The 57,671-nt window shown below is 37.7% G+C and carries 50 protein-coding genes, 1 tRNA gene, 1 pseudogene and 1 riboswitch (1 of these 53 cut by a window edge); of the genes and pseudogenes, 19 read left to right on the top strand and 33 right to left on the bottom strand.

Annotated features, from left to right (window positions below; translation table 11 throughout):
• Positions 1-114: 114 nt before the first annotated feature.
• A complete protein-coding gene (locus BN6559_RS12175; protein ID WP_110954968.1) occupies positions 115-828 on the bottom strand; it encodes a L,D-transpeptidase family protein in 714 nt (237 codons plus the stop codon).
• A 139-nt stretch (positions 829-967) separates the two neighbouring features.
• Entirely contained in the window at positions 968-1,438 is a 471-nt protein-coding gene (locus BN6559_RS12170) for a hypothetical protein (RefSeq protein WP_110954967.1), read from the bottom strand.
• Between the two features lie 186 nt (positions 1,439-1,624).
• On the opposite strand from BN6559_RS12170, the gene BN6559_RS19300 reads away from it, so the two are divergent.
• The gene (locus BN6559_RS19300; RefSeq protein WP_199883966.1) at positions 1,625-1,792 is read left to right on the top strand and encodes a hypothetical protein; all 168 of its coding nucleotides are present in this window, start codon (positions 1,625-1,627) and stop codon (positions 1,790-1,792) included.
• A 36-nt stretch (positions 1,793-1,828) separates the two neighbouring features.
• Here the strand turns inward: BN6559_RS19300 and BN6559_RS12165 are convergent, their stop codons facing one another.
• The gene (locus BN6559_RS12165) at positions 1,829-3,067 is read right to left on the bottom strand and encodes an IS256 family transposase (RefSeq protein WP_110954966.1); all 1,239 of its coding nucleotides are present in this window, start codon (positions 3,065-3,067) and stop codon (positions 1,829-1,831) included.
• Positions 3,068-3,449: 382 nt separating this feature from the next.
• Here BN6559_RS12165 and BN6559_RS12160 point away from each other — a divergent pair, with 382 nt between their 5' ends.
• A complete protein-coding gene (locus tag BN6559_RS12160; RefSeq protein ID WP_110954965.1) occupies positions 3,450-3,674 on the top strand; it encodes a hypothetical protein in 225 nt (74 codons plus the stop codon).
• Positions 3,675-3,712: 38 nt separating this feature from the next.
• Here the strand turns inward: BN6559_RS12160 and BN6559_RS12155 are convergent, their stop codons facing one another.
• Positions 3,713-3,874, bottom strand: coding sequence for an aspartyl-phosphate phosphatase Spo0E family protein (locus tag BN6559_RS12155; protein WP_199883965.1), 162 nt, complete (start codon positions 3,872-3,874; stop codon positions 3,713-3,715).
• 452 nt (positions 3,875-4,326) lie between these two features.
• On the opposite strand from BN6559_RS12155, the gene BN6559_RS12150 reads away from it, so the two are divergent.
• Positions 4,327-4,554, top strand: coding sequence for a hypothetical protein (locus BN6559_RS12150; RefSeq protein WP_110954964.1), 228 nt, complete (start codon positions 4,327-4,329; stop codon positions 4,552-4,554).
• 138 nt (positions 4,555-4,692) lie between these two features.
• On the opposite strand, the gene BN6559_RS12145 is transcribed toward BN6559_RS12150, so the two are convergent.
• Positions 4,693-5,130 carry an N-acetyltransferase gene (locus BN6559_RS12145; RefSeq protein ID WP_110954963.1) on the bottom strand — a complete coding sequence of 146 codons (438 nt, stop codon included), beginning with the start codon at positions 5,128-5,130 and terminating at the stop codon, positions 4,693-4,695.
• Between the two features lie 166 nt (positions 5,131-5,296).
• On the opposite strand from BN6559_RS12145, the gene BN6559_RS12140 reads away from it, so the two are divergent.
• From BN6559_RS12140 to BN6559_RS12130, 3 genes are all read left to right on the top strand, one after another.
• Positions 5,297-6,253, top strand: coding sequence for a helix-turn-helix domain-containing protein (locus BN6559_RS12140; protein ID WP_110954962.1), 957 nt, complete (start codon positions 5,297-5,299; stop codon positions 6,251-6,253).
• Positions 6,254-6,396: 143 nt separating this feature from the next.
• Complete coding sequence (locus BN6559_RS12135) at positions 6,397-8,187, top strand: ABC transporter ATP-binding protein (RefSeq protein WP_110954961.1); 1,791 nt, start codon at positions 6,397-6,399, stop codon at positions 8,185-8,187.
• The gene (locus BN6559_RS12130; protein WP_110954960.1) at positions 8,180-9,922 is read left to right on the top strand and encodes an ABC transporter ATP-binding protein; all 1,743 of its coding nucleotides are present in this window, start codon (positions 8,180-8,182) and stop codon (positions 9,920-9,922) included. The genes BN6559_RS12135 and BN6559_RS12130 overlap by 8 nt, the downstream gene beginning before the upstream one ends.
• A 134-nt stretch (positions 9,923-10,056) precedes the next feature.
• Here the strand turns inward: BN6559_RS12130 and BN6559_RS12125 are convergent, their stop codons facing one another.
• From BN6559_RS12125 to BN6559_RS12110, 4 genes are all read right to left on the bottom strand, one after another.
• A complete protein-coding gene (locus BN6559_RS12125) occupies positions 10,057-10,557 on the bottom strand; it encodes a hypothetical protein (protein WP_110954959.1) in 501 nt (166 codons plus the stop codon).
• Between the two features lie 64 nt (positions 10,558-10,621).
• Complete coding sequence (locus tag BN6559_RS12120; protein ID WP_110954958.1) at positions 10,622-11,164, bottom strand: amidase domain-containing protein; 543 nt, start codon at positions 11,162-11,164, stop codon at positions 10,622-10,624.
• 39 nt (positions 11,165-11,203) lie between these two features.
• Positions 11,204-11,620 (bottom strand): membrane-associated protease 1, encoded by a 417-nt coding sequence (locus BN6559_RS12115; protein ID WP_110954957.1) that lies wholly within the window; start codon positions 11,618-11,620, stop codon positions 11,204-11,206.
• Positions 11,621-12,128: 508 nt separating this feature from the next.
• Positions 12,129-12,455, bottom strand: coding sequence for a hypothetical protein (locus tag BN6559_RS12110; protein WP_110954956.1), 327 nt, complete (start codon positions 12,453-12,455; stop codon positions 12,129-12,131).
• A gap of 364 nt (positions 12,456-12,819) precedes the next feature.
• Between BN6559_RS12110 and BN6559_RS12105 the strand changes: the two genes are divergently transcribed.
• The 4 genes from BN6559_RS12105 (at position 12,820) to BN6559_RS12090 (ending at position 15,773) form a co-directional block, all read left to right on the top strand.
• Complete coding sequence (locus BN6559_RS12105) at positions 12,820-13,269, top strand: YaiI/YqxD family protein (RefSeq protein ID WP_110954955.1); 450 nt, start codon at positions 12,820-12,822, stop codon at positions 13,267-13,269.
• A 19-nt stretch (positions 13,270-13,288) separates the two neighbouring features.
• A complete protein-coding gene (locus BN6559_RS12100; RefSeq protein ID WP_110954954.1) occupies positions 13,289-14,626 on the top strand; it encodes a D-serine ammonia-lyase in 1,338 nt (445 codons plus the stop codon).
• A 208-nt stretch (positions 14,627-14,834) separates the two neighbouring features.
• Complete coding sequence (locus tag BN6559_RS12095; RefSeq protein WP_110954953.1) at positions 14,835-15,431, top strand: peptidoglycan recognition protein family protein; 597 nt, start codon at positions 14,835-14,837, stop codon at positions 15,429-15,431.
• Positions 15,432-15,554: 123 nt separating this feature from the next.
• On the top strand, positions 15,555-15,773 hold the full coding sequence (locus BN6559_RS12090; protein ID WP_110954952.1) for a hypothetical protein: 219 nt from the start codon (positions 15,555-15,557) through the stop codon (positions 15,771-15,773).
• 66 nt (positions 15,774-15,839) lie between these two features.
• Here BN6559_RS12090 and BN6559_RS12085 read toward each other — a convergent pair whose 3' ends face one another.
• Complete coding sequence (locus tag BN6559_RS12085; protein WP_110954951.1) at positions 15,840-16,661, bottom strand: hypothetical protein; 822 nt, start codon at positions 16,659-16,661, stop codon at positions 15,840-15,842.
• 121 nt (positions 16,662-16,782) lie between these two features.
• The gene (locus BN6559_RS12080) at positions 16,783-17,388 is read right to left on the bottom strand and encodes a DedA family protein (RefSeq protein ID WP_456060700.1); all 606 of its coding nucleotides are present in this window, start codon (positions 17,386-17,388) and stop codon (positions 16,783-16,785) included.
• A gap of 175 nt (positions 17,389-17,563) precedes the next feature.
• On the opposite strand from BN6559_RS12080, the gene BN6559_RS12075 reads away from it, so the two are divergent.
• From BN6559_RS12075 to BN6559_RS12065, 3 genes are all read left to right on the top strand, one after another.
• Positions 17,564-19,039, top strand: a complete 1,476-nt coding sequence (locus tag BN6559_RS12075) for a protein adenylyltransferase SelO (RefSeq protein ID WP_110954949.1) — start codon at positions 17,564-17,566, stop codon at positions 19,037-19,039.
• Positions 19,040-19,296: 257 nt separating this feature from the next.
• Entirely contained in the window at positions 19,297-20,976 is a 1,680-nt protein-coding gene (locus BN6559_RS12070) for a PAS domain-containing sensor histidine kinase (RefSeq protein WP_110954948.1), read from the top strand.
• A gap of 189 nt (positions 20,977-21,165) precedes the next feature.
• Positions 21,166-22,311, top strand: a complete 1,146-nt coding sequence (locus BN6559_RS12065; protein WP_110954947.1) for a GNAT family N-acyltransferase — start codon at positions 21,166-21,168, stop codon at positions 22,309-22,311.
• A gap of 117 nt (positions 22,312-22,428) precedes the next feature.
• Here BN6559_RS12065 and BN6559_RS12060 read toward each other — a convergent pair whose 3' ends face one another.
• The gene (locus tag BN6559_RS12060; protein WP_110954946.1) at positions 22,429-22,776 is read right to left on the bottom strand and encodes a CGGC domain-containing protein; all 348 of its coding nucleotides are present in this window, start codon (positions 22,774-22,776) and stop codon (positions 22,429-22,431) included.
• Between the two features lie 452 nt (positions 22,777-23,228).
• On the opposite strand from BN6559_RS12060, the gene BN6559_RS12055 reads away from it, so the two are divergent.
• Together BN6559_RS12055 and BN6559_RS12050 are read left to right on the top strand one after the other, a co-directional pair.
• Positions 23,229-24,614: a PhoH family protein gene (locus BN6559_RS12055; RefSeq protein ID WP_110954945.1), complete on the top strand. Its 1,386-nt coding sequence runs from the start codon at positions 23,229-23,231 to the stop codon at positions 24,612-24,614.
• A gap of 289 nt (positions 24,615-24,903) precedes the next feature.
• A riboswitch (cyclic di-AMP (ydaO/yuaA leader) is annotated at positions 24,904-25,041 on the top strand.
• A gap of 209 nt (positions 25,042-25,250) precedes the next feature.
• Complete coding sequence (locus tag BN6559_RS12050) at positions 25,251-27,095, top strand: APC family permease (protein WP_110954944.1); 1,845 nt, start codon at positions 25,251-25,253, stop codon at positions 27,093-27,095.
• A 97-nt stretch (positions 27,096-27,192) separates the two neighbouring features.
• Here BN6559_RS12050 and BN6559_RS12045 read toward each other — a convergent pair whose 3' ends face one another.
• From BN6559_RS12045 to BN6559_RS19750, 4 genes are all read right to left on the bottom strand, one after another.
• Positions 27,193-28,365 carry a cyclic nucleotide-binding domain-containing protein gene (locus tag BN6559_RS12045; RefSeq protein ID WP_110954943.1) on the bottom strand — a complete coding sequence of 391 codons (1,173 nt, stop codon included), beginning with the start codon at positions 28,363-28,365 and terminating at the stop codon, positions 27,193-27,195.
• A 236-nt stretch (positions 28,366-28,601) separates the two neighbouring features.
• Positions 28,602-30,272: a PAS domain-containing sensor histidine kinase gene (locus tag BN6559_RS12040; protein ID WP_110954942.1), complete on the bottom strand. Its 1,671-nt coding sequence runs from the start codon at positions 30,270-30,272 to the stop codon at positions 28,602-28,604.
• A gap of 281 nt (positions 30,273-30,553) precedes the next feature.
• A complete protein-coding gene (locus tag BN6559_RS12035) occupies positions 30,554-31,633 on the bottom strand; it encodes a GGDEF domain-containing protein (RefSeq protein WP_199883964.1) in 1,080 nt (359 codons plus the stop codon).
• 295 nt (positions 31,634-31,928) lie between these two features.
• Positions 31,929-32,765, bottom strand: coding sequence for a methyl-accepting chemotaxis protein (locus BN6559_RS19750; protein ID WP_110954940.1), 837 nt, complete (start codon positions 32,763-32,765; stop codon positions 31,929-31,931).
• A 171-nt stretch (positions 32,766-32,936) separates the two neighbouring features.
• Between BN6559_RS19750 and BN6559_RS12025 the strand changes: the two genes are divergently transcribed.
• The gene (locus BN6559_RS12025; RefSeq protein WP_110954939.1) at positions 32,937-33,500 is read left to right on the top strand and encodes a hypothetical protein; all 564 of its coding nucleotides are present in this window, start codon (positions 32,937-32,939) and stop codon (positions 33,498-33,500) included.
• Positions 33,501-33,606: 106 nt separating this feature from the next.
• On the opposite strand, the gene BN6559_RS12020 is transcribed toward BN6559_RS12025, so the two are convergent.
• The 9 genes from BN6559_RS12020 to BN6559_RS11980 all read right to left on the bottom strand — a co-directional run bounded on the left by BN6559_RS12020 (position 33,607) and on the right by BN6559_RS11980 (position 43,719).
• Positions 33,607-35,385, bottom strand: coding sequence for a carbon starvation CstA family protein (locus BN6559_RS12020; RefSeq protein WP_110956391.1), 1,779 nt, complete (start codon positions 35,383-35,385; stop codon positions 33,607-33,609).
• A gap of 151 nt (positions 35,386-35,536) precedes the next feature.
• On the bottom strand, positions 35,537-36,301 hold the full coding sequence (locus BN6559_RS12015; RefSeq protein WP_456060695.1) for a LytR/AlgR family response regulator transcription factor: 765 nt from the start codon (positions 36,299-36,301) through the stop codon (positions 35,537-35,539).
• Positions 36,273-37,991, bottom strand: coding sequence for a sensor histidine kinase (locus BN6559_RS12010; RefSeq protein WP_110954937.1), 1,719 nt, complete (start codon positions 37,989-37,991; stop codon positions 36,273-36,275). The genes BN6559_RS12015 and BN6559_RS12010 overlap by 29 nt, the downstream gene beginning before the upstream one ends.
• Before the next feature lie 85 nt (positions 37,992-38,076).
• Complete coding sequence (locus BN6559_RS12005; RefSeq protein ID WP_110954936.1) at positions 38,077-38,931, bottom strand: histidinol-phosphatase; 855 nt, start codon at positions 38,929-38,931, stop codon at positions 38,077-38,079.
• 25 nt (positions 38,932-38,956) lie between these two features.
• Positions 38,957-39,742, bottom strand: coding sequence for an HAD family hydrolase (locus BN6559_RS12000; RefSeq protein ID WP_110954935.1), 786 nt, complete (start codon positions 39,740-39,742; stop codon positions 38,957-38,959).
• A gap of 142 nt (positions 39,743-39,884) precedes the next feature.
• Entirely contained in the window at positions 39,885-40,877 is a 993-nt protein-coding gene (gene nirJ2, locus BN6559_RS11995) for a putative heme d1 biosynthesis radical SAM protein NirJ2 (RefSeq protein WP_110954934.1), read from the bottom strand.
• A gap of 107 nt (positions 40,878-40,984) precedes the next feature.
• The gene (gene nirJ1, locus BN6559_RS11990; protein ID WP_110954933.1) at positions 40,985-42,163 is read right to left on the bottom strand and encodes a putative heme d1 biosynthesis radical SAM protein NirJ1; all 1,179 of its coding nucleotides are present in this window, start codon (positions 42,161-42,163) and stop codon (positions 40,985-40,987) included.
• 231 nt (positions 42,164-42,394) lie between these two features.
• Positions 42,395-42,994, bottom strand: coding sequence for a TetR/AcrR family transcriptional regulator (locus BN6559_RS11985; RefSeq protein WP_110954932.1), 600 nt, complete (start codon positions 42,992-42,994; stop codon positions 42,395-42,397).
• A gap of 347 nt (positions 42,995-43,341) precedes the next feature.
• Positions 43,342-43,719 (bottom strand): hypothetical protein, encoded by a 378-nt coding sequence (locus tag BN6559_RS11980; RefSeq protein ID WP_110954931.1) that lies wholly within the window; start codon positions 43,717-43,719, stop codon positions 43,342-43,344.
• Between the two features lie 204 nt (positions 43,720-43,923).
• Between BN6559_RS11980 and BN6559_RS11975 the strand changes: the two genes are divergently transcribed.
• Entirely contained in the window at positions 43,924-45,771 is a 1,848-nt protein-coding gene (locus BN6559_RS11975) for a BclA C-terminal domain-containing protein (RefSeq protein WP_110954930.1), read from the top strand.
• A 104-nt stretch (positions 45,772-45,875) separates the two neighbouring features.
• Here BN6559_RS11975 and BN6559_RS19825 read toward each other — a convergent pair.
• Positions 45,876-46,031 (bottom strand): annotated as a pseudogene (locus BN6559_RS19825) (hypothetical protein); the annotation flags it as partial.
• A 348-nt stretch (positions 46,032-46,379) separates the two neighbouring features.
• Here BN6559_RS19825 and BN6559_RS19745 point away from each other — a divergent pair.
• Positions 46,380-48,551 (top strand): collagen-like protein, encoded by a 2,172-nt coding sequence (locus tag BN6559_RS19745; RefSeq protein ID WP_110954929.1) that lies wholly within the window; start codon positions 46,380-46,382, stop codon positions 48,549-48,551.
• Positions 48,552-49,194: 643 nt separating this feature from the next.
• Here BN6559_RS19745 and BN6559_RS11960 read toward each other — a convergent pair.
• The 7 genes from BN6559_RS11960 to nikA (BN6559_RS11930) form a co-directional block, all read right to left on the bottom strand.
• A tRNA-Arg gene (locus BN6559_RS11960) sits at positions 49,195-49,271 on the bottom strand.
• A 501-nt stretch (positions 49,272-49,772) separates the two neighbouring features.
• Positions 49,773-50,537: an ABC transporter ATP-binding protein gene (locus tag BN6559_RS11955; protein ID WP_110954928.1), complete on the bottom strand. Its 765-nt coding sequence runs from the start codon at positions 50,535-50,537 to the stop codon at positions 49,773-49,775.
• A gap of 8 nt (positions 50,538-50,545) precedes the next feature.
• Positions 50,546-51,352 carry an ABC transporter ATP-binding protein gene (locus BN6559_RS11950; RefSeq protein ID WP_110954927.1) on the bottom strand — a complete coding sequence of 269 codons (807 nt, stop codon included), beginning with the start codon at positions 51,350-51,352 and terminating at the stop codon, positions 50,546-50,548.
• Entirely contained in the window at positions 51,333-52,196 is an 864-nt protein-coding gene (gene opp1C, locus BN6559_RS11945) for a nickel/cobalt ABC transporter permease (RefSeq protein ID WP_110954926.1), read from the bottom strand. The genes BN6559_RS11950 and opp1C overlap by 20 nt, the downstream gene beginning before the upstream one ends.
• A gap of 1 nt (position 52,197) precedes the next feature.
• Positions 52,198-53,127 carry a nickel/cobalt ABC transporter permease gene (opp1B, locus tag BN6559_RS11940; protein ID WP_110954925.1) on the bottom strand — a complete coding sequence of 310 codons (930 nt, stop codon included), beginning with the start codon at positions 53,125-53,127 and terminating at the stop codon, positions 52,198-52,200.
• Between the two features lie 38 nt (positions 53,128-53,165).
• Positions 53,166-54,749, bottom strand: a complete 1,584-nt coding sequence (gene nikA / locus BN6559_RS11935; RefSeq protein WP_110954924.1) for a nickel ABC transporter substrate-binding protein — start codon at positions 54,747-54,749, stop codon at positions 53,166-53,168.
• 585 nt (positions 54,750-55,334) lie between these two features.
• Positions 55,335-56,918 (bottom strand): nickel ABC transporter substrate-binding protein, encoded by a 1,584-nt coding sequence (gene nikA / locus BN6559_RS11930; protein WP_110954923.1) that lies wholly within the window; start codon positions 56,916-56,918, stop codon positions 55,335-55,337.
• 272 nt (positions 56,919-57,190) lie between these two features.
• On the opposite strand from nikA (BN6559_RS11930), the gene BN6559_RS11925 reads away from it, so the two are divergent.
• Positions 57,191-57,671, top strand: the 5' portion of a protein-coding gene (locus BN6559_RS11925; RefSeq protein WP_199883963.1) for a class I SAM-dependent methyltransferase. Its footprint extends 239 nt past the window's final position; the window shows 481 of its 720 coding nt (coding positions 1-481); it begins with the start codon at positions 57,191-57,193; its stop codon lies off the right edge, out of view.

The following is a 57,671-nucleotide window of genomic DNA, read 5'->3' as shown; positions in this document are numbered from 1 at the left end:
GACAAAAGGCTCTTTTTTTGATTAACAAGCTCCATCCCGTTATAGAAGCGATGTCGCCTTTAATATTTAATATAAATGATATCATTAAACACTACATCGCACCGCCTAATGATATCAGAGTCCTAATAGCTCTAACATCTGCATATCGACAATTCCGTCCTCTTCCATTTCATGTTCTGCTTGAAATCTTTTAATCGCAGCATCCGTTGCCAAGCCAAAAATACCATCGGCACGCGTATCTAGATATCCTAATTCTCTCAATTTTATTTGCAGTATTACGACATCCGCACCATTCATTTGATATTTTAAAGCCCTCTTTATTCTAATTTTTCTTCCTTCTATGCGTACTGGAGTTCCAACAGGTATCCACTCAAATAATTCTTCTACGTCACGGTTGCGCATTCGAATACAGCCATGACTGGCAAACTGTCCGATTGACCATGGTTTATTCGTACCATGTATTCCGTAAATCCCCCAAGGAACATTCAATCCCATCCACCGCGTACCAAATCCGGTTCCCCAATTGTAGGCTTTCCATACAACATTCCATTCGCCGATCGGCGTAGGTGTTTTACTTTTTCCTACTGCAATTCGATACTTTTTATGTAACTGTCCATCACTGTATATCTCCAATATCCGCTGATCAATATGAATAACAACACTCACTTGCCCTATGGGGCGATTCTTTTGATCATCTATACTAGCAAGCTCTTGTTCATCCATATAATCAAACCAAACAGAACCTAGAATTACACCAAATAATAAAAAAATAGCCGCACCATAAAATACTCTAGTTTTATTTATATTGAAGAACCATAGGTTGGTCATACGCTCCCTCCCATTCATCTATCGCTAGAATATCATATGTCGCAAAATGAAAAATATAAAAGGGCTGCCGCATTTTTAATGCGACAGCCCTCAATTTAAAATAAAACTTTTTATATGTAAATGCAAATTTATTTTTTAATTAACATTCTTCTTTAAGCGAAGACACGCCTGAAACATAAGCCCCCAACAAGCTGTTTTGCTCATATTGATTACCAGCATAACTAGAAGTCACACCATTTTTTCCGACAAGCTCTTGTGACTGCGCATTCAAAAGTGATGCGCCCTGACCAGCTTGCTGCCCTAAGTTATCAGCAGATGACCCCAGCTTTGTTTTGCTTATAACTTTTGAAGATTTTGAACCATCTGCTGATGTAGTAATGAGTGTAATGGTAACGATCATAGATCCATCTTCACCTCTAGCCACAGAGCGTTCAATTGACGTCTTGCTGTCTCCATCTTTCTCACTACTCCCACCGCCGGAAGTTCCATTGGTACTCTCTTTTAATTTAGCAATTAACTCACTGGCACTAGAATTGTCGGTACTTGTACTATTTGCAGCATTAAGATTGCTCCAAGCACTACTAGACTGAATGCTGTTGATACTACTCATAAATTTTAACTCCTCTTAGAAATTCCATTTGCTGTATTTTTGTTCCTTCATTTTATTTATCGGCAATTCTGTATATATTGTTAAGTATTTTTTAATAAAAAGGCAAAGGTTATTAAACAAAGATCAAAGAATTGCAATCAAGCTTTAGGATATACTAACCATATTGATAGAAGGAGGAGCTGCACGATGAGTAAGAATCAAAACAACTCGAAGTCTAAAAAACCAAACGAAACTCCAGCAACAGCAATGCAATCTCAGAAAAAATTATCTGATGAGCAACGCCGTACACTGCAGCAAGAATTAAAAGCAGCTGGGGCAATTGACAACGAACAAATGAAATATGATCAAATCTAAAAAATTTGGGAGTGTCAAGAATTTTGTGTAACAAGATTAAAAGTGTTGTTCATATTTTTGAAAAATCGGCTGAATCCTAGTATCAATTGAAAGTTGGTTTCGAACCATAGACCAATTGAGAACTGGGCGATCATGCCATTTTTTATAAAGTTCTGTAACTCGTAAATACAATACTTTCAATACGGCGTTTTCATTTGGAAACGCTCCTTTTTTTGTCACTTTTCGGAAACTTGAATTCACGCTTTCTATGGCATTTGTTGTGTACATAATCTTTCGCACTGCACTACCGTAATTAAAAAGCTGCTCTATATGTGAGAAATTCCGTTCCCATACGCTAACGGCTCCAGGATAGTTTGCCCACGCCACTTTAAATCGCTCAAATTCCGCAATTGCCGCTTTTAAACTTGAAGCTCCATATACTTTCTTTAACTGGGCTGTAAATCCCTTATAGTCCTTACTTGGAACATATTTTATAGAATTTCTTATTAAATGCACGATACATCTCTGTACATTTACGTCTTTAAATATTGCTTTAGCTCCATCTTCTAATCCGCTCAATCCATCCATACAGATGAATCCGATATCTTGTATTCCTCTAGCCTTGAGCTCATCGAAGATTTGCATCCAGGTATGCTTACTTTCATTTTCATTGATCCATAATCCTAAGATATCTTTATGACCATCCATGTTGTACCCAAGAATCGTATAAACTGCGCAACTCTTAACTTCATAATCTTTTCGAATTGTCACATACATGCAGTCGACAAAAACAAATGGATAGAATGCATTTAAGGGACGTTTTTGCCATTGATCGAGCTCTTCTAATATTTTATCTGTGATGATTGAAATTTGTTCATGAGATATTTCAAAACCATAGATATCTTCAATCGTTGCGGCTATATCTCGTTGACTGAGTCCACGCGCATACATCGCTAAAACTTTTTGCTCAATATCAGATACATTGGTTCTATGTTTGGGTATAATTTGTGGCTTAAAAGTCGCTTGACGATCACGCGGAACATCAATTGGAATAGAACCCAAAGAACTTTTAAGAGTTTTTTGTGAATACCCATTACGACGATTTGAGGATTCTTTTTCACCACGATCATTACTTGAATAACCAAGATGGTGATCTAATTCACCTTTTAGCATTGCTTGGAACATCGGTCCGAAAATATCTTTTAAGGCATTTTGCATATCTTCGACAGATTTTGGTTGATATTTTGCAATAATTTCTTGGGCAAGCTGTTCTTGTTCAGAGTTTTTTCTAGCCATTTTTTCGTCCTTTTCGTGTTTAATATTTTTTATTATCCAATATTAAAATAATCTGTGCAAGTTTTATACTTACACAGATTATTTTACACTCCCAAAAATTTAGTATGAAAGAGACTGCTGCGATGCAAATTGCACAGTCTCTTTTTCAGCTTGTAAGCAAACCATGGACAAATAGATACATGCCCAGGCTCCATTTATCATCATCCCTACATAGACTACAATATAATCATTTTTCATATGATCATAAAGTATACTTTTTAAGACTTTATGATCGACAACTTCCCCGTACTTTTTAACTTAATGTACGGGCGTAATAAAAAATTAATTACAGATTGAGTAGCAATATCAATCCCTCGAATTATATTATATAGGGGGGAGGATTATGGGAAATTTAATTGATCTTGAAAAATTCAAAAAGCAACGCGAAGAAGAACTGCAAGAATATCAAAAATTAAGCGACGAGTATTACCTGGTCGCTTATGAATTGTTAATATATGAATTAGGCACACAAGTTTTACCGCTCATGCAGCTTTTAGATTGGGAAATGATTGCATTAAATGAAAATGGTGATTTAAGTTATGCTTTCAAAAAAGACCCTGAAGAATAAAGTAGAAAAGACCTCTAATCTTTAGGGGTCTTTTCGTTTCATCCGACCTTTTGATTTCGGCCGTCGTTATAAAAATCATTAATTACCTCGTCCAACTCTTGACTAATCTTTAGGACTTCTGGATTAGATACACCTTTTTCGAGTGCAGTAATATGCATTTTTTTACGCAAGCACTCTATTTTTTCTCTTAAATAATTCACAATACCCCTCTTTCTTCAAATTTACATGTTACTTATTTTATTACTAAAACGACATAAATTTTGTCGAAACAACGAAAGATTTTAAATTATTTTTCGAATTGAGCCACTTATCATTTTATTATCGAATAATATAAATAAGTAGTGCCCATCTTAACATAAGATAGGCACTATTTACCATAAATCTATATAAAAGCTGAATCTAATAATTCATAAATTCAGCTCAATTTTTGCATTTGCTTTCGCCAAAATTTATGGTACTGCTGTTTTCAAATATTGTTCACAAATCGTATGTACTTTATATTGAAAATATTATCGAATCATCTTTTGAATTTCTTTTGAATGATACATAATAATCACATTTTTTTTCACTTTATACTTCTCTACTGTTTTGTCGGTAACTTATCTTAAATGCCAGAATATATTATAGTAATAATTTAGGTTGAGGGATTGATATGAAATGTGAGAATATCGCTAATAATATGATTTTGATCGCAATCATACTTGCTATTGTCGGAGATTCACTTGGCTTAATCGCTGAATTATTAAATCGAAAATCTGCAAAAAAAGCAGCACAAGAACAAAACCGGAAAGAAACCGAACTGAATCAAACACTTGAGAATTTAACCCATCGGCTTTCCATTTTAGAAAAACAAATGAATATGCTTGATAAAAGTTCCTGACTACATCATCGTATGAAAATTTTCCATAGATACTTTATGAATAAAATGAAAAACACGAACAACACTGCTTCTTCCGCAAAGCAGTGTTGTTCAGCTTTATATATTTAAAACTTTTTAGGATTTACATAATATTACTCTCTATTGCTTCTCCCAGCGCATAATATATTCTCTAAACCCGGAATCCGCATTCATCTGCTCAACTTTTATTGCAAATCCGCAATATTTATAAAACTTAACTGCACCTTCATTTTCCACATAAACAGCCAATTCTAATGCCGGATACAAGGTTTTACAATGCTCGATTAAATTTAATCCAATGCCTTTCCCTTGTGATTCCTTTTTTACAAATAATGCACCAATAAAAGATTTTTCAATTATACTGATAAAGCCTTCAACCTGACTGTCTCCCCCTTGCTTATAAACAAAGGTTTCCGCAATCGGCATATATTGCTCTTTCACAATATTATAATGATCCTGCCAATATTGCTCCGGAATAAAATGATGTGCTGTAATATTTGTATCTAACCAAATTTCCATGATTTGATTTATTTCACCTTGCGAAAATTTCGTAATCATAAGAACTCCTTTTATTTGTAATAATCTATGTATTATTTTATCAAACGGCCGCGTTTATTTTAAAGATATTATATATTATATCTTTAAATTCTTTTCTTTACAAAGAACTCTGCATTGTGTACGATAATCTTAAATGATTATTATTATCAATTAAGAGGGCGTTTTTATGACACAAAAACAATATGATTCCTTTTATAGTAACGATATGAAAATAATACAGCAGTCGGACGATTGTACAATTTATGCAATGGACTCTTCTAAAACGATAGGAACGATTACAAGCTATAACGTTTTCCCTGGAATTCAACTGACTTATAATGATTTTCATACCGATAGATGTCCAAATCATCACTTTTCATCAAAAAATATGATAGAAATCAATCACTGCCGAGAAGGTCGTTTTGAATGTGAATTTGTCAATGGGATGTACACATATTTAGGCGCTGGTGATCTCGCCGTTAATACACTGGAAAATAATTGCGTCACAGAAGCTACTTTTCCCTTATCACATTATCATGGCGTATCCATTCTAATCGACCTTGAAACTGCAGACAAAATGGTTTCCACCGTATTAACAGATATTTCGATTGATTTATATCATTTACAGAATAAATTATGTGCAAATAACACCTGTTTTATCATACGAGCAAAAGATTCTATTGAGCATATCTTCTCAGAGCTTTATACAATCCCTGACGAAGTCAAATATGGATATTTTAAATTAAAAATTCTTGAACTTTTGCTTTTTCTCAGCATCATCGATACTTCTGAACAATTTGAAAAACGCCCCTATTTTCCTAAGAATCAAGTAAATAAAGTAAAACAAATCAAACATTTTTTAACACAAAATTTAGAAGAACATTTTACCCTTGAAGAATTATCGAATCGATTTACAATCTCTCCTACTGCAATGAAAGCATGCTTTAAAGCTGTTTACGGAATGCCCATTTATACGTATCTGCGAACTTACCGTATGCAGACAGCGGCTTCTATGTTACTGCGGAGTCAAGACAGCATCACTATAATCGCTGGTAATGTCGGCTATGAAAATCCCAGCAAATTTTCCAGCGCCTTTAAATCTGTTATGCATGCATCTCCCTCCGCTTATCGACAATCCAACTGACCAAATGGAGCTAAATTCATATAGATGGAGTATTCGTTTCTCATCCTTTTATTTAAAATAGAAGTCAGTTGCAATACGCAGCAGACTTCTATTTTTTATGAACATCGATAGGAGTTATCTATTATTTCTTAGGAGGAGTACAGATGCCTACGCAAAAAAAATCATTCATTGGCACATTATTTGAATTCGCAGGAAGCTATCGAATTCTTCTTATTTGTTCTTGTATCGGGTCCGCCCTTAGTTCGATCGTATCAATCTTTCCTTATATTTGCATATGGTTTATCATCCGCGACATATTAAATGCATTGCCAAATTTCTCGCAGGCCGCCCAAATCGTCCAACTCGGATGGTTGGCGATAGGTTTTGCCTTTATCAGTATCATTTTGTATTTTATTGCATTGTTATGTTCCCATCTGGCAGCATTTCGCGTTGAAAAAAACATGCGCAAAATTGCAATGCAAAAAATTATAAATTTACCATTGGGCTATTTTAATGCCAATACCAGTGGAAGACTGCGAAAGATCATTGATGATAACGCAAGCTTAACCCATGCTTTTCTTGCACATCAACTTCCTGACCTATCCGGCGCCATCATCATGCCCATTGCAATTGTAAGTGTCTTTTTTATTTTCGACTGGAGGCTCGGTTTGGTTTGTCTAATTCCCCCTCTTCTAAGTTTAAGTTTCCTTCATAAAATGACGGGTGGTGAAAATGCCACACGCATGCATGCATATATGGATGCACTAGAAGACATGAATACAACCGCCGTCGAATATATCAGAGGAATTCCAATTGTTAAAACTTTTCAGCAAACCGTCTATTCCTTTAAAAATTTTCATACATCCATTACAGATTACTGGAAGTTTGCTTCAAGCTTCTCCTTATCATGCCGGGTACCTTTGATCGGATTTATTCTTACCATCCATGCACCTTCCCTTCTTTTAATTCCGGTCGGTCTATTATTCATCTTAACAGCAGCGGACTATAAAGCCTTTTTACTAGATCTTATTTTTTATATGTTGTTCGTTCCTTTATGCAGTACTATGATGCAGAAAATTATGTACACCAGTGAAAGCGTTTTATCCGCAAAAACAGCAATCCTTCGCATCTCTGAAATCCTGGAAAGTAAACAACTGCTAGAGGGGAAATACGATGATGCCCTTCCAAACAGCAGCGTCTGCTTTGAAAACGTAACCTTTACGTATCCCAACCATACACAGGCCGCCCTCGACCAAGTGAGTTTCACATTACCACACGGAAAAACTTACGCATTGGTAGGAGCCTCCGGCAGTGGCAAAACAACGCTAGCTACGCTCATTCCACGCTTTTGGGATATAAATGGAGGCAGTATTAAGCTTGGCGGAATTGATATAAGAGAATTTGAAGAAAACACTTTAATGAAAAAAATCTCCTTCGTATTTCAAAACACCAAATTATTCAAGGCTAGTCTGCTAGATAATATCCGCGCCGCAAAGCCAGAAGCAACACGGGAAGAAGCACTGTATGCCGCCCACTTAGCACAGTGTGATGATATTTTAGAAAAACTGCCGAAAGGAATAGATTCCCTTGTAGAATCAGATGGTGTCTACCTCTCTGGCGGTGAACAACAACGGATTGCCTTAGCAAGAGCAATTCTAAAAGATGCACCCATTGTAATTTTAGATGAAGCTACAGCATTTGCGGATCCAGAAAATGAATACCAAATTCAAAAGGCATTTGAAAAACTGACCAAAGGGAAAACTGTACTGATGATCGCACACCGTCTTTCCTCAATTAAAAATGTAGACTGCATCTTAGTTATGCAAAAAGGGAAAATTGCTGAACACGGCTCTCATGAGAGTTTGCTAAAACAAAATGGTATCTATCATAAGATGTGGCAAGAATACCAGACCTCTATCTCATGGAAAGTCAGAAAGGTGGCAGAACATGCTTAAATTCCTACAGCAAAAATTTGCACTTAGCGAAAAAGGGGCCCAAGATTTAATCAAAGGCAGCCTATACAGCGCTTTAGTCGATCTCAGTATGATGCTTCCCGTTGGACTTTTTTTCATGATGCTGAAAGAATTACTAGAACCAATTTTAAATACAAGCACTACAGACCCCAATCTTTTAAACTATCTACTGCTTGTAATTTTAGCGTTCATCGTTCTATATATCTGCCAATTTTTAAAGTATTCCAGCGTATTTCTTTCCACCTATGAAGAAAGTGCAACAAGGAGAATTTCCCTTGCGGAAAAATTACGCCAATTGCCGTTGGCCTTCTTTGCCAAGAGAAATTTATCCGATTTAACAAATACAATCATGGGAGATTGTGCAACACTTGAACATGCTTTTTCACATGCAGTTCCCCAACTATTCGGTGCTATTCTGTCAACACTGGTTATCACTGCCGGATTACTTTACGTAGATTGGCGGATGGGAATAGCTGCTCTCTGGGTCGTACCCGCTGCTTTTCTCATGATTCTTGGTCCAAAATATCTGCAAAACAAAGCTGAATTAAAACATTATCATGCCAAACGGGCTTGCGCTGACAAAATACAAGAATGCCTTGAAACTATCCAAAATATAAAAGCTTGCACGATGAAAGAGCAATATATGCAAGAATTAAATGAAAAACTCGATTACGCTGAACAAACCCAAATCCATTCTGAATTGCTAACCAGCACTTTGGTAACAAGTGCGCAAGCCGTTCTACGCCTTGGGCTTGTCTCCGTTGTATTGCTGGGCAGCTCATTATTAATCAGCGAAGAAATCGACCTGTTAACCTACTTTATTTTTCTGATTGCAGCTTCAAGGTTATATGATCCATTGTCAGGAACACTCGTCAATATTGCTGAAATTTTACTCGCTAGAATTCCCATCAAGCGTATGCAAGAACTAGAAGCACATCCCATTCCGCAAGGTAAAAAAGATGCGGAACTCGCTGACTATGATATCGTATTCGACCATGTTTCATTTTCCTATCATACCAATGAACCGGTATTAAAAGACATTTCCTTTGTTGCAAAACAAGGCGAAGTAACCGCCCTAGTCGGTCCTTCCGGAGGAGGAAAAAGCACTGCTGCCAAACTGGCGGCACGATTTTGGGATGTAAATGCTGGGAAAATTACACTTGGCGGGCAGGATATCACGACAATAGATCCCGAAGCATTACTGAAACAATACGCGATTGTCTTTCAAGATGTCGTATTATTCAATACTACCATCATGGAAAATATTCGCTTAGGTAAACGAAATGCAACCGATCAAGAAGTACGAACTGCAGCAACACTTGCCATGTGCGATGAATTTGTCTCACAGCTTCCTTTAGGTTATCAAACCGTGATCGGTGAAAATGGCTCTACACTATCCGGTGGAGAACGACAACGCATCTCTATTGCCAGAGCCATTCTTAAAAACGCACCCATTGTTTTACTTGATGAAGTAACGGCTTCTTTAGATGTGGAAAACGAAACAAAAATCCAAACTGCCTTAACCGCACTGATAAAAAACAAAACTGTTTTAATCATTGCCCATCGCATGAGAACTGTTGCCAATGCAGATAAAATTGTAGTATTATCTGATGGATACGTGGCCCAACAAGGAGCTCCAGCGGATCTAGTAAAAGAAAATGGTTTATACCAGAACATGGTCGAAATTCAAAAGCAAAATATGAATTGGACCTTATAAACGTTTAGCGTCTTAGTTAATATTTTTATCTTATATATGCTTAGTTTAGAAATTTTTCACGAAGTATTTCATAATAAATAGCACATTTTTGCAATTTATTACTTCTAAAGAAATAAGAAATACTAAAACAAAAATCAGGGGCTTTCATATTTCTTAATAATATACCACCCTTTTTCATCTAACCTCACAGTAAAGGTTACCTTCGTATCCCACGAACCGCCCACCATTAATCCCTTTGAATCTGTTATTACAATTGTATAAATCATATCTACATAAATTAAATGATTTTCTTCATCTTTGGTTTGATAAATTTCCTTTATCTTGAAATCAACATCTAAAGGCTTCGTATATTGAGAAGCATTTACATTATACTGCTTATAATTCATATGTTTAAAAACATCTTCTGTCATATATCGGGAGAGCTCGTTAGTATATCCGGCATTGGTTATAAAAGCCTCTGTAACGATATCATTTATATCAATATATCTTGCATACTCTCCATAATCAACCACGCATTTATCTGGATGGGTACTTGCAAGAAATTGTCTACTATCTTCTATAAGGATTAACCATAAGCATAGAACCATAATAAAAGCAATAGCTATACTGATTAACGAAGCCTTCTTTATATTCATTAAAATAACTTGCCTCCAACATAAACTCTATATTTTCCAAACTAAAATTTTAATTTTTACGCCTTTAATAAGCATTATTAGGACAAAGAAATCTAAGTTCATCCCCTGATTCCGGATATACATTAGATAAAGGTTTATCATAAGTAGAATCACTATGTGCAGCATAATACAAATTACCATATTCATCAATAGATGTTATAATTGCAGAATGATGCCAGCCTCCAAGATCAGGATGATAGAACTGAATTACATCTCCAAGGTTGGCTTCCAAGCTACTGTATGTTATACGCGCATATCCTCTATTGACCATATAGTTTGCAAATCCATCCACGCCACTCCAAGAAGGGGATGACACACCCTCATCATAAAACCAATCTTCTGTTATCGGAATTCCAGCATACGTCCAGCATTGCGACACAAAATTTGTGCAATCATGTCCATTATAATATGGATATTTCGAATTTTGTTGATATGCATAAGTATGTGCATAATAAACAGCATCGTTTCTACTAAAAGCAAATGTTACTGGTGTAAAATAATCATTTGTATGTCCCGCCATAAAAAATTGCCGTTTAGCTTCATTCTTTACATCATCCCAATTAAACACGTTATCCCACCAATCAATCTTTTAATTTTCTAATTCTGCTTAATCAGCCTGTACATCAGTAAATTTATCTGCTTTTTGTCGTATTACCAAAGAAAACTCGCCCATTCCAGCATTCGAAGAATATCTTTCACTGTAATCAATAATAAAAGCATTAGGGAAATGAATTGTTCGAAATTGACGTCCAGCAGAAATAACTTTGACTGTTACATCACGATAAGCATCTGTATCCTGTGCTGTAACTAACGACCATTTAAACAACTTTAACGTATCCTTATCAGATATTCCTATGATGCTATCATGAGTGAGCTTTCCAGTTATAAATAATGTGGTTACAACATTTGTCGACTTAGCCATTGAATTATTAGGCGTAGCAATATCAACATTTGCAGAATTTATAATGTCCTCATCTAAGAAAAGGTCTCCATCTTTCCCTTTAACCGATAATGTATATCCCATTTAAAACACTCCTTAAATTTCTTAATTTATTTAAATTATTCCATTATTATACAGTTTATCAATAAATTAATCTATGCCCTTTTAGACCTATTTTTTACAATTAATTTTATATACCGACACATATCGAAGTTTAAAAACAATATATAAACCATTCTTTATAATATAGGTTTTCATTCAAACAATGAGTTAAAAACAAATACCACGGAAAAGCTTCCTCCTTATCCGTGATATTTTCATATGAGAACTGTTGCCAATGCAGATAAAATTGTAGTATTATCCGATGGATACGTGGCCCAACAAGGAGCTCCAGCGGATCTAGTAAAAGAAAATGGTTTATACCAGAACATGGTCGAAATTCAAAAGCAAAATATGAATTGGACCTTATAACGCTAACAAAAAACGCTGCAGATACGATTGTTCGTTATCTGCAGCGTTTTTTATACTAAAGGGGAAAGAAATTATTTCAATTCCTAATTTTAAATTTTTAACGTATTGTTGATTTACTATATCAAAAAATAAATTTGCCTTCTGTCCCAAACTCTCCTTTTAACTTCACTCTTCTAAGAACCTTCATGATAATCCTAAAAGGAAGATAAGCAAAAATTCCTGAAAACAAACCAAATACAATAGCTATGGCAGGAATGGTAAATAAATGAATGATGCCTGCAGCAAATCCATAAAATTTAATATCATCAATTGCGGCATGACCTATTCCCAATATTCCGGTTAGACAAAACATCATGATTCCTATAAAAAATCCTACTGATAAACTCATTAACATAAATAACTTAATGAATGCTACAAATTTTATATTTTTCATATATATTCTTTGCATATTGATCGCTTCTTTCATCACAATTTATAAATTTTATGAAATCGTACAGACATAAAAAATAATAACTTTTTTCCTATCTATTACAACTTCCTAAACGATTGCAAACCACTCTATCATTATACAGTTTATTCCATACTACAACTATATTCTTTTAGACCTATTTTTCATTTCATAATGATCACTTAGGTCTTAGATTAACCGTTCGTGCTTAAAAATACTCGCTTTTCTCAAAATTACCACAATTAAGGACTCTACCTTACTCATGGCATTTATACTTTGGAGATGAATAAAAAAACAAAAGGTAATTCTATTACGAACATAGAATCCTTATAACATCTTTTTTAAATTTAAAGTAGAGGTAATTATGAAAATAATCATTGATGCGGATGCCTGCCCTAAACAAGTTTTAGAAATCTGTAAGTCACTTGGCAAACAATATACTATAGAAGTTTATACCGTTGCCAATTTCAATCATCATATTGATAACAAGTACCATATCGTCGTAGACAACAACGCACAAGAAGCTGATCTTAAGATTATCAACATGACGAAAGCAGACGACATCGTCATAACACAAGACTGGGGTCTTGCAGCTATGGTCATTAGTAAAAAAGCGGTTTGCTTAAATCCTTCCGGAGTCCAATATGACACAAACAACATGGATTTTCTACTGGAAGAACGGGAAATGAAAGCAAAACTGCGGCGCAGCGGCGGGCGCACGAAAGGGCCAAAGAAAAGAGTACAAAAAAATGATTTGCGGTTTCGAGACATACTAGCAAATATATTACAGACCAAGAAAGCAATACCGCAGTAATAAATAAGGAGAGTCAAACATGAACAAAATTGCCGGAAAAACACTAACGGAGTGGAAACAGGAATTGCCGCTCTTGGAACCAATCATAAACACCGAGGAAGTTTTCTGGGTAAATCCACAGTTAGAACCCTGTAAGCATCGTACGATCAGTTCCCAACTTACGCAAGCCGATATAGACGATGCGGAAGAACGCCTTCTCCGCTTTGCACCCTACATAAAAAGCGCATTTCCTGAAACCTCTGACAGCGATGGCATCATCGAATCCGACTTACGCCCCATCCCCCAAATGCAGCAAAAACTCTCGCAACTGTATGCGCAAATACTCCCCGGAACATTCCTTCTAAAATGCGATAACCAACTACCAATTTCCGGATCAGTCAAAGCCCGCGGCGGAATATATGAAATACTAAAAGTAGCCGAAGAAATCGCCCTCAAACACGATATACTTTCGCGCTCTGATAATTATACAAAATTAATGGATGAAAAATTTCAGAAGTTATTCTCCAAATACACAATTGTTGTCGGCTCAACTGGAAATTTAGGACTTAGTATCGGTATCATAAGTGCGCGTTTAGGGTTCAAAGTTATCGTTCATATGTCCGCAGATGCGAAACAATGGAAAAAAGATTTACTGCGGGAAAAGGGAGCAATTGTAATTGAACACAATACAGATTATGGGGCAGCAGTAGCCGCAGGCAGGCAAGAAGCACTGCAAGACCCAAGCAGCCATTTTGTAGATGATGAAAATTCTTCAACTTTATTTTTAGGCTATGCGGTAGCAGCCAAACGACTAAAGAATCAGTTGCTTGAGAAAAAAATCACCGTCGATGGAGATCATCCATTATTTGTCTATCTTCCATGTGGGGTAGGCGGGGCACCCGGTGGAATCACCTTCGGTCTTAGGACAATATTTGGTGACAATGTACACTGCTTTTATGCAGAACCTACACATTCACCAGCAATGCTGTTAGGACTAATGACACGCCAGCACGATAAAGTATCCGCACAACAATTTGGTATTGATAACATAACTGCTGCTGACGGGCTCGCCGTAGGAAAACCATCCGGCTTTGTAGGTAAAACGCTGGAAAAAGATATCAGCGGAGTTTTTACAGTTCAAGACAATCCCTTATACAAACTTCTCCAGACTCTGGCAAATGTTGAAGGGATCTACTTGGAACCTTCCGCTGCAGCCGGATTTGTCGGACCAGTTAAACTTTGTAGCTCTTCTGCCGGAAAAAACTATTTAAATCATCATCGGCTTACAGATAAAATGACCGATGCTACGCATATTATTTGGGCAACAGGCGGTGGTATGGTGCCGAAAAATATCATGCATGACTTTCTAAAAACTTAAATTACCGATCCTCCTATTTGAATTAGAAAATTATATACAAATTTCTAATTCAAAGCGTATTCAAAATTTTTTTTGGTAAAGTTTAATATATACGGTAAATATTTATGGTTTAAAGAATAAGCTGGATATTCACCAATTCCACAGTTTACCACTGCCGATCTCCTACTTTGTCTATAAACTGATATTTTATGAATTTGAGGATATTGAAATGAATCGAAGAACTTTTTTATGTAAAACGCTTTATGCCTGCGGCTCGCTATATTTAGGACAAAATTTATATCAAATTCCCAACGTATTTGCAAGGGCATCAGAAAATCCAAGTAAAAATTTCATAATTAAAGAAACGAATTTAAAATTTACGCAAGCTTTACAAAATCGCTATAAGACCAATCTCATTGTAATTCATCACGTTGGCGGTACAGATCTTGATGTTTCATCTGAAGAAATACATAAGTGGCACCTTGCAAACGGTTGGGCGGGAATCGGCTATCATTATGTGATCCGTAAAGACGGAACCATCGAACGAGGTCGTCCACGCGATGCAATTGGCGCACATTCCTACAACTATAATAAAACATCGATCGGAATTAATTTAGTCGGCAATTTTGAGATCGCCACGCCTACCTCCCAGCAGCTTGAATCCGCAGGCTGCCTATGTGCAGAACTATGTCGTATTTACGGATTTTTGCCTAATAAAACGACGATTCGGGGTCATAAAGACTTAAATCACGATACACTTTGTCCCGGCAAAAATTTATATAGTCAATTAAAAATCATTCGAAGAAAAGCCTTTATTTATGTCTAACATTAAACTTAGCATCAAAATTATATAAACCTTATATTTGTTTCTAATATTTACTTTGTCTGCTTATGCTTTTACAAAATACGCACATACTAAAAAAAAGAGCAGAGGAGTGAATGATTATCGATGAAATATACAGAAAATCAACTAGAAAACATCGCCGAGGCATGCAGTGAATTTGAACATATTATTACTGCTATGGGGTATGGAACTTCCTTGCTAAATATATCTCCTGATGATTATAAACGGCGCTGTAATGATTGTATAAATTGGTATGATGGTTCCTGTGAAATATTCACAAAGGAAAATTCTCTAAATCAATACTCCAAACTAAATAAAAATTAATCACACACAGAAAACACCTATTGAATTTTAATACAATCAACAGGTGTTTTTTATTTATGCACGATTTTATTTGGAAATCAAACTTCTTATTCCGCAAAGCAGCCCCATGACGAAGGCTGTTATAAGAGAAAATGCGACAGACACAGATAATACTGACAATAAATATATATTATATTTAGCAACAAAAAGTACATAGTTCAATGTACCAATCGCCCAAAGAGACAAAATCATATTGCAGATCACAAATATAAATAAAGTAACACACAATCCTGAAATCGCACCCTTTATATCTTCTCTGCTTAATGCAATATGTGAAGATATACACGTCGTTAAAAACAGAAACAGCCAAAAATGCATGGACTCCAAATTGCCATTTACGAAGATTCCACTATATACGATGATAATTGAGTTCACTGACCATTCCACGAAATGATTCACATTATACTCTATAGGCGCTGTGATGACATAACTTTGTAATGCATGAAAGATATCCGGTTCCAACATATACATCGAAAACAAGATCGCAGCTGTCCCACTAAAAATTGGTCCTAAACTAATAAAAAAGTTACCAATGACTTGATATAAATTATGCTTATTATAACTGTGATTTACATACCCCAACGTCGAACTTCTGGGATTAAATATAAAAAATTTTATTGCATTGATCTTATGCCCAAAGATCAAACACATCACTGCATGCCCCAATTCATGTATTGGCGTCCCTATGCATGCAGTTAATAAAATTCCTGGTTTACCCAGTGCTTTATATGCCCAATCATCTGAAACAGATTTAATCCAACCTAATAAAATTCCAACTCCTATTAATATTCCTAATAGATAAACAAGTTCTGTTACACTTAAAATGAGTACATTGAAAACTATCTGCATTCTATTTGTTAATTCCTATCGCTTCTATTATCACTTCTTATTCCTATGACATTTTTCGACACATTATTATAATCTCCTGCAACAACGCATTCTTAGCAAAACATCCCAGCCCCCAAATATCTTATATTTTATCCTTCCTTTGCTTTGCCAATAATTTTCTAAACAAATAAATGCAAAACCATATTCCCGCACCGATTGCAATCCACTTCAACCAAGCGCTATTTACAATTGATTGCCATTCACTGCCAATCACCGCACCAAACCCCAGAAAAATAGTCAGCCATAGTAATGCATGGATCATATCAAATATAACAAACTTCACAGCAGAAATACCACTGATACCTGCCACATAAGGAGTGACATTTCCTATTGTGGGTAAGAATCTTCCGCCAATGATATATGCAGGTGCAGATTTTTGCAATAAAATTTTGGCTTTATCAATTTTCTTCGGCGTTAATCGAATGTACTTTCCCCATTTTTCTATAAAAGGTTCCCCGATGTGCCGCCCAATTAAAAAAGCAGAAATTGAACCTAATAAATATCCGAGCAAAGATGCCACCCAGGCAAAAGCGATACTAAACTCTCCTTGCTTGGCTAAAAATCCAGCAAAGCCAACTAAAACACTGCCTGGAAACGGTAGTCCAATCGATTCTAAAAAAACGCCGACAAACACACCTGTTAAACCAAGACCACTTAATAAATCCAGCATTCTGTCAAACAAAAACATCTCCTCCTAAACCTATTATGTTTAAAAACGGAAGGAAATATTTATTTAACTAAAATTCAATATAAACAATTGTACGAGAACATATACAAGGTATAATAAACGTACATAGACAAACACTAAAAAATCATTGATGCATCTAAAAATAGCAAAACACAGAAAAGGAGGTATACGATAAATGACAATACAACCTAATGCAAATAAAACTGGCTGGAATTTCGATCATAGTTATACTCATTTGCCAGAATTATTCTTTTCCCCACTGGCTCCAACGCCAGTAAAAGCGCCAAAACTTATCATGCTCAATCAAGTATTAGCTAAATCGCTTGGCCTAAATCCCGAGTTGCTGAAAGAAAAAAATAATTTGGCTATACTCTCTGGTAACGCAATCGTTGAAGAGTCCACACCACTAGCCCAAGCTTATGCAGGACACCAATTTGGCCATTTTACAATGCTAGGAGATGGACGTGCAGTTCTGCTCGGTGAACAAATAACTCCAGAAAGCAAACGCTTTGATATCCAGCTCAAAGGTGCAGGGAAAACACCATATTCCAGAGGCGGCGACGGTCGTGCTGCGCTCGGGCCAATGTTGCGCGAATATATCATCAGCGAAGCAATGCATGCACTCGGTATTCCAACTACACGAAGCTTGGCAGTCGCTTTAACTGGAGAATCAATCTATCGAGAAACCGCACAGCCGGGTGCAATTTTGACCCGTATAGCCGCAAGCCATATCCGTGTCGGCACCTTTCAGTATGCAGCAAACTTTGGCTCACCAAAAGATTTGCAAGCACTTGCTGACTACACATTAAAAAGGCATTTCCCTACATGCAAAAATGTAGATACCCCTTATATCGCCTTACTAGAAGAAGTCATAAAAAAACAAGCATCCCTCATTGCACAATGGCAGCTCGTCGGTTTTATTCATGGCGTAATGAATACCGATAATATGACCATCAGCGGCGAAACGATAGATTATGGACCTTGCGCTTTTATGGATACTTACGATCCAGCCACAGTATTTAGCTCGATTGACCGCTATGGTCGCTATGCTTATACAAATCAACCTCAAATCGCCCTTTGGAATCTTACACGCTTTGCTGAAACGCTCTTACCGCTTTTACACGAAACTAAGTCTAAAGCAATTCAAATTGCAGAAGATACTTTATCTGCATTTACCGATTTGTATCATACAGCTTGGCTTACAGGTATGCGAAATAAACTAGGCATGTTAAATGAAACCGCGCAAGATGAAACAATCATTCAAGATCTGCTCAATCTTATGCAAAGAAATCATGCCGATTACACCAATACATTCCGCGACTTAACGTTTGATAAAATAGAAAATACAAAAATCTCCACTGATCAAGCATTTCATACCTGGCATGAACACTGGCAGGCAAGATTGTGTAAACAATCAGCGTCAAAAGCAACAATACAAGAAGTTATGCGTAAAAGTAATCCTGCTGTAATCCCTCGTAACCATCAAGTAGAACTTGCCCTCGAAGCTGCGGTAGAAAAAGAAGATTACGCCGTCATGGACAAACTTCTTGAAATTCTTGCTGTACCATATGCACATTCTGCCAATCAAGACCAATATGCAGCGCCTCCTTCTCCATCTGATACACCTTATCAAACATTTTGCGGAACCTAATATAACTGCTAATCACAACTTCAACTGTTTAATATGCATGAAAAATTGGTACGAATTCAGATAAATCTTGATTCGTACCAATTTTATATTTCTTCGCTTTATTTATATTCCATAAATAACCATTATAATCGGGACTTTCTTATTTTGTTTAAATAAGTTAAAATAATTGTATAATTCAAGTTAAAACGTTTTAAATTACCAATTTACATTAATATGGTATAATTTATATATCACTAATTGTATGATTAGGAGTATTTATGGACTATATTTATTTTTCACTATTCGGTACAACCGTGGGCACACTCGCAATGATACTTGTTTATATTTATTTATATTTCATGTATCACGAACGTTATATGGGGATTTGGACCGTTGCCTGGTCTATATTTTTATTGCGCAATATATTATTTGACTCTGGCGCTTGTAATATATTACCCAATTTAAATCATTCTCTACTCTCCTTTTCAATCTACCAGCTGCTATTTATCGCCAGCAGTTTAACTTTCATTTGGGGAACTTACATTTTTACTGATGAACCCTTTAAAAAAAGTTGGATCTACGGTGCTATCGGATCTTCCTTATTAAGCATTGCACTTTTTTTAATGCCATTGCCTGGTTTTTATAAACTAATTCCGCCTGCTTGGTTTGGCGGAGTCGTTTTGGGCTGGATTGCAATTGCTTTTTTCAAACATGAAGAAACACTTGGTATTGGTAGAATAATTGCTGGCACTGCATTTCTGCTTTGGAGTATTCTTACCATTATTTTACCGTTTTTCTATCAGGTTTTTCCTTTACTCATCGCCATGACAGCCAGTGTACTACGGTTAATTATTACGATTAGTACTATTATGGTCTTTTTAGAAAAAAGTAAGACTACTTTGATTCATAAGGAAGCGCATTATCGGCAACTTCTAGAAAATGCAATTGATATTATTTTCTATTACCGTTTATTACCGAAAACCAAACTTGAATACCTCAGCCCGTCGGTCCTATCTGTCACTGGTTATACTGCAGGGGAATATTATTCTGATGAAAAGTTAATTTTAAAGCTCATCCATCCAGATGATTTGGACTTATTCTATAACTTTATTCATAGTAGTGATAAACTTTATCATCAACCTTTAATTCTCCGCTTGCTCCGAAAAGATAAAAGCATTCTATGGATTGAACAAAAATGTGTTCCCATTTATGATAAATTAGGCAATTTAATTGCCTTAGAAGGAATTGTCCGCGATATTACCGATCGAAAAGCATTAGAAAAAGTCGCAGCTTCTGTTGATCGAATGAATATTGTAGGCAGTATGGCAGTAGCAGTAGCGCACGAAATCAGAAATCCATTGACGACGATTCGAGGCTATCTGCAATTTTTAGGGAAGAAACCAGAATATCAAAAGGACACCTGTAGATTTAATCTAATGATTGATGAAATTGACCGAGCAAATACAATTATTCGTGAATATCTAGCTCTATCAAAAGAAAAAGTCGCGCATTTACACAAGAACTCTCTAAACACCTGCATCGAATCTTTATTCCCACTGATCGAAGCCGATGCGACAGCTTCAAAAGTCTACGTTGAACTCGACCTCTCTTACATATCAGATGTCTTGTTGGATGAAAACGAAATCCGCCAATTGCTTCTCAATCTAGTTCGTAACAGCATCGAAGCAATGCCTTCTGGCGGGAGACTCATTATTAAAACTTTTGAAGACAAAAACACGGTAACTTTATCTATCATTGATCAAGGTAAAGGCATTCCGCCTCATATATTAGATAAATTAGGGACACCATTTATTACTACTAAAAATACAGGCACAGGGTTGGGCCTGCCGATCTGTTATCAAATTATTCAGCGGCACAATGCTTCGATAGATGTAGAATCAAGCGACCAGGGTACTAACATTTCTATTCGGTTTAAAATACCAAATCATGCAGAATAAATTGGGGTTAATGCACTCATTATGCATTAACCCCAATTTTTATGTACGCCAAAAATTTCTCATGATTCAAGGATTTGTTCCGTTTTTTTCGTATCCCCTATGAAAAGGGGGTGATCGTGGTGAAAACATAGATTTTTGTTTTACAAAAAATACTTCACCAAGAACAAAACGAAAAGGAGCAAATAAACGATGAAAATAAATCTTTCAAACGTAAAAACTGAATTTCCTGCAATCACTTTAGGAATCGCTGATACCCCGGAAGAAAAATTAAAAGTATACCAATTTCGCTACCATATTTACGCAGAAGAAATGTCAAAACAATTTCCGAATATGGATCATAGAAACAAATTATTATTTGACGAACTGGATGAATGGGCAATTATTATTTACGCAAAAGTAGAAGCAGATATTATCGGCACATTAAGAATCAACATCGGAAACATTCATAATTTTCCGTCTTTTTGGCAGAAAGCTCTCGATCTTGAGAAATTTTTAGCATTTCAACGAGAACCTTCTCTATTTGCCTACACTTCAAAATTTATGGTCGCATCCGACTATCGCAACTCTGCCGTATCTTATTTACTTTCTGCCAGAAGTTATGCAGCCTATTGTACACATCAAGTGCAATTTAGTTTTGGTGTCTGCAATTTTCACCTATTGCGGTTATACGAACAATTTGGCTTCCGCCGTTACGGACGAAACTTCATTGACCAAGGCTATGGCTTACTCGCCCCTTATGTACTATTGGTAGACGATCTTTCCCATTTACGTGCAGTTCGTTCCCCTTTTTATCGGTCAGCACGAAAAAGAAATGTGATAAACCTACAAGCAGCAGAATGGTTTCATAAGACATTTAAAGAAAATACAGTACACATCAACAGTCAACTCATCAGCCAAGAAGATTTATGGCAACACTTACAGCAAAAATTATCTGCCGCTCCAAATCAAAGCATCCCTATATTACAGGGTTTGTCCACAATTGAAGCGATGAAATTTCTACACAGCTGCAGCATCATCGTCAAATGCTATGCTGGTGATCAAATTGTTTGTGAAGGTGATACAAATTATGCCTTAAACATATTAATCAATGGACATTTAACTAGAACAAACCCGTCGTATAACTCAGAAAAAACAATTGCAGCGGGGCAAACAATCGGGGGCAATGGTTTAATCAATCACCCCAAACATACTGAAAACGTCTTTGCCGTTACAGATGCAGAAGTACTGGTACTATCCAGCTTAGCTTTTCCTAAATTTCACCACACTCATCCAACGATTGCACAAAAAGTTCTATACAACATAACTAAAAACAAAGATACGCCTCATATCAGCTAATCTACCGATAAAAATAATTTTCAAATACATCGTGGTAATTGATCCATAAAGCAATTACCACGATGTTTATAATATTTTATCTAGGCGTATATTCACCAACTCCCAAGAAGCTAGAACCTACTGTTGTTTTTCAAGAATGACGGTCTCTTTCCCCTCACGCTGTTCTTCTCCATGTGTATAGCCGACAACAGCAAAATGCTCGGATAATTTTTCTGCCCAATTTTTATAGTTGTCATCCATCCCTCGCATACAAGAGGATAAATGTACAACATCTACCTTCTTTTTAATAAGTGCTGCAATCTTCTTCTCCATATCGCCGCCATTGTGCGTAAAAGCAACTAAAGTCAAATCCTCTTGCCCTGTATAGCGCGCAAAAGAATCAATTCTTTGAAAAAATGCGTTTAAGCATCCGCCCCCAGTACATCGCATCATAGTTTCTTCTCGTACAATAATAGCTAATTTCATTCTACACCTCTTACCTTTCATTCCACAAAGAGTCTGTTTTTATCATAATCTAATTATATAATAAATAAAAATATTTTTCTGTGACAAAAATCACGCTCTCGCACTAAATAGGGTGCTTCCAATTGATAAAAAAATGTATTTTATGTCTCATGAATTAGTTTTATGCAACCCATATGTAATGAAATAAATTTTGCCTAATGATAAAGCTACACACTCTTTCTTCTTCAAATTATTTTTATTGTCTTCATTTTGGAAAAGTAATCATATAATAAAGTACCATACCACGCTGAACATTTTATAACAGCTCATGCTTACTTGTTGAATATAAAAAATTACTTACTTAAAATTTTAGATAACCGACAAAATGTTAACATAATATTAATGAATTTCTAACCGATTCTATATTAAGATACTTTATACTAGAAGAGAGAAGATCATAAGGGGGGCTATCGTTGAAAAAATATTATGTCTTAGACACTAATGTTTTACTGCACTCGCCGAACGCTCTGTATGCATTTAATGAACACACTGTGGTCATTCCTGAAGTCGTAATCGAAGAGCTTGATCGATTCAAAAAAGAGTCAACCGAACGTGGTGCCAACAGTCGTCATATTAGTCGTATTATTGACACCATGCGTACCCAAGGAAATTTATTAGAAGGCGTTTCGCTAAATGAAAACGGCGGAACTTTGATTTTAGAATCTAACCATACCGCCACCAAGATGCCAATCTATTGGGATAAAGATAAAGCCGATAATCGTATTCTCCAAGTTTGTAAGGGACTATTAGAATGCGGTGAACAAACAATTCTGGTTAGCCGTGATACCAATATGCGAGTAAAAGCTTCGATTTTAAAAATTCAGGCTGAAGACTTTCGCAATGACAAAGTATCTAGTATTGATCAACAATATACAGGCCGTACCGTCGCTTATACCTCTAGTGATACCATCAATACTTTTCATACAACTGACAAGCAGTTTATGGATCCAAGCAAGGTATTCACATTCGATGAACAAACAGATCTGCTGGTCCCGGCCGACCTTATTACCAACCAATTTTTGTTGATTAAATCAACAGACAATGATCGTCACACTGCATTAGGACGCTTTGACGGCGAAAAAATCGTTCATCTACAATATAAAAATCATACACCATTTGGTGTAACACCAAGAAATGTTGGTCAAATCTTTATGCAAGAGTGCCTGATGATGAATGCCCAAACAGCCCCACTTGTCATTTTAAAAGGCATTTCCGGAACGGCTAAAACTTTTTATTCTCTAGCCGTGGGTCTTCATCAATATATGGAATGTCGGCCAAGACAATACCAGCACATTTTAATCTGCCGACCAAACACTATGCTTGATGATGGAATTGGATTTCTGCCAGGAACTGAATCTGAAAAAATCGAGCCTTATATGCGGGCAATCAAAGATAACTTATTTACCTTAATGTCCGGAAACACTGCAGCAGAAGATAAAGATCTAGCACAAACGGAAGATACCGTCAACATGTTGTTTGAAAAACGGATGATCCAAACGGAGGCATTGGCGTATCAGCGGGGACGTTCTCTGCAAAACTACTGGACTATTTTTGATGAAATGCAGAACTCCACTCCACGCCAAGCAAAAGCCGTGTTGACGAGGCCTGGGCTCGGTACAAAAATCATTTTAATCGGCGATCCTGCACAAATTGACCACCCTTTATTAGATAGCCAGTCCAACGGCCTAAGTTATGCAAGTGAAAAAATGATAGGCTCTAAACTGTGCTTCCAAGTAACAATGTTGCCCGAAGAATGTGAGCGTTCCCCGCTCGCAGCAGAAGCGGCGAAAAGATTGTAATATTCGTAGAATGAAAAATACTGACTTATTTTAAAAATCATTCTGTCTAATCATTGAATAGAAAGATTTTGATAAGTCAGTATTTTTTAAGTATTTAGCAGTTTGAAGCGATTGCTTCGTGCAATAAGCTATTTTGCCTTTAAATGATCGATAATCAGCGAAATACCTCTTAAATGCATGGAAAATAGGTACAGATCCATAATATAAACTAAAATATTAATTATTACGCTTTAATGCTATTAATTACACCTTTATTTTTAAATGTAAAGGTGTATAATGTAATTCACAATATAAATAACGGCTTAATTCTTTTAAGAAGAAGCGGAGGAACCAATTTTTTGGGGTTAATTCTATCTTAGATAGAAGGGGTGTTTTCTCTTGTCATCCTACCCGTCAGCTAACTTCGTCGGCCAAAATGAGGGGCAAAAGACCGCCCATCGGTCTTTTTTTGTGCTCTTTTTTAAGTAAATACGGATTTGAGCCACCGGAACTCGTATCGCATCCGACCTCACTTTCAATACGCTCAACATGAACCAATTGATTTCTGTTCACAAATAAACAGAAATTTTATTTGCCAAGTTGGGATAAATCTGAAAAAAACTGGAGATATTATCATTCATTTGGAGGTCTTATATTATGATGCGTTTACTACGCCGATTATTGATCGGCAAACCACTTTCTAACCATGAACTTTCCCATGAAAAACTCCCAAAATGGAAAGCACTCGCTATTTTTTCTTCTGATGCACTGTCGTCCGTTGCGTATGGCCCAGAGCAAATTATGATTATACTTGCGGTCCCTGGTCTTTTAGCTTATGGCTATATGAGCTATATCGCTACAGCAATCTTACTATTATTGGGAATTGTAACAATTTCTTATGTACAAGTTGGCAAAGCCAATCCCGGCGGCGGTGGCTCTTATTCCGTTGCAATTAAAAATCTCGGTGAAATCCCTGCCTTAACTGCGGCTGCTGCGTTACTCGCCGATTATACGTTGACGGTAGCAGTAAGCGTCTCAGCTGGTACTGTAGCCATTGTCTCAGCATTTCCGCAATTACTGCCCTATGAGGTAACAATTGACTTATTTATTCTGTTTTTTATTCTTATGTTAGTAAACTTACGCGGATTGAGAGAATCTTCTACGGCATTTGTTTATCCAACCTATGCTTTCATCTTTGGTATATTTGTGTTGATCGCAACTGGGGCTTATCAAGCTTTTACACAGCAGGCACCAGTAATTCCTGCCGAATCGCTGCAACGCCAGTTTGATTGGACAGTCGGTTTATTACTACTTAGAGCTTTTGCAAATGGCTGTAGCTCTATGACTGGTATCGAAGCGATCTCTAATGGTGTTCCTATGTTCGAAGAACCAGGCAGCAAAAACGCCAGCATAACCAACTACTGGATGGCTACCTTACTGGGTTCCATGTTTATCGGCATTTCTTTTCTAATTATGCATTTTCATATTTTGCCGCTTGAGGATACCACTTCTCTATCTAAGATTGCTGAACTAACCTTTGGACGAAACTGGTTTTATTATTACATCCAAGTTACAACAATGTTAGTATTATATCTGGCTGCAAATACATCTTTTAACGGGCTTCCACTCCTTTTATCCATTCTAGCCCGAGATGGGTACATGCCACGCTATCTTGGCACACGCGGTGATCGCCTTAGCTTCTCTAATGGAATTATTTTTTTAAGTATCAGTGCTGGCATACTCATTTTTATTTATCAAGGCAATACTGATCATCTCATCTCACTATACGCAATCGGCGTATTCATGTCCTTTACCATTGCCCAATCGGGAATGATTGTTCATTGGTTAAGGGAAAAGGGTAGGTATTGGTGGTTGCGTGCTACAATCAACGCAATTGGCGCAATCGTCACAGGTATCGTTGTACTCATTATCGGTATCAGTAAATTTTTCTATGGCGCGTGGCTGGTATTAATTTTTATTCCAATCATGATTGTAGTATTTAAAAAAATTAAGGGACACTATACCGACATGGCAGAGCAGCTTCACTTACCAAGTGAACAAATGAATCCCGCTCTTATCACGAAAATCCCTGCTGGTAAAAATATCGTAATCGTTCCTATCTCCAGCCCTACGAGTGTTATCGCCCAGACTTTAAAATATGCAAAATCCATCGGTGATAACGTATTAGCAGTTCATGTTGCTACCGACGAAGAAAGCGGAAAAAGAGTTCGCGATAAATGGAATTGTTGGAATTCCGGTATTGAATTAATCACTTTAGACTCTCCTTACAGGCTTGTTCTACAGCCACTGATTGATTATATCGAGGCATTATTACAAGAAAAAGGGCCTAATGATTACATTACCGTTTTAATTCCCGAATTTCAAACAAAAAAATGGTGGCATCGTCTTCTTCATAACCAAACAGGTTTAATTTTAAGAACTTTACTCATCTTAAAGAAAAACGTCGTTGTGGCAACAATTCCTTATCACTTAAAAAAGTAAACGATTGAAATTTATTCTACTCATATGAATCTACATGCGTAATTTTAAACGCCTCCAACATTTTTTGTTGGAGGCGTTTAGATTCACGTAGAATTAATTATTTAAATCGAATCATGGTATTTCGTGATAGTGCAATACTCCTTTTTATAATCTTATGTGCTATATCTAAATTCGCATTACTAAATCGAGGGAATGCAAATCCTGTTAATACTAAGATTTCTGCCTGTGATGTAGTCACAATATCCTCAGTATGCTTATTATGCCCTGTTAATCCATTTGCACCAAAATATTGTCCAGGAACAGTATATTCTCGTATTGGATTTTCAAAAGTTAACGATTTTAAACTGCCTGACAATAAGACGTAGTGTGAATAACTCACGTCTCCTTGTGTAGTAATTAATTCTCCTGGAGCGCACTGTACAATACTACTGCACGCATGAAGAAAAATCTTTGCTTCTTCTACAGATAAATCCCGCAATATTTCGATAACTTCTATAGGTAAAGCATTAAAACGCTGACATAGAATTGACCATAGTTCATCCGGTTTGATGAGTTGACTATTTACAATGCCTAATCTTTTTGTGAACTTTTCATGAAACCAATTGATTTCCGCTGAATTTCCATTCGCTTTTTTTTTAGCTATACGGAAAAACGGTGAACGTATTGTACGAAAATGGTTCAAGTCATTTGTTAGCATTACAATTGGACTTAATAAACCATACCCAAAATCCTCAAAATTTTTACCATAACGATGATACCCCATTTTTTCATACAACCGCAATAAATGGCAATTTCCACCTCCAAAAGAAAATTGCACACCTTTTTGCATATATAACTCATACCCTTTACTCATCATTAAATACAGTGCAGAAGAACTTCTATAGTTAAAACCAACCATTAGTTTAGTAACCGTTGCAAATTGATAATCAGCATTATTATCACAATATTCTTGAAATTCTTTTAATGATAGCTGCTCAACTATCGCTTTGGGGAAATCTGAAATCTTACCAATATTAATTCTTGCTGTACCAATTACTTCTTCTCCATTTTTAACATAAATAAGTACTCCCCATTCATCCATTTCATCTGCAAGTTCCTTGTCTTGATGAACCAATTTTAATTTATACTTTAACATTTCTTCAACATAAACTTCATAACGAAATTGATATATTGCCTTTTTCTCTTCTAACGTATTAGCTATACAAACTTGAAAATTTTCCTCCGTACTTTTTTTTTTCGTTAACACCTTTTTTAGATTTTGATTATTCATTGTGATAGCTCCTTTTCATAGTTTATTTGTGTAAAATTTCAGCTCACCATTACATCTACACTTTCATAACTATCACCCCCTAGAAATAGGGGATACGGTAACTATCGATATTTTCCTGGCGAAAAAGGTAAAATTTTGTCTGTAAAGAGAGAAAAATAAAAAAAACCCTCTTAAAATTACACTTTTCTACATTTTAAGAGGATTTTTCTATAAATAATTCATATTTTTCTTATTTTCTACGCTAAGTTGCATTTGAAACAAATTTTAAAAGTAGTTCCATTTTCACTAGAATTTATTTTAATATTTGCATTATGACGATTTGCGATCTGATAGCAGATTGAAAGCCCTAATCCCGTCCCATTGTCTTTCGTTGTGAAGAAAGGTGTTCCCAGCTTTTCAAAAGCTTCCTCTGGAATACCCATTCCCTGATCGCTAATAAACAAAATAACTCCGTCCTTGTCCATCCTTGTTCCAAAAGTCAGTTCCCCTCCATTTGGCATAGATTCCACACCATTTCGTACCATATTGAGTACCAGCTGCCGTATCTCATTTGCATCTAGTAATAGCTCAGGAATCTCAGCCATTACAAGATTTATTTTTACTTTTACAGTACTAGCATCTGCCTCAAGTAAAGGATAGATTGCTTGCAAAATACTATTAAGTGATGATTTTTTGAGATTTACTAATTTTTGATTAGACAGTGATAAATATTCACGAATGATATCATTGGCACGATGCAGTTCATCAACCATCAATTTAAATTTATCTCGATCACCTGCATATTTTTCTTTTCTTCCTAATAATTGCATATAGCCTAATACGGTAGTCATCGGATTTCTAATTTCATGCGCAACTGTAGCCGCCATATTCCCAACAATGTTCATTCTATCAAATTGCGCAGCAACACTTTCAAGCTCTTTTCTCGCCGTAATATCACGAATGATTCCCTGAATTTCAATAATTTCACCCGCATCATTATAAACCGGTACACTTTTCTGCTCAATCCAAATGAGTTTACCTTGTTTCGTAATTAAACGTAATGTTAGTGGTTCCCCATCTAAATTAGATAAGTTATTATAAAAATTTTTCAACATCGGTTCATCTTCACTATGCACAATTTCAAATAACAATCTATTGTTATTGTAATATTCTTCAGGAGTAAATCCTGTAACATTTAAAGCCGAAGGGCTTATATATTTAAATTTTCGTTCTGGAAATAGTTGATAAGAATAAATCACATCAATCGCATTTTCTGCTAATAATCGATACTCTGATTCTTTTTTGATATACTCTCTACGATTTTTTTCAAAATAAACAATTAACGTCCCCAAGGCTATAATTAAACGAAATAAACCTCCCATTATATATCCTAAAGATGAAAACCAAACATTATTAATTTGAAAAGGCATAGTAATATTTAAAATACTCCATCCTATATAAGCATAGCCCACACATAAAGCTCCGAAACCCTGAATTTTGGTATTTTTAATATATGTCCATCCGATTGATAAACCTACATAAACGCCTAAAAAAATTGGAATCATCAATTTAATTGCTAAACTAGACACAAAATAGTCAACAATTATTAACCCAAAACTTATTCCTATTCCACAAAAAAATGCTAACTTTTTATTATATGTTTTATTAAAAAACACATATGTTCCCCACATAAATAGCAAAACACTCCAAATAATTAGCATTTGATATATAAAAGTCCATAGCAATGAATTCTTCCATTCGATCATGCCTGAGTCAAATAATACATATCGTGATAATAGCATGCACCAACTAATTGCACAGACACCCATATATTTCTCTTTATTAACAAAATAAATATAGCTATAGATGCCAACAATTATGACCATAGATCCTAATGAATTAATAAATGCTAAAGGTAAATTTTCCATATAATCTCCTAAAAGCTGAAATAATACATAAAATTTTTATGGTTTCATTGCGAATTTTCCCATAATATATCTTTATATTCTCGATAAACAAAGCATATCCTTCCAATTTAATACATGTATTTTACCAAATTAAACAAAGTTCTTCTCTAAATGCTTTATTTTGCAAAAAAGATAGCCTTGTACAATCTATACAAGGCTTAAGTCATTAAAAAATATTTATGGCAATGAGCTGCTCCGCTTATAAGCTACTACAAAGCTAGATTATCTATACTCAAAACTTTCTAGGCGCTAATGATTTTATTTCTGCCAGCATATTTTGCTTTATAGAGATTTTTGTCAGCAACAGCAATTAATTCCTCAACACTCATCGGAGAATGATAAGTTCCGATTCCTCCACTAACCGTAATCGGGTCTTTTACTTGCTTAGATAATATACTTTGATATACTTTATTCCTTATTCGTTCTGCAATATAAAATGCTCCATTACAGTCCGATTCAGCCAAAATAATAAAAAATTCTTCTCCACCATATCGCCCGACAATATCATTGCCACGTATTTCATTCGCAAGTAGATTGGAGAAATTTTTTAACACTTCATCACCAATCAAATGACCATACGTATCATTAATATTTTTAAAATAATCAATATCAAAAATAATTAACGCCAAACAGCATTTCTCTCTTTTCGCTCTTTCAATTTGTTTTTCTAGCTGACTCATTAAATATCTGCGATTGAACAAATTCGTAAGTGAATCCTTTATTGCAAATTGATTAAGCCGTCGATTTAAACGCTCAACTTTCTGATGATCCATAGAATATTCATACGCTACAATACTGATCACTACACCAGTAAAAACAGACACAATGACAAGTGCAAAAATCATATCAATTAAACGAGCTCTTTCACTTACAAAGGGAACAATGATTGCCGGATTGTACACGCTAAATGTCATGAGCATAGTATATAAGACTAAATATAGACTAATCAAATAGCGTCGTTTCTTCCCTCTAATCAATAAAAAAGTGAAAAAGATCCCCATAATAAAATAGAGCGGCATTCCACCGTCTATGCCACCAGAATAAATAAAATTGATTGGAAATATCAACAGATTAAAAGCCAAACTCGTTAACATTGATGCTCGTTTAAAATTTTTTGTTTTCAAAACATAAACCAAAATAATAACCAGCATAACGAAACAAGCCGCCGAGGCTAAGATTCCTGCCAAAGAAAGACCAACGATAAAAGAACTCAACAGACCTAGTAAAGCACTTATCATCCCAATGCCAGATACGGCATAATATAATCTTTCCTGTAATGGGAGATCGCTGCCAAAGAAAATCGCTAATTTTTTTTGTAGCATAATGAACAATCCTCTTTCCATTCCACGACCACTGTATTTCTAGAAATACGTTTTAAATTATTCAACCATTTTACGGCTATTTTATCATAAAATTTATAGAATTCCTATCAGTATAAATTACATATTCTTTTAACATTATCCAATCGTTTACGCAACAGGAATAATATCTACAAAGCGCCCCTATAAAAGCACAAAAAATACCAGTAAATAATACTGGTATCCATACTTAAGCAAAATAAAAATATTTCATCTATCAATACATTCTATTAAAATCTGTTCTACTGCCCCTTTGACTCTACTCATTTTCTTTATTCAACTCCGCTGCAATCGCAGCTAATCTTTGTGCAATATCTTGCAATTCTTTACTTTTTCCGGCAATATTTTCAATCGTATCTGATTGCTTCAAATTCACCGAATCGACAACCTCAATTTCTTCATTAATTCTCGCAATTGATGCGTTGATCTGCGTCAAAGTTTGTGTAATCTCTGTTGCAGAAGTCGCACTATTCTCAGCCAGCTTTCGTACCTCTGTTGCAACTACACCAAAACCACGACCTTGCTCACCAACACGCGCCGCCTCGATTGCCGCATTGAGTCCTAACAAGTTTGTCTCACTCGCAACATTTTTAATAAAACTAATTACAGAATCTGTTTCACTTACTTCTTTGTGGGCTGTGTTTACTAATTCCCTAAGATTATGACTTGTGGCAGTCATCTGCTTTGCCTGCAGTAGGATTGATTGCATTGCCTCTGACATTACATCTGCAGCATCAGAAAGATGATTTGCAGTCTCTTGCAATACTTGTTTTCTTTCTAAAGATTCATGAATTGCAACGGCCCCTACAACTACACCATGATCAACAATTGGTATACTCACGGCAATATAGGGAATCCCATACACTTCCTTTGCAACCTCAACAACGACACGCCTATTTTTCTGCATCGCTGTATGAACTGCCGCCCCGGGTTTAATCACATCACCAATCACAATTTGCCTTTTTATTTCTTCAATAGCACTAGAAGCAATCCACTTTTCTTTATCACAAACAACCATACCAATTTTACTAACTAAAAGCTTAGGAATAACATCAACTACGCTTACAAATGCATTTAATAATACCGATTCTGCCATAAATACACTTCCTTGTAAAAAATTTATTACGATATAATTCCTTATTTCGCTCAAAAATGATATTCACCTTTCTCCGTTCACTGAAATTATCATCTTTTTTATTTATCATAAAATATGATATAGTATAAAAATAGTTATGAACTTAGCAAATATCAAAATTCGGAGGTTTTCATGTCATATACAAATTTTCAAGTTGGAGAGAAGTTTCCACTACCGATCCAAGCGCAGGGAGATGGCGGCATTTTTCAATATGATATCAACGGCGCAATGTTTATCTTAAAATTAAGCACAGTAGATTTAATCGCCATTGAGGCCTTTCGCACCGGAAAAATTGAGTTAGGACTCTTCGTAGAAAAAGATATTATTTTCTTATTATATAAAATAGATGGCATTATCAACGGCTGGGGAGATTGTCCTTATTCTGTACATTTTCATACAAAAGACCAACAGCCAAACTTAGAAAATCCCGCTGAAAAAACGATCAGCTTATACCTCGTTGACAGTCGGCTTGATATCTTACTTGCTATGCGTACGATCACGTTACCTGACGACTTCTTTAACACCTTAATTGAAAGCACCAAAAAACAACGCACGACAGAATTTAATAAAGATCAATATATCACCAACATCCAATCGATTTGGCAATCTTACTCTTCAGATGCAATGCTTACGCACGCAATCGCACGCTATGAAACCAAAATTGAAATTCCACCAAAACCATCGATTAAACACTAAACAAACTAAGGGGGCGCATTAAAAATGCGTCCCCCTATCGTTTTCGTCCCCGGCCTTTTCCGGAAAAAGACGTTCCGAAGGATGAAAAAAACTTTTCACTTTTAATTTAAAGAGACACTTTTGCAGTCTTATCTGTTTTTGTAATCTCAAACCACACCTTAATTGAATTCATGATAACAAATACAATTAAAACCATCATAATTGCACTTGCACCTGCTAGTAAAAATTGACCTTTTGGTAAATAGAATTGGAAAATGTTATAAAAACCTGCCGTCAATGCTGTGGCAATCATAAAGCATAACGGAATCAGCGTCGTCCATATATATTTTCCTTTTCCCATGCGCAAGAGTACTGTTGTTCCAATCGCCAGCGTCATGCTCGCGAGCAATTGATTGGATAAGCCAAATAGAGGCCAAATGGATGCGATCGAACCACCAAACACCAAATATCCCCAAGCCCCAGAAATCAAGGCACTCGTAAAGATAATACCGGGTGTCCAATGCACATCACCTAGAGGTTTATATACCATCCCGCCAATTTCTTGTAACAGATAACGGCCAACACGCGTACCGGCATCAATAATCGTCAAGATGAATAAAGCTTCAAACATAATTGCAAAATGATACAAGAACGACATGAATTCTCCAAGCCCTGGAATCTTTGAGAAGATATGTGCCATACCTACTGCCAGGGATACTGCCCCGCCCGGACGACCAGCAACATCTTCACCGACCATTTGTGATAACATCGGTAATTCTTGTACTGCCATCCCTAATTTTTCAAACGCAGCAGGTGCACTGTTAATCGCAAAATAATCTGCCGGAAATAAACTGGTTGCCGCAATCAAGGCCATGATACCGACAAACGATTCTGCAAGCATTGCTCCAAATCCAATCGGTAATATTTCACGTTCATTACTTACCATTTTAGGTGTTGTACCTGTAGCAATAATTGAATGGAATCCAGAAATCGCACCGCAAGCAATTGTAATACAAACAAATGGCCAAACTGGACCTGGTATAACAGGACCGCCGCCGTTAATAAATTCTGTAATCGCCGGCATTTGAATTTCTGGTTGAACAAAAATGATCCCCAGAGCTAAAGCTCCAATTGTACCAATTTTCATATACGTACTTAAATAATCACGTGGTGCTAAAAGCAGCCACACAGGCAATGCCGCTGCAATAAACCCATAAATCGGTAAAATAATATCAAGTTGCAGACGACTTAATGTGAAAAATGGTGCTAATGAAGACTGTTGAATCCACGGACCGGCAAATACGGCCGCCAAAACTAATACTACCCCAATAAAAGAGGCTTCCCCAATATGCCCTGGGCGCAAATAACGCATGTAGACACCAACAAATAATGCGATCGGAATTGTTGCCCCTACCGTAAATGCACCCCAAGGGCTGTTAAACAAAGCATTGGCAACAGCAATTGCCATCCCTGCCATTGTTATAACCAAAATAAAAATTACTGCAATTGCAGCCGCGAGTCCGGTAGATTTACCGATTTCCGCTTTTGCAATTTCGGCTATGGATAAACCATTGTGGCGCATAGATGCAAATAAAATAATAATATCGTGGACCGCTCCACCGATACAAGCACCAACTAACAACCAGATGGTTCCCGGCAGATAACCGAATTGTGCTGCAAGTACTGGACCTACAAGCGGACCTGCGCCGGCAATCGCCGCAAAATGATGACCAAATGTTACCCATTTGTTCGTTGGTACGTAGTCATGACCATCATCGTTCACAACCGCTGGTGTTGGACGATTTGGATCCAGCGCCAAAACCTTTGCCGCCATAAACGCGCCATAATAACGATAACAAATCGTCAAGACAAGTGCTGAAATAATAACAAGATAAAGACCATTCATCATGATAATTCCTCCTTGCAAATTAATTTAATTTTCTGAAATTAAATTGCAATTTCATGTTAGCCCAAATTCATCCATTAAGAAATAAAAACTCTATGAATGGAAGAAAGTAGACATTGAACAGAAATTATGGATAAACGATCAGAAACGATTATTTTAACCCAAAAATCGTCTTTATTTCCTTAATTTGACTTTTGCTGATTGGTATTTCTACCTTACTACTACTGTCCATTTTCAACCAGTACGTTCCTTTAAACCATGGAACTACTTCTTTGACTTTGTCTAGATTTACGATATAACTTTTATGTACACGAAGCAAAGTCGTTTCTACTACGCGTCCTTGTAATTCAGATAACGTACCGCTATAATTCAATTCTTCATGCTCCGTTACAACGGTTACCATTCCATTATGTGCATAGGCATACACAATCTCATGATAATTTAACAAAATAATTTTCCCCGACTTTTCGACTGGCAGCTTTTGTACAGAAACCTTACTTTGACTAAGTGCAACATCAATTTGCTTGGCCGCTGTATTCCATTCTTCCGGTTGATAATTTTTCAATCGCATAATTGTTTTACTGATTCTTTCTTGTTCAAAAGGTTTCAAAATATAATCTACAGCACCAATTTCAAATGCTTTCAATGCGTATTCATCATAAGCTGTAGCAAAGACAATCATCGTCGATTTTACGACACTTCTAAAGATAGCCGATGCCTCTAGTCCATTCATTTCTCGCATATTAATATCTAAAAAAATTACATCCGGCTGCAATTTAACCGCAAGTTCTACTGCTTCTGCGATATTATCCGCATCTCCAATTACCTCAACATCACGCTCAAAAGACAATAAATATTTTAGTTCATCACGTGCCGGCATCTCATCATCAATAATCAAAACTTTTAGCACAAGCATCGTCCTCCGCAGTAGAATTTGGTATTTTCGGTATCTTAATCGTTACAGTCGTCCCCTGATTGACTACACTTTCCAAAGTCACACCATATGCAACACCATATTGGCTATGTAAGCGTTCATCTACATTTTTTAGTCCAATATGGCCTTCCGATGTTTCCTGCAATGGATTTTTCTTTGACAAATCCATTCCAATGCCATCATCCATCACTTTTATTTTTATCGCCTCTTCACATTCTTCGATATGAAGAATGATCGTACCGCCATCAATTTTTCGTTTTAATCCGTGTACAATCGCATTTTCAATAATTGGCTGTATCGTAAGAGATGGGATCATATAAATATCTGCGTTTACATCAATCTCTTCTCGAATCGTCAGTTTTTCTCCACACCGTGCTTTTTCTATCGCTAGATAAGCCCGCACCTGTGTGATTTCTTCACTCAAAGTAATATTTCGGCCCGTTTTCCGCAGCGTAAACCGAAAAATTGAACTAAGCTTTACCAATAATTCTCTCGCCAGCTCCGGTTGAGTTCTTACCAACGATATAATTGTATTCAACGTATTAAACAAAAAATGTGGGTTAATCTGGGCCTGCAAAGCTTTTAACTCGGCATGTGCAGCCTGTTTTGTCTGGCGATCGATTTCAGCCAATTCAAGTTGAATCGAAAACAAATCCGCCAGCCCGTTTGCAAACACAACATCGGATTCGTTCAATAAATTACTATTTGTATGATAGAGCTTGAATGTTCCGATCACTTGCTTACCACACTTTAATGGTACAATAATCGCACTTGTTAGTGAACACTTTTGGCACTTGCAGCCAATTTCCGCCGGTGTTCTCGCAATATAAACATCTCCGCTGATCAACGCTCGATTCGTTGCTTTTGTGAATCCTTTATTTTCCGATAAATGATGTTGTGCCTCAACACCAATAAAAGCCAGCACCTTTTCTGTATCCGTCACAGCGACAGCATGATATCCACCCTTTTCATAAACAATCCTTGCCGCAGCTTTTGCTGATTCACTATATAAACCACGTCTAAAATACGGCAGCGTTTGTGCCGCGATCATCAATGCTTTTTGTGCCTGCATCGCACCGGCGCGCAGCTGTACATCCATCGTAGTTTTGATAATCAGCATGAAAATTGCAAGACCAATCGAATTAGCGACAATCATTGGCACTGCAATATTTTCAACCAATGCATATGCCATATCAAAAGGTTTGGCAGTCAAAAGAATAATGCACATTTGCATCGTTTCCCCAACGATCCCGCTAAGTAAGGCAACCCACCACGGTACAGGATTAGAAGGATAATAACGACGAATTAAACCCGCCAGCAAGCCTTCACAAATATTGGCCAATGAACATGAAAATGCTGTAAATCCACCCATGAAATATCGATGACCACCGGCTACAAATCCCGCCATAACACCAACAGTCGGACCGCCAATTAAGCCTGCTGCCATAACACCAATCACTCTGGAATTTGCTAAAGCATCATGAACAGGAATACCTGCATAAGTTCCAGTAATGCCGATCAAACCAAAGATAATTGCAATCTTTACCTTATCCGCAGTTGAAACATAACTATAATTAATTCTACGAAAAATACTGGTCTGCGATAAAATAAAAGCCAGCGTTGCCGCCATGCTCATGCGCTCGACCATTTGAAATAACAAAGAATCCTGCAATCGGTATCCCTCTCTTCATGCTTCCTCAACCTTCCCGTAAAACAACGCTTCTATCTTCTATCACTTCTCACTGAAAAAAGTTTCTCTATTCATCAAATCTTCTAGCAACCGCCTTACGATTGCTGAATGTTAACACACTGTCATAACCATAGGCCTTTGCATATTCTACAGCCTTATCAATATAACGGCCGCAATCTTCCGGTTGATGTGCATCTGATGATGTAATAATTGGTAAATCATAAGCACGTGCCACTTCTAAGAAATCTGGATACGGAGAAATTTCCGCAATCGGGTAACGATAAAGTGTACCTGTGTTGATATCAATCGCCATATTCGCCTGCTTTAATGCTTTTGCGACACGTTCCAAAATCGGACGAACGTCAAATGTCGGAATATTTTTAAACAATCGTATATTAAAGGGATGCCCAAGTATATCGTAAAGACCGCCGCTGCATAAGTTTTCAATCTCTTGTGCATACCAAGTATAGATATCTTCTAATGTATGACGACTCCATTCCGTTTTAATATCCGAAAAATCATATCCCCATCCTTTTAGAAAATGCACTGACCCAATTACATAATCAAAATCATATTTTCCAATAATCTCTTTGACATGTTTTTGATTTTGAAAATTGCAAATCTCAATTCCTATTTTAACAGGATAACCTTTTTCTTTTAGCTCGTTCATAAAACAAAAATAGTCGTCTAAAGAATATTTGAATTTATTTTTTTTCAGCCATTTTTGTTGAAATGTTCCAACAACGCCATCATCTAAAATCAACTCATCATAATACAAATCTTTAAATTCAACAAAACCGTGGGTATGCTCAGAAATACCAATTTCTTCAATCCCCCGTTTTTTTGCACTTTCAAAAAAACCCTTCACCCAGTTTAAATCATAACTGCCATATTCAAAATGCATATGATAATCAAATTTCACATAAATCAAGCCCTTTCACGTCAACTTACCCCAGCACTTTTTCTTGAATTGCACGAATGACACCGTATTCAGCATTCGATTTCGCTATAAATCGAGCTCTCTGTTTTACGTCAGGGTGCGCATTTTCCATTGCATAACTATAGTACGCAGCAGACATCATTTCTAAATCATTTAAATAATCACCAAATACCATCGTTTCGTTTTCTTTAAAATGAAAATGCTCCTGCACCTTTTTAACCGCCACTCCTTTATTGGTACCTAACGTCATAACGTCCAACCAATGCGGCGCACTAACAGCAACCTGCAACTTATCTCGATATCCAGCAAAAAAGCGATTGCTATTAAACTCAGCACCCTTGGTATCAAAAATCGATATTTTTAGAAATTCGTCCTCGACAGTTGAAAAATCACTTACCAACTCAGAACGTACATAGTAACGATGCAAATCTTTTTCAAACAGCGGATCTATTGACGTGTGATAGGCCTTTTTCTTGCCTGATAATACAATGTGTATATCAGGTATCGCTTTCGCAATATTTAAAATCTCCACCACCGTATCTTTAGGCAATGTATGAGAAAATAATTCCTTACCTTTATAAATCACATACGTACCATTTTCAGCGAAAAACAACATTTCTTTTTCAAACTCAGCAAACGTATTTAATAAACTGTAATACTGCCGTCCACTCGCAGCAGCAAACAGAATTCCTTTTTCTCTTAACTTTGGCATAACTTGATCTAACTCTACCGGCAATTCGCCCTTTTCATCAAGTAATGTACCATCCATATCTGTTATGATCAATTTTATCATATCATTTCCCCTTCTAAATAATTACGGTTATTACATTTAAAAATTATAAAACGATACCTTCTTAGTATAACATGAAAAGGGCAGATCATCTATGAACAATGATGCATAGATGATCTGCCCTGCCACTATAATGGTTATACAATTACCCTTTACGTCCATGATACAAACACCATGGTTCCTCTGCCATATAATCGCCCTCATGATAATACGCGGCACGTGCGCGGCAACCACCGCAAGCATGCTTATATTCACAGCTGCCGCAACCGCCTTTATATTGTAACGTCCGAAGATTATTCAGTACCTCGTTATTTTTCCAAATTTCATCAAACGGAGTTTCCCGAACGTCACCAAGTGGAAGATTTAAATACGCACATGGCTGCACTTGCCCGCGCGGACTAATAATACAATAGGAAGTCCCTGCCAAACAACCGCGGCCAAACCGCAATTTCATTCCCATTTGCTTTGCAATCCGCATAAACTGTGGTGCACAGGTTGGTTTTAATTCAATATCTACTTCTTGCTGTTTCTTCATGATGCGTGTCAAAGTATCTTCATACGCTTCTGCTCTTAAAGATTCCGTTTCAATCGAAGCAGCTCTCCCTGTTGGTACTAAGAAAAAGAAATGATGCGCAACTGCACCTTCTGCTACAGCAAAATCAGTAATCGATTCAATTTCATGAGAATTCCAATCCATAACCGTTGTATGAATCTGAAAAGCTAAGCCGGCCTTGCGGCAATTGCGCATTCCCTGAACGGCACCTTCCCATGCATTTGGAAACTTCCGAAACTGATTATGTTTATCTTTATCTAGAGAATCCAAAGAAATTCCCATGCCCATGGCACCGGCAGCCTTCAACTGTTTTGCCATGTCTTCCGTAATCAGCGTCCCATTCGTCCCAAACACCGAGCGAAGTCCTAAAGAGGTTGCATGTTTTACTAACTCGATAATATCCGGACGCATGAGTGGCTCTCCGCCACTAAAAATCATAATCTTAAAACCCGCTTTTGCAATTTGTTCCAGCAGTGTTTTTGCTTCTTTCGTATTTAATTCTTCATCCGCTTTACAACCAGCATCTCTATAACAATGATCACAGTACATATTACATGCATTTGTCGTATTCCAAGAAATAATCATAGCTCGTCTCTCCCCAAATTATCAAATTCACCATCATCTTTTTCGCGACAATCTAAGCAAATGAAGCTTCAAATAGGACACCTCCTAATTTAAACCTTAATCTGCTTCTATTTCAGGCCAATTTCTTTATCCGTCAAATAGCAGGCAGGATCCGATTCCCAAAAATCACCTGTCGTTGCTTCCGCACGGGTTCTAAAATTCCCATTACAATTATCAAGATATTGACACTTACTGCAACGTCCTTTTAGTAAATGTTTACGATCTTTTAAACCAGCTAAGATTTCATGCGTTTCGTCGCGCCAAATCTCACTAAATTTACGTTCGCGCACATTGCCAAATGTATGATGTTGTGTAAATTGATCCGGATGTACATATCCCATTGGATCGACTTCACCAAAGGCAATCCCTGACCGATTACCACCATTCATTGAAATATATTCCTTAATCTGCGCTGCCAATTTCTCATCGCCTTCAGCCAACGCTTTTATATACATATAGACACCATCGCAATGGTTGTCTACCGTCAAAATTTCTTTCTTTAAACCGCGCGCTTCAAAATCCTTAGTGCGCCGAATGATAATGTCCATTGCCCGACGTGACTCTTCTGGTGTCACATCTTCATCCATCATTGCGTTGCCACGACCGGAATACACTAAATGATAAAAACAAACCCGGTTAATATTTTCTTCTTCAATAAAATCAAAAATATTTTCTAATTCCTGCAAGTTATGATGATTGATCGTAAAGCGCAGTCCAACACGTTGGCCAACCGCAACGCAGTTTTTAATCCCTTGCATTGCAGCTTCAAAAGCACCTTCCTTGCCACGGAATTTATCATTCACTTCCCGCAGACCATCTAATGAAATCCCTACATACCCTACACCAATTTCTTTAATTTTTTGCGCAACTTCACGCGTAATTAAAGTTCCATTTGTCGAAAGAGTAGGTCTCACACCCTTTTGCGCTGCATAGGTTGCAAGCTCAAAAAAGTCTGGTCTAATTAAAGGCTCTCCACCCGAAATTAACAATACAGGTACATTAAACTCTGCTAAATCATCAATAAATCTTTTGGCTTCTTCTGTCGTCAATTCATTCTGATATTTTTGCGCATCAGAATTCATATAACAATGACGACAAGTTAAGTTACAAGTACGCGTAGAATTCCAAACAACTACAGGACCTGCCCCTTCTTTTACACCATGCCGAGCAGTGTTTGCTCCCTTTGTATAACGTAAAGAATCTCCAAAGTATTCTGTCGCAAATAATAATTTCGTAACACTAATCATCTTTTCATCTCACCTACAAATATTTCTTTTATAAAATACACTAAATTTATCGAAAAAGAAAATATAATATATTTCAATTATATCTACATTAAAATAAGAACACTACTCATAAGTGAATAGCATTCATTTATTTTTATCTTATCAGTATTTTCCCTTTTGGTCAATAAATCATTTTGAAAATTTTATACAAAAAATTTCCGCTGTATTTTGTAGGAAAGAACATGCTCTCTATTATTTTTTTATAACAATTCCATCTAATATCAGTGTCAATTTATAACGAATATTCGCCATAAACCCTATTTCTAAACTACTAAAAGAAGCTGCTTGGAAAATAGCGTGAAACATTTCCGTTATTACTTCAGCTGGTATATCATCACGAAACTCGCCGTCTTTTTGTCCATTTTTTACAATAATATCAAATATGGTCTTAAAACTTAAAGCATTTGCTGGGTGCATCGCCCCTTTAGGCATTGCACCTTTATGTGCTGCACTTAAAAATAAAGGTAAAACAAATCTATTATGATCTAAAATTTTAGCCGTAAGTAAAAACATTTCCGTTAATACTTCATCAGACGGCTTCGATTCTTTTAATAACTTTTCATAAAACTCATTAATTTCTTCCACAATTTGAGCAAGTAAACTTTTTAAAATCTCTTCTTTAGATTGGAAATAGTTGTAAAAAGTCCCGATTCCTAAATCAGCCTCATTCATAATATCGGCAACTGTTGTTTCTTGAAACCCTTTCTGCCCAAATAAATTCACAGCAGCAGCAACAATTGCCTTCTTCGAATTTATCTTTTTACGTTCCCGACGAGTTATTGAGTCACCCACTTAAATTGCCCCCTCTAAACCTGAATAAAAAATATAACTTATTCAATTATACTTCATCTAATAAATATTTCAATAAAAACGAATTCACCATAAGTTGCAAAAATATCTCATCAGAAAACTCTATATCGGGACGAAACCATTTGCTTTATAAACAAAAGTGGGTGTTTCACGCTAAAAAACTCAGCAGCTTTTATTTTCATCTCCGGCCTTTTGGGAAAATACACTCGACTTCATCGCCTACAGACTTGAATTATTGTTTTATTGTTTGAAAATTACAAAAATATTTGTTATCAATCAGACAAATGTTCATTTTTTATCCAATAAAACTATACCCCGACTAGAAATATCTACTGTCCAAGCCTCTGTAAAGTAATTGTATAAATTGCACGATTTGCTGATAAGTGATTTAGGCTTGTAGTATAGGTATAGCCAGTAGGCCCCGACACACGTGCATAACTCTTTCCATTCTCTCTAGAATACTGATAAGCAAAATTAAATACACGTTCTGAATAATCATGAAATAAAAATGAAAAGGCCCCTTGTAAACCAAAATCATCTAAGTTTTCAGCTTCCTCTGCACAAACTGTGCACTGCCCCCTATCTATCAGAATATCATCACCTAAAAGTACATAAGGTGCTTTTCCATGCAATGCAACAGCATTGCCAAATTTCAACACTGCATCCGTATTATTTTCAACAATAATATCAATCAGTCTCGAATTCATGGTTGAAAACCTCCCCGTGATCAACTGACTTGTATATTATATTATTCACAATCATCCAGGAGAGTGTTCATCACTAATGTATTTTTCAACGTACATCACTAACATTAACTTTGATCTTTTAATTGCACATAAAATTTCACATCAAGCTTGTCATAAACGTATGATGGAATGTCAAAAATTTTTTTAAAGGTGGTTAAAACTACTATGTCAAATGAAAATGAAAACCGCCATGGATACAATAGCTGCGATGAATATGACGGATGTGGATATAATAGCTGCGATGGGTATCATGGATGTGGATGTTCTAAAAATCATATATTTCCTCAGCCTTATCCTATTGGAATTACCGGTGTAACTGGCGCGACCGGTCCTACTGGCCCTACTGGAGCAACTGTAGGCTCTACTGGTCCGACTGGTCCGACTGGTCCTACCGGTGATCCTGGCACTACTGGACCCACTGGCGACCCTGGAGCTACTGGCGCTACCGGCCCTACCGGTGATATCGGTGCTACTGGCGTAACCGGCCCTACTGGTCCTACCGGTGATATTGGTGCTACTGGCGCAACAGGGCCTACTGGACCTACCGGTGATATTGGTGCTACTGGCGTAACAGGGCCTACTGGACCTACCGGTGATATTGGTGCTACTGGCGTAACAGGGCCTACCGGTGTAACTGGCCCTACCGGTGTAACTGGACCTACCGGTGATATCGGTGCTACGGGCGCAACTGGTGTAACCGGGCCTACTGGTCCTACTGGCGATACTGGTCCTACCGGCCCCGTCGCTGCTGCTGGCACAACTCTCTTTAACGTATTAGGTACTGAAGGATCAGCTTCAGTCGGATTGGGAGAAAACTTGATATTCCAGTCTTCTACGCTTGATATTACAGTAACTCAAGGATCCGCAATTGTTACAATAGAGGATACCACTCCAGCTGGACCTACAGGTGCTACGGGCGCCACCGGCGCAACGGGTGCTACCGGCGTAACTGGTCCTACCGGCGATACTGGTGCTACTGGTCCTACCGGTGACACAGGCGCTACCGGAGTAACGGGTCCCACTGGCGACACAGGCGCTACCGGAGTAACGGGTCCCACTGGCGACACAGGCGCTACTGGGGTAACTGGCCCGACTGGCGACACAGGTGCTACCGGGGTAACTGGCCCGACTGGCGACACAGGCGCTACCGGAGTAACTGGTCCTACCGGTGATACAGGTGCTACTGGAGTGACTGGCCCGACTGGTGACACAGGTGCTACCGGAGTGACTGGCCCGACTGGTGACACAGGTGCTACCGGAGTGACTGGCCCTACCGGTGATACAGGTGCTACCGGAGTGACTGGCCCTACCGGTGATACAGGTGCTACCGGAGTGACTGGCCCGACTGGTGACACAGGTGCTACCGGAGTGACTGGCCCTACCGGTGATACAGGTGCTACCGGAGTGACTGGCCCGACTGGTGACACAGGTGCTACCGGAGTCACTGGCCCTACCGGTGATACAGGTGCTACCGGAGTGACTGGGCCTACCGGTGATACAGGTGCTACCGGAGTGACTGGCCCGACTGGTGACACAGGTGCTACTGGAGTGACTGGCCCGACTGGTGACACAGGTGCTACTGGGGTGACTGGGACAATTACCACTCCTGTTATTGGATTTGCAGAAAACAATATCGGCGATAGTGTTGTCATTAATTTGCTCACACCTACACTTGTCCCACTACCAAATGATCAAACAGTATCTTCACAAATTACAGTTGATGCTTCAAATACCATATTTACAATCAATGAAGCTGGTTTATATCGTATCGCATATTATGTTAATATCGTTACCCCTGATAGCTTTGCAAGCGAAATTCTTATTAACGACACAGCTTATACCCCATCCATCGTCGACGTTGGCAGTGACATTAGTGGAACCTCAATGGAATTTTTCACTACACTATCCGCAAATACAACTATCTCTCTGGCTCTTTTGGGTGAACCAACAACTTTAAATCTAAGCGAGGGAGCCGGTGCTGTTCTGGTCATCCAACAAATTGGCATGGGTTAAAGAAACAAAAATATAAGTGCTGAAGATTCGTAAGCACACTACAAAACAGTAATCTTTGGAACATGTTGTGGTATAGTTTGAATGGAAAAATTCATTCGGCCTTTTCATATGCAAATATCTGTAGGAATCCTATGTTTACAAACCAATTTTCCGTCTGGATTGTTGAACAAAAATAGAATACGAAGCTTGAAACTATCAAAATTTCTATAACTATAATAAATTCGTTTCAGGTTTTTAACTATCGTATTACAGCCCTCCGTAAAATCATTGTTATATCAAGTAGCAATTGAATGAAATTAAACCTCTTTCACAGCATGAGTGACTGATAAATCACCTGAATAGTCATTTTTTCATTGTCACTGCATGTTTCAATCGAGATATGGTATTCGCTCTCCAATATAACCAACCAATTGAGTCATTTAATTCTAACTTTTCAATGTAATAAATCGATAATCCATGTTAAAAATTACAATTTCTTAAATAAAATATTATTCAAGCAACCTCAGTATGAATAAGATTTTATTTAGAACCATCAGAAAATCTCACATTGCTGCCGTTATATTCATATGATGATATGACAAGATTGTTTTAAAGGTGGTTAGAATTCCATGTCAAATGAAAATGAAAAACGCCATGGATACAATGGATGCGATGAATATGACGGATGTGGCTATAATGGATATAATAGTTGCGATGGGTATCATGGCTGCGGATGTTCTAAAAATCATATATTTCCACAACCTTATCCTATTGGAATTACCGGTATAACTGGCGCGACCGGTCCTACTGGCCCTACCGGAGCAACTGTAGGCTCTACGGGTCCTACCGGACCGACTGGACCTACTGGTGATATCGGTGCTACGGGCGTAACCGGGCCGACTGGACCTACCGGTGATATCGGTGTTACGGGCGCAACCGGTCCTACCGGACCTACCGGTGATATCGGTATTACGGGCGTAACCGGCCCCACTGGGCCTACCGGTGATATCGGTGCTACTGGTGTAACTGGCCCTACCGGTCCTACTGGGCCTACCGGTGATATCGGTGCTACGGGCGTAACCGGCCCTACCGGTCCTACTGGTCCTACCGGGGATATCGGTGCTACGGGCGTAACCGGCCCTACCGGTCCTACCGGTCCTACCGGGGATATCGGTGCTACGGGCGCAACTGGTGTAACCGGGCCTACTGGTCCTACTGGCGATACTGGTCCTACCGGCCCCGTCGCTGCAGCTGGCACAACTCTCTTTAACGTATTAGGTACTGAAGGATCGGCTTCAGTCGGATTGGGAGAAAACTTGATATTCCAGTCTTCTACGCTTGATATTACAGTAACTCAAGGATCTGCAATTGTTACAATAGAGGATACCACTCCAGCTGGACCTACAGGTGCTACGGGCGCCACCGGCGCAACGGGTGCTACCGGCGTAACTGGTCCTACCGGTGACACAGGCGCTACGGGCGTAACTGGCCCGACTGGCGACACAGGCGCTACCGGAGTAACTGGTCCCACTGGCGACACAGGCGCTACCGGAGTAACGGGTCCTACCGGTGATACAGGTGCTACCGGAGTGACTGGCCCGACTGGTGACACAGGCGCTACCGGAGTAACGGGTCCTACCGGTGACACAGGTGCTACCGGAGTGACTGGTTCTACCGGTGATACAGGTGCTACCGGCGTAACTGGCCCGACTGGCGATACTGGTGCTACTGGCGTAACTGGTCCTACCGGTGATACAGGTGCTACCGGCGTAACTGGCCCGACTGGCGATACTGGTGCTACTGGCGTAACTGGTCCTACCGGTGATACAGGTGCTACCGGCGCACCGGGGGCCACCGGAGCTACTGGACCTGCCGGCGGACTTACGGGTGATACTGGACCTACAGGAGCCACAGGTGTGACCGGTGCCACTGGCGAAACTGGTGCTATTGGCGAAACTGGTGCTACCGGTACTACGGGTCCAGGCGGCGGTGCTACCGGAGATACCGGGGCTACTGGACCTACTGGACCTACCGGTGCTACCGGAGATACCGGGGCTACTGGACCTACCGGCGATACCGGGGCTACGGGTACAGTCGAACCTAACCCATTTGATGTATATGTCCTGGCAGGCGCCACCAGCGGAGACGGTACACAGGCCAGCCCATTTGGAACAATACAAGAAGGGGTAACAGCGGTATCTCCGACAGGTACCGTTCATATCTTAGGCGGAACCTATCCGATAACCGCAACAATCACAGTCAACAAAGCAGGCGTAACCTTAAAAGGCTATCCGAGCACACTCGTTATCTTACAGGCTGCCGTGATCGCTTTTCTTATCACGGGAAGTGGTATTACCGTAGATGGACTAACAATCACAAGTGACAATCCTTACACAGCCGAATTTATCCAGCTTGCCGGAACCGATCATAAGCTTGTAAACAATGTTATTTTTGGTCCGCCTCAAGCTGGCCCATCAACAGACTGGGTCGTCAATCGCGGTTTTGTAACGCAGGGAAATGTAACAGATTTGATCGTACAGGATAATATTTTTTATTTTCTCCGCCAACCTGCTTATTTAAATCCAAACTCAACAGGTTATATCGTCAGTAATGTCACCTATAATACACGCGGCTTCGTTGTCGATCAGGCAATCTTTGTTTTTTCGGGCAATTCCTGGGGCCTGCCTGCAAATGCTGTTGATATTGCATTATTAGTAGGGACGCAAACAGGAGCTCCTTATGATCCATTGGCCGGACTTACCGGCAGCAACAGCAGCGCTACGATCAGCGATCAAAGATAACGCCCCCTCAAAGGTCGCATTATCATATTACAATACTATCGATAGCCTATTTTTTTATTGAATCTCAACAGAAGATTCAACAAAAGAAGACGCCTTCTAAAAAAAAACGTACCCGAACCCAAGTGGTATAAAATTACCGCTCTATAATAAATGTTGCAGTTTAGATGAAAATCAAAACTGCAACATTTATTTTTTTGCATAGTAAAAGACATGGCAAATTTCTGGTAAAATATCAATTGACTAAAACCGATATTTTGGAAAACTGCCATGCTCAATATGATTTTTATCATATCAATTTGTAAAAGTAGTGCCTACACCAAAATTCAGTACAAAATCCAAAAACTCCGTAATGGTGAATACTCTGCAGAAAATAGTGAGCAAATTCGCAAGTTGGTTTGAATCCGCAAATCCCAATCCTCAGTAGATATGTTTTACCCTAAATTTAGTGTAGCCGATCCATTATTAGTGTCATTCATTTGAATGCCCTCCTTTTGATTTTAGTTGCGGCTGATCAGACCTCTTCTAATTTTAGCAAAAAGAGTTTTTCATCGCTAAAGCTTTTTTCCAACCACTGGCACAGCCAGTGGTTTTCTTTACAACAAAAAAACTTTACGAAAATTTCGTAAAGTTCTTAAAAGCTCTATGGTGACCCTGGCAGGAGTCGAACCTGCGACCTTTTGATTCGTAGTCAAACACTCTATCCAGCTGAGCTACAGAGTCATTATGTGGACTATTTACATAATCAACAGATATTATACTAACATTCTTTTTATAACTTGTCAACTACTATACGAAGATCTTTCATCATTATGAAACTAAATTTTTTTATCCACAAGAAAGTTATAACTTATTCACATATTTTTCTTAGTTACCAACAAAAATACCTTTTTTCTGTAGACTTATCAACACATTTATTAAATTTGTTAATAAAATTGTGGATAAGTCAAATTTTATGTTACTTTATCTTTCTTAAAACACTCTTACAAATTATTGAAATTCACAAAACTGTAAACTTCAATTTTATTTATTCTCATATTTTATTAACTTATACACACTTTACAGTTTTTTTCATAACGATTTATCAGCATTTTTATAAAATTATCCACAGGAACATGGGTTTTGTGTATAAAATTGTGGATAAGTCGATCTTTATGTGAACATATTTTTTATTCATCTAAAATATCCACAATTTATTTATATAACCGCTTGAGCTGCAAACTTTCATTTCCACCGTTCACCAAAAGGAAGCACAGACTCCAATAATCGTTTTGCATAAATATGATTTACTTTATATAGGTTTTGGCTATAGGCTTCTTCGACAATTTTTCCTTGATAAAGAAAAAGCACCTTATCACATAAATTGGTCAGCGTTTGTAAATCATGGGCAATAAACAAATAAGTTATTCCCATCTGCTGTTTTAATTTTTTTAGCAGTTGCAACATTTGTGCCTGAATGGATACATCTAAAGAACTAAGTGCCTCATCCAGTACAATAAAACGTGGCGTAGTCGAAATTGCCCTAGCTAGACAAACACGTTGCAACTGACCTCCACTCAATTCATGCGGATACCGTTTCATAAAGCCAGAGGATATATTCACAGTTTCTAATAAGTTTACAATACAATCTTTTGATAATGGTTTATGCAATATCTTTAGCGGTTCAGCAACGATTTGCTCCACTGTAAATCTAGGATTTACCGATGTAGTATAGTCTTGAAAAACAACACTGACTGCACCACGATGCGTCCTTAGCCATTTCTGTATTGGTTGACCTTCCATTAAAATTCGTCCGCTGTCTGGTCGCTCAAGATTCAAAATCAATCGACTCAACGTACTCTTGCCACTGCTACTTTCACCAACTAATCCCACACACTCGCCACTGTTTACAGCAAAAGAAACATCTTGCAGTACGCTTTGCTTATGAGAGGAACAAAAAAAATTTTTCTGTTTTTTATAAGATTTATATATATTTTCTACTTCCAACATATCTAGTATTACTCCTTTACCATGGATTGATGAAAAGCCTTGGTCAAAGCAATCCGTGTATGCATCAAATATTTGCTGTATTCATGTTTAGGGTTTCTAAAAACCTGTTGTGCTGTCCCAAATTCTACACAGTTTCCTTGATACATTACCAATACGTCATCTGCTAAATACTCAATAATTCCTAGATCATGTGAAATAAAAATTAAAGTCACTCCAGTCAATGCTTGCAAACGTTTAAATTCTTCTAGAATTTCTCGTTGGTTGATCGAATCAAGTGCAGTAGTCGGTTCATCTGCAATAATAACTTCCGGTTTTAACGCCATTGCTAACCCAATCATACATCTTTGCAGCATACCGCCGGATAATTGATGCGGATATTTTTTTAGCACTTCTTCAGCATCATGTATACGCATCTTTTGGAGTGATGCAAGTGCAGTTTTTTTTGCAATAGCTTTTGTGCAGTCTATAGTTTCACAAAGCGTTTCTACAAACTGCGCACCAATTGTATATAAAGGATCAAATGCGGTCATTGCATCCTGCAAAATCATGCAAAAGTGTCTGCCGCGAATTTTGCGCAGCAGATCTTCTTCGGCGTGAAGCAGCTCAACCCCGTTGAATTTTACACTACCTCTGCTTTCCAGCTCCGGACCTAGTAGCCCCAATATAGCTTTTACACTGATGGACTTACCACTGCCGCTTTCACCAACAATACCTAGACAGCTATTTTTTTCCACCTTGAAATTCAAATCATCTACGATAACTTGTTGATTTGGTATATCATAAATACGAAGATTTTTAACTTCTATTAAGCTCATTCTTTATCACTGCCTTTTGTTGGTTATGCTTGGGATCGAGTGCATCACGGATACTATCCCCAAGAAACTGAAACGCCGCAACAACAATCAAGATGGAAAGCCCCGGCGCGAGCATTAAAGATGGATACATCGTCATTACATTTTTTGCTTCTTTTAGCATCATGCCCCATTCCGGGGTAGGAGCTTGTACACCCAGCCCGAGAAAAGAGAGCGCAGAAATATTTAAGATGACCCAACCGGTATCTAGAGTTGCAAGGACAGCAATATCACCTATAATACTCGGAAATAAATGTTTGTACAGAATATAAGAATCACTGCCGCCTGCTGCTCTCGCAAATCTTATATAATTTTTATCTCTATATTGCAGCACGAGTGAACGAATCATTCTCGTATACCAAGCCCACTTCGAGGCAATATTTGCTATCATAACATGGCTAAGACCTGGGCCTAGCATCCCCACAATTGCAAAAATCATCACTTCACTAGGAAAGGAAAGCAATACATCACAAATTCGCATAACGCATTCATCAATTTTACCTCTTGCATACCCGGCAACTAATCCTAATACCGTTCCAATTCCTATCGTCACCGCCATGGTAACGAGTGCCAGTAAAACGGTTGTCTGTATACCATAAACAAGTCTTGAAAAAATACATCTGCCAAGTTGATCTGTCCCAAAAGGATAGGTTAAGCTTGCATCGGCAAATTTCATCTTAATATTTGTTTCGATCGGACTATGTAAAGCAACTACGGGTGCAAAGATTCCAATCAATAAGACGATCGTAATAACACCCAAGGATAAGATTGCAATTTTATCTTGTTTTATTTTTTGCCAAAACCTCATATTATTCCTCCCGCCTTATCCTCGGATCAAGCATAGCACTAAAAATATCCACCATAAGATTACAACCTACAAATAACACTGCCATCATAATAACATAAGCTTGGATAATCGGAAAATCGCGATTGAAAATTGCATCAACACATAGGCGCCCAATACCAGGCCAAGCAAAGATATTTTCTACAATGACTGTTCCGGCAATTAGTTTGGGAATTGACATCCCAAATGCCGTCAAAGAAGCTTGCAGCGAATTTTTTAGAATATGCCGATAAATCGTAATTTTTTTCAGACCGCGTACTTTTAAATACATTACATAGTTTTCTTGTTTGTTTGCAATCATATTGTTGCGAATCAGACGCGTATAAGTAGAGATATAGGTCAGTGATAATGTGAGTGCCGGCAATATTACAGATCGAACCCCCTGCATCCCACTGGTAGGAAATAAGTCAAGCTTTACTGAAAAAAACCAGATAAATAAAAGGGCTACCCAAAAACTCGGTGTAGCGGTCCCTAAAAAAATCAATATACGTACAAGTTTATCCCCCATACGCCCTTCATAAACTGCACAAAATACACCGCTCGAAACACTGACAATGACCGTAAGGAGCAAAGCAGCCGCGGATAGATAAAGCGTTGCTGGCAAAGCGGTCATAATCTCATCGAATACTGGTTTATTATTTACATAACTATTGCCAAAATCTCCTTGAACGGAAGCAGCCAGCCAGTCAATGTAGCGTGTAAAGAAAGGTTTATCAAGCCCCAATTGTTCACGTGTTTTAGCGATTGCTTCCGGGGTAGGCACAATTTCATTTACCCGCAGCGCCACTTCAGCAGGATCACTTGGGCTAAGTGTAATCAACACAAATGCCAGAAACGAAATACCCATTAAAATAGGTATCACACCAACTAGCCGCCAAAGAATATAATTTCGCATATTTCCCCCTTCTTCTATCGTTAGAACTATTTCTTACTTTATTCAAAATACATTTTTTCAAATGGAATTTCATATTGCGAAAGATTAAATCCTACACCTTTTAAGCCAGGTGAATAAACAGCTTTCGTTCTCGAATACGTAAGCGGTAAATACACACATTCCTCATGAATATAGGTCAAAATCTCTTGATACATCATCTGCCGTTTTTCTTTATCCCCCTCGGCTAGGACCTTACCGATCTTATCATCCAGCCATGGCTTCTTTTCTATGCCTTTCTGCGCCTGATAATCACCATGCGCAGGAATCCGCCATGAAGAAAGATAGGACTGCGGATCATATGGTGCCCCCCATGATAACGAATATTGCAGATCAAAATCGCCTGCTTTCTGTCTATCTAAAAACGCCTGCTTTTCTTCCCCCACAATTTGAAGATCTACCCCAGCTGCTTTCATATCACTTTGCAGATATTCACTAATCGTCTGTTCTTGCGCATTATTGGAATTGTAATAAATCGTAACTGTCATTTTTTTACCGTCTTTATAGCGGTATCCATCTTCTCCTACTTTCCAGCCAATGCGATCCAAAATTCGTTTTGCTTTTTCTAAATCATACACTCTTTTTTCAAGTGGCACGTTGCAATAAGGAACTGTTGAGGATAACAACGTATTTGCAACTGTTTCAGTTCCATTTAATATACCATCGGCAATTGCCTCTTTATTCACGATATATTGAAAAGCTTCTCTAACATTGCGGTCAGAAGTAATCGGCTGATGGGCATTGATTAAAATTGCCCGTGAAGCAATCGGTTCACTCATAGCGGCTTCATATTTACCTTCTTTTTTCAACGCGGCAAAAGAATCCAGATCAATCATATCTCCATCTGCACCAAACAGTAAATCAATTTCACCTTTTTTCAGTGCCAATAAAATCGTTTGGTGATCCGGCATTACCCGCCATTTGATCGTTTCAATTTTTGGTTTTTCTCCCCAATAGGATTGATTTGCCGTGAAAATCGCGTATTGCTTTTCTTTATGCTCGGTTAATATGTATGGACCAGTGCCCGCATAACCGGTAACGCCATTTTTTGTTTCTCCCTCTTTAAAGCATTTCGGTGAAATAATTCTAAACGGACGAGATAAAGCCAGCTCCTGCAAAGTCGGATAATAAGGATTTTTTAATACCAGTTTATAGGTATATTCATCCACTACTTCACCGTGATCGATTTGATTGATCATATCCAGCCAGGCATGACGTGCTTTGTTTGCAATAACAACATCAAAATTTTTCTTTACCGCCTCTGCATTTAACGATTCACCATCTGTGAATTTTACACCTTGCCGTATATGGAAAGTATAGACAAGACCATCCTCAGATATTTCCCATGTTTCTGCAAGTCCCGGTTTGATTCCATCTTTGCTATCATAGACCAGTGGCTCAAATACCATCGCTTGTGCAGCAATCTCACCACCATATAGATGAGGGTTAATATCACGAATATCTTTGGTGCTGGCATATACCAGCTCTTTCTTTATCTGCTGCGTTTTATTTTCACCACAGCCAACGAGTGAAACACTCAAACAGAAAATACTCAGTATAAACAGCCATCTCTGCAATTTCCCCATTACGAACCTCCTGAAATTTATAATTTTTAACAAGTACTACAACCTCTGCTGATGTAAAGCATTTCTTTTCACTATATTGCCAGTCTTCGCCCCTAAAAGGTGAACTTAAAGAACACGAAACCTGACCAGAAAAGCAAGCTCGATTGTTGTAGGCCAACTATTTAAATCCGTCTACAATGTATTACCTTCCTATCACCTAAATGATAAAGAGTCTCAAATAGTAACATTACTATTTAGTATAATACATTATAATTTTCTTAAATTCAATAAAATTATTTTTATAGAAGAATAAACGACGATATAAAAAGTTGTAATTATAAATTACCATCACTTATTCTAAGCAAAAACAACTATTTGTCATTCCATACTCAGATAGTCGATACAGCTCGTATCACATAGATAGCGTTTGACTAATTTAAAGTATTTCTATAGAATTTCTTTTGATTAAAAATTACCCTTTATATGCTCTAAAAGCATATAAAGGGTAATTTCCCATAAGCAGAGACGGAAGTTCAATAATTCCCCATCGGCCAAAGAAAACGACCTCATTATCTCCCTTCATTTACCGTAAACTTTACTCTTACCTTATTCAAAATACATTTTTTCAAAGGGGATTTCATATTGAGAAGGATTAAAACCAACACCCTTTAAGGCAGGTGAATAAACAGCCTTCGTCCTTGAATACGTGAGCGGTAAATATACACATTCATTATGAATGTACGTCAAAACCTCTTGATACATCATCTGCCGTTTTTCTTTATCAAACTCAACTAAAATCTTACCGATCGTATCATCCAACCACGCCTTCTTTTCCATCCCAATTTGTGCTTGATAATCACCGTGCGCAGGTATCCGCCATGAGGAGAGATAAGATTGCGGATCATAAGGCGTACCCCATGATAGAGAATATTGCAAATCAAAATCGCCTGATTTTTGTCTGTCTAGAAATGCCTGCTTTTCTTCCCCCACAATTTGAAGATCTACCCCAGCTACTTTCATGTCACTTTGCATATATTCACTGATTGTACGTTCCTGCGCATTATTGGAATTATAATAGATTGTAACTGTCATTTTTTTACCGTCTTTATAGCGGTATCCATCTTCTCCTACTTTCCAGCCAATGCGATCCAAAATTTGTTTTGCTTTTTCTAAATCATAAACTCTTTTTTCAAGCGGCACATCGCAATAAGGAACTGTCGGCGATAGCAAGGTATCTGCAACTGTTTCAGTTCCATTCAATACACCATTGGCGATTGCCTCTTTATTTACGATATATTGAAAAGCTTCTCTGACATTACGATCAGAGGTAATTGGCTGATGGGCATTGATTAAAATTGCCCGTGAAGCAATCGGTTCACTCATGACGGCTTCATATTTACCTTCTTTTTTCAATACCGCAAAAGAATCCAAATCAATCATATCTCCATCTGCACCAAACAGTAAATCAATTTCACCTTTTTGCAGGGCCAATAAAATCGTTTGATGATCCGGCATTACCTGCCATTTGATCGTTTCAATTTTTGGCTTATCTCCCCAATAGGATTGATTTGCCGTGAAAATCGCGTATTGCTTTTCTTTATGCTCAGTTAATATGTATGGACCAGTTCCCGCATAACCGGTAACGCCATTTTTTGTTTCTCCATCTTTAAAGCATTTCGGTGAAATAATTCTAAATGGACGAGACAAGGCAAGTTCTTGCAAAGTTGGATAATACGGCTTTTTTAATACCAATTTATAGGTATATTCATCCACCACTTCACCGTGATCGATTTGATTGATCATATCCAGCCATGCATGGCGTGCTTTATTTGCAACAACAGCGTCAAAATTTTTCTTTACCGCTTCTGCATTCAGCGGCTCACCATCCGTAAATTTTATACCCTGTCGTATATGAAAAGTATACACAAGACCATCCTCAGACATTTCCCATTTTTCCGCAAGTCCAGGTTTGATTCCTTCTTTACTGTCATATACCAATGGTTCAAAAACCATTGCTTGTGCAGCCATTTCACCGCCATATAAATGCGGATTAATATCACGAATATCTTTGGTGCTGGCATATACCAACTCTTTTTTTACCTGCTGCGTTTTATTTTCCCCGCATCCAACAAGTGAAAAACACAGACAAAAAATACTAACGATAAACAGCCATTTTTGTATTGCCCTCATAACGTTCCTCCTGATTTTTCAATTTTTAGCAACGGTATCTTGCTGAGATGGCTACGATACTCGCGCATTGCCGACCTCTGTGCCTATTTGTCTATAGGTTGTCTACAGTTGAAATTATCTGCCTTATATACTTTTAAATTATAAGAAGGGTAAAATTTTTCCACAAGCCGGGGTGGGGGTTGCAATAAAAACTTTTCTTTTATATCCCGGGGGACGGCTTATGCAATGACTTCTTTTTCGTTATAATAGACAAGGAGAAAAGGAGGCTGTCTGTGGATATAGCATGTAGAATCAAAAAATATTGGAACGAACGCAGTGAAGAGTTTAATAGAATTCGTCGCAAAGAACTGGAAAGTAAGGATGCTGCAGCCTGGCAATCATTTATCTGCGAACTATTACCAGCTGGCAACACTTTAAATATTTTAGATGTCGGAACTGGAACAGGCTTTTTTGCTATTTTAATGGCGCAACTCGGACATACAGTGACTGGCATTGATGCAGCAACTGAAATGATTGGACAGGCAAAACAAAACGCAGAAACATACGGTTGCGATATTTCATTTTTTTGTATGGACGCACAAAAAATGGATTTTTCTGCACAGACCTTTGATGTTATCCTTTCACGTAATCTTACCTGGACGCTGCCAAATGTAGAAATGGCTTATAACGAGTGGTTTCGTTTATTAAAATCAGGGGGAACTTTATTGAACTTCGATTCTGATTATGGGCAAATTTCTTTTTATAACGAAGCGC

It is taken from the genome of Massilibacillus massiliensis (assembly GCF_900086705.1).
GTDB classification, from domain to species: Bacteria; Bacillota; Negativicutes; order FLKF01; family FLKF01; genus Massilibacillus; species Massilibacillus massiliensis.
This window is presented reverse-complemented; position numbering and strand designations above follow the sequence as displayed.

Coding starts and splice junctions, on each gene's coding strand:
- opp1B (WP_110954925.1), bottom strand. CDS start 53,127: ATGCGAAATTATATTCTTTGGCGGCTAGTTGGTGTGATACCTATTTTA.
- BN6559_RS12160 (WP_110954965.1), top strand. CDS start 3,450: ATGGGAAATTTAATTGATCTTGAAAAATTCAAAAAGCAACGCGAAGAA.
- BN6559_RS11950 (WP_110954927.1), bottom strand. CDS start 51,352: ATGAGCTTAATAGAAGTTAAAAATCTTCGTATTTATGATATACCAAAT.
- opp1C (WP_110954926.1), bottom strand. CDS start 52,196: ATGAGGTTTTGGCAAAAAATAAAACAAGATAAAATTGCAATCTTATCC.
- BN6559_RS12110 (WP_110954956.1), bottom strand. CDS start 12,455: ATGCAAAGAATATATATGAAAAATATAAAATTTGTAGCATTCATTAAG.
- BN6559_RS12000 (WP_110954935.1), bottom strand. CDS start 39,742: ATGATAAAATTGATCATAACAGATATGGATGGTACATTACTTGATGAA.
- BN6559_RS19750 (WP_110954940.1), bottom strand. CDS start 32,765: ATGGCAGAATCGGTATTATTAAATGCATTTGTAAGCGTAGTTGATGTT.
- BN6559_RS12075 (WP_110954949.1), top strand. CDS start 17,564: ATGACAATACAACCTAATGCAAATAAAACTGGCTGGAATTTCGATCAT.
- BN6559_RS12115 (WP_110954957.1), bottom strand. CDS start 11,620: ATGGGATATACATTATCGGTTAAAGGGAAAGATGGAGACCTTTTCTTA.
- BN6559_RS12020 (WP_110956391.1), bottom strand. CDS start 35,385: ATGAATGGTCTTTATCTTGTTATTATTTCAGCACTTGTCTTGACGATT.
- BN6559_RS12135 (WP_110954961.1), top strand. CDS start 6,397: ATGCCTACGCAAAAAAAATCATTCATTGGCACATTATTTGAATTCGCA.
- BN6559_RS12150 (WP_110954964.1), top strand. CDS start 4,327: ATGAAATGTGAGAATATCGCTAATAATATGATTTTGATCGCAATCATA.
- BN6559_RS12175 (WP_110954968.1), bottom strand. CDS start 828: ATGACCAACCTATGGTTCTTCAATATAAATAAAACTAGAGTATTTTAT.
- BN6559_RS12060 (WP_110954946.1), bottom strand. CDS start 22,776: ATGAAATTAGCTATTATTGTACGAGAAGAAACTATGATGCGATGTACT.
- BN6559_RS12085 (WP_110954951.1), bottom strand. CDS start 16,661: ATGCAGATAGTTTTCAATGTACTCATTTTAAGTGTAACAGAACTTGTT.
- BN6559_RS12145 (WP_110954963.1), bottom strand. CDS start 5,130: ATGATTACGAAATTTTCGCAAGGTGAAATAAATCAAATCATGGAAATT.
- BN6559_RS12065 (WP_110954947.1), top strand. CDS start 21,166: ATGAAAATAAATCTTTCAAACGTAAAAACTGAATTTCCTGCAATCACT.
- BN6559_RS12040 (WP_110954942.1), bottom strand. CDS start 30,272: ATGGAAAATTTACCTTTAGCATTTATTAATTCATTAGGATCTATGGTC.
- BN6559_RS11955 (WP_110954928.1), bottom strand. CDS start 50,537: ATGTTGGAAGTAGAAAATATATATAAATCTTATAAAAAACAGAAAAAT.
- BN6559_RS12090 (WP_110954952.1), top strand. CDS start 15,555: ATGAAATATACAGAAAATCAACTAGAAAACATCGCCGAGGCATGCAGT.
- BN6559_RS12095 (WP_110954953.1), top strand. CDS start 14,835: ATGAATCGAAGAACTTTTTTATGTAAAACGCTTTATGCCTGCGGCTCG.
- nikA (WP_110954923.1), bottom strand. CDS start 56,918: ATGAGGGCAATACAAAAATGGCTGTTTATCGTTAGTATTTTTTGTCTG.
- BN6559_RS12125 (WP_110954959.1), bottom strand. CDS start 10,557: ATGAATATAAAGAAGGCTTCGTTAATCAGTATAGCTATTGCTTTTATT.
- BN6559_RS12025 (WP_110954939.1), top strand. CDS start 32,937: ATGTCATATACAAATTTTCAAGTTGGAGAGAAGTTTCCACTACCGATC.
- BN6559_RS12045 (WP_110954943.1), bottom strand. CDS start 28,365: ATGAATAATCAAAATCTAAAAAAGGTGTTAACGAAAAAAAAAAGTACG.
- BN6559_RS12170 (WP_110954967.1), bottom strand. CDS start 1,438: ATGAGTAGTATCAACAGCATTCAGTCTAGTAGTGCTTGGAGCAATCTT.
- BN6559_RS12105 (WP_110954955.1), top strand. CDS start 12,820: ATGAAAATAATCATTGATGCGGATGCCTGCCCTAAACAAGTTTTAGAA.
- BN6559_RS12130 (WP_110954960.1), top strand. CDS start 8,180: ATGCTTAAATTCCTACAGCAAAAATTTGCACTTAGCGAAAAAGGGGCC.
- BN6559_RS12035 (WP_199883964.1), bottom strand. CDS start 31,633: ATGCTACAAAAAAAATTAGCGATTTTCTTTGGCAGCGATCTCCCATTA.
- BN6559_RS12165 (WP_110954966.1), bottom strand. CDS start 3,067: ATGGCTAGAAAAAACTCTGAACAAGAACAGCTTGCCCAAGAAATTATT.
- BN6559_RS19300 (WP_199883966.1), top strand. CDS start 1,625: ATGAGTAAGAATCAAAACAACTCGAAGTCTAAAAAACCAAACGAAACT.
- nirJ1 (WP_110954933.1), bottom strand. CDS start 42,163: ATGATTAGTGTTACGAAATTATTATTTGCGACAGAATACTTTGGAGAT.
- BN6559_RS12080 (WP_456060700.1), bottom strand. CDS start 17,388: ATGTTTTTGTTTGACAGAATGCTGGATTTATTAAGTGGTCTTGGTTTA.
- nirJ2 (WP_110954934.1), bottom strand. CDS start 40,877: ATGATTATTTCTTGGAATACGACAAATGCATGTAATATGTACTGTGAT.
- BN6559_RS12070 (WP_110954948.1), top strand. CDS start 19,297: ATGGACTATATTTATTTTTCACTATTCGGTACAACCGTGGGCACACTC.
- BN6559_RS11975 (WP_110954930.1), top strand. CDS start 43,924: ATGTCAAATGAAAATGAAAACCGCCATGGATACAATAGCTGCGATGAA.
- BN6559_RS11980 (WP_110954931.1), bottom strand. CDS start 43,719: ATGAATTCGAGACTGATTGATATTATTGTTGAAAATAATACGGATGCA.
- BN6559_RS19745 (WP_110954929.1), top strand. CDS start 46,380: ATGTCAAATGAAAATGAAAAACGCCATGGATACAATGGATGCGATGAA.
- nikA (WP_110954924.1), bottom strand. CDS start 54,749: ATGGGGAAATTGCAGAGATGGCTGTTTATACTGAGTATTTTCTGTTTG.
- BN6559_RS12140 (WP_110954962.1), top strand. CDS start 5,297: ATGACACAAAAACAATATGATTCCTTTTATAGTAACGATATGAAAATA.
- BN6559_RS12050 (WP_110954944.1), top strand. CDS start 25,251: ATGATGCGTTTACTACGCCGATTATTGATCGGCAAACCACTTTCTAAC.
- BN6559_RS12100 (WP_110954954.1), top strand. CDS start 13,289: ATGAACAAAATTGCCGGAAAAACACTAACGGAGTGGAAACAGGAATTG.
- BN6559_RS12015 (WP_456060695.1), bottom strand. CDS start 36,301: ATGCTTGTGCTAAAAGTTTTGATTATTGATGATGAGATGCCGGCACGT.